Here is a 57142-nt window from a genome sequence, read left to right on the forward strand (position 1 = left end):
CATGTCGGTTTTCAGATCGACCGTGCCCTGGAGGCCGAAGTCTTCACAGGGCTTGCCGGTTTCAGCATCGAGTGCAATCAGCCGCGCATCACCGGTCGGCAGGAACAGGCGCCTGGTGCAAGCCGCAGGAGCAGCGGCAGGCACCGAGGACTGGCTTACCGGGACCGCCGAGGCGTCGAAATAGCCCAAGCCACGGCAACGCTGCCAGTTGGGCGCGTAACCTTTGGGGTCGAACTTCCAGCGCTCGGCGCCGGTGTCGGCGTCCAGGGCGAACACCTTGCCGTAGGCGGTGCAGGTGTAGACGGTATCGCCGATCTGCAGCGGGGTGTTCTGGTCTTCGGCACCGGCACCGTTGCTTTCAGGCAAGTCACCGGTGCGAAAGGTCCAGGCCACTTGCAGTTGGCCGATATTGCCCTTGTTGATCTGGTCCAGGGCGGCAAAACGGTTACCCGCTGTGGTGTTGCCCCAATGGGCCCAGTCTTTCTGTTCAGTGCCCGGTGCCACTGGCTGGATCGCCGGCACCTTGTCCGCCTTGACCACATGGGTCGGCACGAACATGTAGGCCAGGGTCGCCACTACGCCAACGCCCAGCAGCCCCGCCAAGCCATAGGCCCCACGCCCGGGGCGAGCACCGGAGGCGCGCACCAGGGTCGGGTAGATCAGCGCCACCACCAGGCCGATCACGGCAAAGGTCAGCACCCGCGAAACCAGCGGCCAGTATTCCAGGCCCGCATCCCAGACCGCCCAGATCGCCGTCAGCACCAGGGCCACGCCGTACAGCCTTGCACCACGGGGATTCGCCCGGGCGATCAGCACGCCGGACACCAGCATCGCCAGGCCCATCAACAAGAAGTAGGCGCTGCCTCCCAGGCTCAGGAGATAGCCACCGCCCCCCGCCAGGCCGAGCCCGATCAGGGCAATCAGAACGCCCAGCCCCATCAGGAGCCATCGGCTGCCGGTGGCAGCCCCCGTGTTTTTCATGTCAAACCTCTGCCATCTGTAAAACCAGGTCGCGAGAATGTACTAACTGGTTACTTATGACAACTTGTCGCAGGCTATTTGTTTCAAAAAAAGTCCCGATCGCCAAAGATCAGTCCCCGATCCGAACAGACAATCGGCAGCAGCAGCCAGGGTTTGCCCGAGGCTGTAACATGCTCGCTCCCTCGATAGCCGTGCTGGAGCCCATCTTGTCCGATAGCCGCCCTCCCGTTCTTGATGAAGTCGACCGTCAGTTGATCGCCGCCCTGCAGATCAACGCCCGCGAGAGCGTGGCCATGCTGGCCCGGCAGTTGGGTATCGCCCGCACCACCGTGACCTCGCGCCTGGCGCGCCTGGAAAAGACCCGGGTCATCACCGGCTATGGCGTGCGCCTGGGTCAGAGGGTGGTCGACGGCGGCTTGCAGGCGTATGTGGGGATCAAGGTCCAGCCGCGCTCCGGCAAGGAAGTGCTGCGCCGCCTGAGTGGCATGGCTCAGGTCCAGCAACTGTGCGCGGTGAGCGGTGAGTTCGATTACGTGGCCTGGCTGCGCACCGACTCGCCGGAACAGCTGGACCAGTTGCTGGACCAGATCGGCAGCGTCGACGGCGTGGAAAAGACCACCACCTCGATCATCCTCAGCAGCAAGATCGATCGCGGGCATGCGCTCTGACGCGCCGCAGCCGATAGCACTCCGCCGTCAATCTGAATCATCTGTTCGTCATATTGATAAATAACTATGCATAACGACGACAGTTTGCGTCTTATTTACGTGTTTCACCCTCTCTAGAATGGCTGCCATCTTTTCCTATACTCAGCACTCTGCTGAGCCGCCCGCCAAGGTCAGCCATGAACAAGAACAATCGCCATCCTGCAGACGGTAAGAAGCCGATCACCATTTTCGGCCCGGATTTCCCTTTCGCCTTCGACGACTGGATCGAGCATCCCGCCGGCCTGGGCAGCATCCCCGAAGCCCAGCACGGCACCGAAGTGGCCATCGTCGGCGCCGGTATCGCCGGGCTGGTGGCCGCCTACGAGCTGATGAAGCTGGGCCTCAAGCCGGTGGTTTATGAAGCATCGAAAATGGGTGGCCGCCTGCGCTCCCAGGCCTTCGAAGGCGCCGAAGGGATCATCGCCGAGCTGGGCGGCATGCGCTTTCCGGTGTCGTCCACGGCCTTCTATCACTACGTCGACAAGCTCGGCCTTGAAACCAAGCCCTTCCCTAACCCGCTGACCCCGGCTTCGGGCAGCACGGTCATCGATCTCGAAGGCCAGACCCACTACGCCCAGAAACTGGCTGACCTGCCGGCCTTGTTCCAGGAAGTCGCCGACGCCTGGGCCGACGCCCTGGAGGACGGCTCGCGCTTCAGCGAGATCCAGCAAGCCATTCGCGACCGCGATGTGCCGCGCCTCAAGGAGTTGTGGAACACCCTGGTGCCACTGTGGGACGACCGCACGTTCTACGACTTCGTCGCCACCTCCAAGGCCTTTGCCAAGCTGTCGTTCCACCACCGTGAAGTGTTCGGCCAGGTGGGCTTCGGCACCGGCGGCTGGGACTCGGACTTCCCCAACTCGATGCTGGAAATCTTCCGCGTGGTGATGACCAACTGCGACGACCACCAGCATCTGGTGGTCGGCGGCGTCGAGCAGGTGCCCCTGGGCATCTGGCGCCACGTACCCGAGCGTTGCGCCCACTGGCCGACCGGCACCAGCCTCAGCTCGCTGCACAACGGTGCACCACGCACCGGGGTCAAGCGCATTGCCCGGGCCGCCGACGGCCGCTTCAGTGTCACCGACAATTGGGGCGATACCCGGGAATACGCGGCCGTGCTGACCACCTGCCAGAGCTGGCTGCTGACCACCCAGATCGAATGCGAGGAGTCGCTGTTCTCGCAGAAGATGTGGATGGCCCTGGATCGCACCCGCTACATGCAATCGTCGAAGACCTTCGTCATGGTCGACCGGCCATTCTGGAAGGACAAGGACCCGGAAACCGGCCGCGACCTGATGAGCATGACCCTCACCGACCGCCTGACCCGCGGCACCTACCTGTTCGATAACGGCGACGACAAGCCAGGGGTGATCTGCCTGTCCTACTCGTGGATGAGCGATGCCCTGAAGATGCTCCCGCAGCCCGTGGAAAAGCGCGTGAAACTGGCCCTGGACGCACTGAAGAAGATCTACCCCAAAGTGGACATCGCCAGCCGCATCATCGGCGATCCGATCACCGTGTCCTGGGAAGCCGATCCGCACTTCCTCGGCGCCTTCAAGGGCGCGCTGCCGGGCCACTACCGCTACAACCAGCGGATGTACGCGCACTTCATGCAGGAAGACATGCCTGCCGAACAGCGCGGCATTTTCATCGCAGGTGACGATGTGTCCTGGACCCCGGCCTGGGTCGAGGGCGCGGTGCAAACGTCGCTCAATGCCGTGTGGGGGATCATGAAACACTTCGGCGGCGCTACCCATGCCGAGAACCCGGGGCCAGGGGATGTGTTCCATGAGATCGGGCCTATCGCCCTGGCGGATTGAACAATACTGAGCGCGGCTGCAGCGAATACCGGCGAGAGCTCCTTGGGGGCTCGGCGCCGGACCGTACGCCAAACGCGAGACATCGGCTACAGTGCCCGGTCAGCCAGTCAGAGGAGTGAGGACCATGCGTGTCGCCCTGTATCAGTGCCCGCCATTGCCGTTGGACGTGACGGCCAATCTGCAACGCCTGCATCAGGTGGCCATGGAGGCCACCGATGCCGATCTGCTGGTGCTGCCGGAAATGTTCCTCAGCGGCTACAACATCGGTGTGGAAGCCGTCGGCGCTCTGGCCGAGGCCCAGGATGGCCCCTCGGCCCAGCACATCGCCGCTATCGCTCAAGCGGCGGGTACGGCGATTCTCTACGGCTACCCGGAACGCAGCGCCGACGGGCAGATCTACAACGCCGTGCAACTGATCGACGCCCACGGCCAGCGCCTGTGCAACTACCGCAAGACCCATCTGTTCGGTGACCTTGATCACTCGATGTTCAGCGCCGGCGCGGATGACTTCCCCCTGGTGGAGCTCAACGGCTGGAAGCTCGGCTTCCTGATCTGCTACGACATCGAGTTTCCGGAGAACGCCCGGCGCCTGGCCCTGGCCGGTGCCGAGCTGATCCTGGTGCCGACGGCGAACATGATTCCCTACGACTTCGTCGCCGATGTGACCATTCGCGCCAGGGCCTTCGAGAACCAGTGTTACGTGGCCTACGCCAACTACTGCGGCCGGGAAGATCAGATCCGCTACTGCGGCCAGAGCAGCATCGCCGCCCCCGATGGCAGCCGGATCGCCCTGGCCGGACTGGACGAGGCCCTGATCATCGGCACCCTGGATCGTCAGCTGATGCACGAGTCCCAGGCACTGAACCACTATCTTGCCGATCGCCGTCCCGAGCTTTACGACGACCTGAGCAAGCGCTGATCCGGGGATATCCGCTAGCATGGGCACCTCTCTGTTCTGGAAGTGCTCATGCCCGCGCTGAACCACCCTCTGCCTCACGTGGAAACCCTGGCCAACGGCCTGCGGGTGTCCTTGCGTCATGCCCCTCACTTGAAACGTTGCGCCGCCGCACTGCGGGTATCGGCCGGCAGCCACGATGTACCACTGGCCTGGCCGGGGCTGGCGCACTTCCTGGAGCACCTGCTGTTTCTCGGCACCGAGCGTTTTCCCGCCGAACAGGGATTGATGGCCTATGTGCGGGGCCAGGGAGGACAACTGAACGCCAAGACCTGTGAGCGCGCGACCGAGTTCTTTTTCGAGCTGCCGGTCAGCGCCCTGGCCGGCGGCCTGGAGCGTCTGTGCGACATGCTCGCCCGACCACGGATGAGTCTTGAAGACCAGCGTCGGGAGCGCGAAGTGCTGCATGCGGAGTTTATCGCCTGGTCCCGGGATGGGGCGGCGCAACGCCAGTTCGCGCTGTTCGATGGCCTGTCCGCTGCTCACCCGCTGCGGGCCTTCCATGCTGGCAACCGCTACAGTCTCAACCTGCCCAGCCAGGCTTTTCAGCAAGCGCTGCAGCAATTTCACCAAGACTTTTACCAAGCCGGGCAAATGACCCTGAGCCTCGCCGGGCCACAGTCTCTGGAAGAACTCCGCGCCCTGGCCAGACGCTATGGCGCAGATCTACCGAAAGGCCAGCGCCTTGAGCAGAGCGTGCCTCCTGCGCTGTCGACTACCGGCATCGGCACTTATCAACAGCTCGATGCTCACCGTCTGGACCTGCTGTTCACCTTGGAACAACTGCCCGAGGGCGCAGCGCCTGCACTGGACTTTCTCTGCACCTGGCTGCAATCGGCCAAGTCGGGCGGGCTGCTTGCCGGACTCCAGCAACGCCAATTGGCCCAGAGCCTCAAGGCGCAGACGCTGTACGAGTTTGCCGGTCAGGCCTTGCTGCATCTGCAATTGAACCTGAGCACAACAGAGGCGACGGCCCCGGCCCAGGTCCGCGAACTGCTGGCAGATTGGCTGAGTTTCTTCAGCGCCCAGGACGATTGGCCAGCGCTGCGAACAGAATATGCCTTGCTGCAACAACGCCAGCTGCAGGTCGGCAGCGCCCTGGAGTTGGCCCAGCGGGACAGCCGGCAGACCGTCGGCGAGCTGGATGCGCAAGGAATCAAGGCCCTCAGGGTGCTGCTCGCACAGTTGCAACCGCAGGCTGTGGATAACTTCAGCCATGAGTGGTGCCTGCCACCGGGTAACCCTTTTCTGCGCAGTACCGCTGAAGCACCGCGGGCAGGACTGATTCGCGGGCAGACCAGCGCACACCGAGGACTACGCACCTTCGCCCAGGATCGCTCGCGAAGCCGGCGAGAAAGCTCGGCGTTGAACATCAGCCAGGCCCTGCCTGCGGATAGCCGCGAAGGGACCTTGATTCTGCGCTGGCGCCTGGCTTCACCCGCCCCAGCTGGTGTGCACAAGCGCCTCCTGCATAGCCTGGCGCCCTTGCGCAGCGATGCGGGTGAGGCTGGAGTAGCACTGAGCTTCACCACCAGTGGCGCCGATTGGTTGCTGAAACTCAGTGGCCTGCAGCAACCCATGCCCGCAGTGCTGCAGCAGGCGCTGAAGCAACTGAACCAGCCCGCCGAATCGTTCTGGCTGCAGAGCGCAGCTACGACAGACGATGCCCCCTTGATGCCGATCCGTCAGTTGCTCAAGGCCTTCAGCGAGCAACCACAACCCGGCGAGCTGACAGTTGCACAGCCTCAAACCCTGCAAGCCCTGTGGGCTGGTGCTCGATGGGACGGCCTGGCCTTGGCGCTGTCAGCCGGCACTCAGGAAGCCCTTGGCCAAGCGCTGCAAAAGATGCCGGGAACAGCAGATACGGCCCCGTGCCAACCCTCACCGCCAGACGCCGCCTATCGTTGGCAGACGTACCCTGGGGCATCCAGCGAACAGGCCCTGCTGCTGTTCTGCCCAACGCCCGGCACCCGCCTTGCCGATGAAGCGGCCTGGCGCCTGCTGGGCCAACTTTGCCAAACGCCGTTCTATCAGCGCCTGCGGGTGGAGTTGCAGTTGGGTTATGCGGTGTTCAGCGCCATTCGCCAACGCAATGGCCAGACCGGCCTGCTGTTCGGCGTGCAATCGCCCAAGGCGACGCTCACGGAAATACTTCAGCACCTGGAACAATTCCTCCAGCAGTTGCCGGAACAGCTCCAGGCGCTCGACGAGCCGTTCTGGAACGAACAGCGACAGGCTCTGGCTCAACAGTTCCAAGCCTCGCTCCTGCCCCTGGAGCAAGCCGCTGAACTGCTGTGGCAGGCGAAACTGGCCGGCCATCCGTCGGATTACCTGGAGCGGCTGCACGACAGCATCCTGGCCCTCACGCCCTCAGCCGTGACCCAGGCCGCCATGGCCCTGCATTCGGCGACAGGCGGCTGGACAGTATTGGCCAACGGGCCTTGCCCAGGAGCGCCCTGGCAAGCGGCAGAATGATCATTACCGGAGCTGCAACGAGCTTTCTTCAGAATTGCGGGCAACCTTTTGTGGGAATTTAGTAAGATAGCCCCCTAAGCATCTGAACATCTCCCGCCGGAGGTGGACTATATGTATAGGCAATACCCGTCCCACCCACCTCAAAGGAGCATTTTTATGACCTGGTCCAAACCTGCTTACACCGACCTGCGTATCGGCTTCGAAGTCACCATGTACTTCGCCAGCCGCTGATTTCTGCCTCTGGCCAGAAAACGCAGCGCAACGCCTCGGTCCGTCCGGGGCGTTTTTATTTTCAGTTCTACGTCTTTTTTCCCTGGGAGCGTCCATGTTTGTCCAGATTCTAGGTTCCGCCGCCGGCGGTGGTTTTCCGCAGTGGAACTGCAACTGCGTGAACTGCGCAGGGTTTCGCGACGGCAGCCTGCGGGCCCAGGCTCGCACCCAGTCGTCCATCGCGATTTCCGATGACGGGGTGAACTGGGTACTGTGCAATGCCTCCCCGGACATCCGCGCCCAACTGCAGGGTTTTGCCCCCATGCAACCGGGCCGTGCACTGCGCGACAGCGGGATCAGCGCCATCATCCTCATGGACAGCCAGATCGATCACACCACCGGCCTGCTCAGTCTGCGCGAAGGCTGCCCGCATCAGGTCTGGTGCACCGACATGGTCCACGAAGACCTGAGCACCGGTTTCCCCCTGTTCAAGATGCTCAGCCACTGGAACGGCGGCCTGAACTGGAACCGCATCGAGCTCGACCAGAGCTTCACGGTTCCGGCCTGCCCCAACCTGCGCTTCACCCCACTGCCTTTGCGCAGTGCTGCACCGCCCTATTCGCCCCATCGTTTCGATCCGCACCCAGGCGACAACATCGGCCTGATCGTCGAAGACCTGCGCAGCGGCGGTAAACTCTTCTACGCGCCGGGCCTGGGCAAGGTCGATGCGCCGCTGCTGGAGATCATGTCCGCCAGCGACTGCCTGCTGCTGGACGGCACCCTGTGGGAAGACGATGAAATGCAGCGCCGTGGCGTCGGTACCCGCACCGGCCGGGAAATGGGCCACCTGGCCCAGAACGGCCCGGGAGGCATGCTCGAAGTGCTGGAACAGCTGCCCCGCCAGCGCAAGGTGCTGATCCACATTAACAACACCAACCCGATCCTCGACGAAGACTCCGCCGAACGTGCCGAACTGGTACGCCGAAAGGTGGAAGTGGCTTACGACGGAATGAGTATTGAGCTGTAGGCCGTATCGCCCACAAGCTCGACCCAAGAGCCTTGGCCCCTTTGCGTAGGCGCGGGCTTGCCCGCGAAAGGGCAGCCCCCCGGAGAACACACATGACCGACACCCCGCTGTCACCCGCCGAATTCGAGCAGGCGCTGCGCGCCAAAGGCGCCTACTACCACATCCATCACCCCTATCACGTGGCGATGTATGAAGGCCGGGCGAGCCGCGAACAGATCCAGGGCTGGGTCGCCAACCGCTTCTACTACCAGGTGAACATCCCCATGAAGGATGCGGCGATCCTCGCCAACTGCCCGGACCGGGACATTCGCCGCGAGTGGATCCAGCGCCTGCTGGACCATGACGGTGCCCCGGGTGAAGACGGTGGTATCGAAGCCTGGCTGCGCCTGGGCCAGGCCGTGGGCCTGGACCCGGACCAACTGCGCTCCCAGGAGCTGGTGCTGCCCGGCGTACGTTTTGCCGTGGACGCTTATGTCAACTTCGCCCGCCGCGCCAGCTGGCAGGAGGCCGCCAGCAGCTCGCTGACCGAACTGTTCGCCCCGCAGATCCACCAATCGCGCCTGGACAGCTGGCCCCAGCACTATCCCTGGATCGACCCGACCGGCTACGAGTACTTCCGCACCCGCCTGGGCCAGGCCCGGCGCGATGTGGAACACGGTCTGGCCATCACCCTGCAGCACTACACCACCCGTGCCGGTCAGGAACGCATGCTGGAAATTCTCCAGTTCAAACTGGACATCCTTTGGAGCATGCTCGACGCCATGAGCATGGCCTATGAATTGAACCGCCCGCCCTATCACAGCGTCACCGATCAGCGGGTCTGGCATAAGGGGATCACCCTATGAGTTTCGACCGCAGCAAAACCCCACGCTGGCGTCCCGGCTACCGCTTCCAGTACGAGCCGGCACAAAAAGGCCATGTATTGCTCTACCCGGAAGGCATGATCAAGCTCAATGACAGCGCCGCTCTGATTGGCGGCCTGATCGACGGCGAGCGTGACGTGGCAGCGATCATCCAGGCGTTGGAAGTACAGTTCCCCGGAGTGGCCGAGCTCGGTGACGATATCGAGCAGTTCATGGAGGTCGCCCGTGCCCAGCACTGGATCGAACTCGGCTGAGTCGGTGTCGCTGCCCGACAAACCGGACGTCGGCCTGCCACTGTGGCTGCTGGCCGAGCTGACTTATCGCTGCCCACTGCAATGCCCCTACTGTTCCAATCCGCTGGACTTTGCCGAGCAGGGCAAGGAGCTGAGCACCGAACAATGGATCAAGGTATTCCGTGAAGCGCGGGAGATGGGCGCGGCGCAGTTGGGCTTCTCCGGCGGCGAACCGCTGGTGCGCCAGGACCTCGCCGAGTTGATCGGCGAGGCGCGCAAGCTGGGCTTCTATACCAACTTGATCACCTCCGGCATCGGCCTGACCGAGCAGAAGATCAGCGACTTCAAGAAAGCCGGCCTGGACCATATCCAGATCAGCTTCCAGGCCAGCGACGAGCAAGTGAACAACCTGCTGGCCGGCTCCAAGAAAGCCTTCGCCCAGAAGCTGGAGATGGCCCGCGCGGTCAAGGCTCACGGCTATCCGATGGTGCTGAACTTCGTCACCCACCGGCACAACATCGACAAGATCGACCGCATCATCGAGCTGTGCATCGCCCTGGAAGCCGACTTCGTCGAACTCGCCACCTGTCAGTTCTACGGCTGGGCCCAGCTCAACCGCGTCGGCCTGCTGCCCACCCGGGAGCAACTGGTGCGCGCGGAACGCATCACCAACCAATACCGCGCCAAGCTGGAAGCCCAAGGGCATCCCTGCAAGCTGATTTTCGTCACTCCGGACTACTACGAAGAACGCCCCAAGGCCTGCATGAACGGCTGGGGCAGTATCTTCCTCACCGTCACCCCGGACGGCACCGCCCTGCCCTGTCACGGCGCGCGGCAAATGCCGGTGCAGTTCCCCAATGTGCGCGACCACAGCATGCAGCACATCTGGTACGACTCCTTCGGCTTCAACCGCTTTCGCGGTTACGATTGGATGCCGGAGCCATGCCGCTCCTGCGACGAGAAAGAAAAGGACTTCGGCGGCTGCCGCTGCCAAGCCTTCATGCTCACGGGGGACGCCAGCAATGCCGACCCGGTGTGCAGTAAATCGGAACACCACGGGATGATTCTCAAGGCCCGCGAAGAATCCGAAACGGCCACCCAAACCATTGAACAACTGGCCTTTCGCAATGAACGAAACTCACGCCTCATCGCCAAGGGTTGAGCCCTTCAGCGCCAACCAGGCCACCACCGCCGGGATCGATTTTGCCGAGCTGCAACTGACACCCGACGGGGTGTTCTGGAATGAATACCGTCCTGCGGACGCCAGCTGCCGGATCTGGCATTGGCAGCAAGGCCAGGCCCGCTGCCTGACGCCGCCGGGGTTCAGCGTCCGCAGCCGCGTCTATGAATACGGCGGAGGTGCCTTCTGCCTCAGCGGCGACGTCCTGCTGTTCGTCAATGAAGCGGACCAGCAACTGTATCGGCAGTCCCTGAAAGACGGTGCGCCAGTGGCACTGACCCGGGGCGACTGCCGCTACGGGGACCTGCACGCGCACGCCGATCAAGTACTGGCCGTGGAAGAATGCGCCAACGAGCACCGGCTGGTGGCCATCGACATCCGCAGCGGCCAGCGCCGCCTGCTCGCCGCCGGGGCTGACTTCTATGCCGCGCCGACCTTGAGCCCCAATGGCCAACGCCTGGCCTGGATCGAATGGGATCGCCCCCATCAGCCCTGGACCAGCACTCGCCTGATGCTCGCCGAACGCCTGGCCGACGGCACTTGGGGCGCCCCCCGTTGCATGGCGGGCGATGGCCAGGAAGAGTCACTGCAGCAACCGCGCTTCGATCAGCACAACCGATTCTATTGCCTCACGGATCGCCAGGGTTTCTGGCAACCCTGGGCCGAGTCGGACAGCGGCTTGCGCCCGCTGCCCTGTGCCGCAGCTGATCATGCCCCGGCCCCCTGGCAGTTGGGGTGTCGCACCTGGATGCCCCTTGGTGGGGACTCCTGGTTCGGCAGTTGGACCGAGGAAGGGTTTGGCCGTCTCGGACTGCGTCACGCCGACGGTTCGCAACAGGACTTCAGCGGCAACTACAGCCGCTTTCGCGGCTTGGCGCTGGATCAGCACTACCTGTACTGCATTGCGGCGTCCCCCGTCAGTCCCTCGGCCATCCTCGCCATCGAACGTGAAACCCAGCAGGTGCAGGTGTTGGCCGGCGGTGTCGCGCCGCTACCGACGGAGCGCATCAGCCGACCACAAACCCTGTGCTATCCCAGTGGCGAAGGACAGGCCCATGGCTTCTTCTACCCGGCCATGAATGGGGTCAACCGACCGCCTCTGGTGGTGTTCATTCACGGCGGTCCCACCTCCGCCTGCTATCCGATCCTGGACCCGCGTATCCAGTTCTGGACCCAGCGCGGCTTTGCCGTGGCCGACCTGAACTACCGGGGCAGCACCGGTTATGGCCGGGCCTATCGCCAGGCCCTGCATCTGCGCTGGGGCGAAGTGGACGTGGAAGATGCCTGTGCGGTGGTCTCCTATCTGGACCAACAAGGGCTGATCGACCCAAGACTGGCGTTCATCCGTGGCGGCAGCGCCGGAGGCTACACCACCCTCTGCGCCCTGGCCTTCGCCAAGGTCTTCTGTGCCGGCGCCAGCCTGTACGGGGTCAGCGATCCCATTGCCCTGACCCGCTCCACGCACAAATTCGAAGGGGACTATCTGGACTGGCTGATTGGCGATCCAGAGCAGGACAACGAGCGCTATCTGGCGCGCACGCCACTGCTGTACGCCAGCAACATCAGCGTGCCCGTGGTGTTTTTCCAGGGTGAGTTGGACGCCGTGGTGGTGCCCCAGCAGACCCGCGACATGCTCAAAGCGCTCCAGGATCAGGGCATTGCTGCCGAGGCCCACTATTACCCGGATGAACGCCACGGCTTTCGCAAGGCGGACAATCAGGCTCACGCGCTGGAACAGGAATGGCGGTTTTATCAGAAGGTGCTGCAAGCGCAACGCTGAGCGGGTGCTGCCCGTTCCGTTGGAACGGGCAGCTTGGATAATCAGCGTTTGGCGATGATGTACACCGCGTGCACGATACCGGGGATGTATCCGCACAAGGTCAGCAGGATGTTCAGCCAGAAAGCGCCGCCAAAGCCCACTTGCAGAAAGACCCCCAAGGGCGGCAAGAGAATGGCGAAGATGATGCGAATCAAGTCCATAGGGCAGCTCCTGATAGAAGTCGGGCTCGGCTGAGCCTCACCTGCAATCGACACTGGCCGCGTGCCAGGGTTCAGCGCAAATCTTGCCCTCCTGGACAGCACGGAGACAAAAAAACGCCCCGTGCGAAAAATCGGACACGGGGCGACGCGTTATACCGCGAGACGGTTCAGGAATTCAGTCAAAGTAAAGTCGGATGTGCTCGGGACTGAGCGTCAGCGAATGCCCCAGGATCAGCCAGATTTCACACGGCTACTCCCTTGCGGCATTGCAATTGCGCGGTCCGCACGCGGGAAAAGGCCCGGGCCAGGCGCAGGAGCATTTCATCGATATTGCCCTTGCTGACACTCAGGGCCGGGGTGAAGCGCAAACAATCCGATTGCGCAGCACTGAGCAACAGGCCCTCGTGCAACGCCGCCTTGAGCACCGCCTGCGCTGAGTCGTCCGCCAGGCTCATGCCCCAGAACAACCCATGCCCTCGTACTTCGCCCTGGGCGTAACGGGCCGCCAGTTGGGTCAACTGCTGCCCCAAGTACTGACCGTTGCTGCGCACCTGCTGCAGAAAACCATGCTCCTGCAGACTGTCCAGCACGGCCAGGCCGGCGGAGGTCATCAATGCATTGCCGTGGTGGGTGCCATCCAGCTCGCCCTGCTCGAAACAACAGGCCTTGCCCCGCGCCAGCAACGCCGCCAGGGGCACGCCGCCGCCGAGGCCCTTGCCCAAGGTGATGATGTCGGCGCGCACGCCGTACAACTGCTCGGCCAAGAGGGTGCCGCAGCGGCCGATGCCGGTCTGGACCTCATCGAGGATCAGCAGAATGCCCAGCTCACGACACAGGCGCTCCACCCCTTTGAGGTAGTGTTCTGTCGCTGGAATGACCCCAGCTTCCCCCTGGATCGGCTCCAGCATGATGGCCACGGTCTGAGCATCCACCGCCGCATGCAAAGCAGGCAGATCATTGAATGGCACCTGGCTGAAGCCTGGCAGTTGAGGTTCGAAACGATTGCCTGGGGAGCCATTGCCCGCGGCCGATAACGCGGCAAAACCGCGGCCATGGCAACTGCGGCTGGCAGTGATGATGCCCGCCGCGCCGCCGCGATGCAGTTGACCCCACTTGCGTGCCAGCTTGATCGCCGCCTCGCAAGCCTCGCTGCCACTGCTCAACAGATAGGCCTGGTCGCTACCGGTACTACGGCACAGCCGGTCGGCAAGCCTGAGCATGCCGCGGTTATAGAAACCCGACCCGGGATTGATCAGCGACTGGGCCTGGGCAGCGATGGCGTTGACCAGTACCGAAGGGCTGTGGCCCAGGCTGTTGGCCGCCCCGGCCTGGGTGAAATCCAGGTAGGTGCGGTCATTGCTGTCCCACAACCAGGAGCCCTGGCCGCGAACGAACACCGGCTGGGGGCGCTGCACACTGGGCATCAGGCACTCACTGGCGCTGGCATCGTCCGAGGCGGTCGCACAGGGCTCGATAGCCAGATCCTCCAGGCTTGGCGGAGTGCGGCGCAGATTGAACAGATTCATGCCCGCAGCCCCTCCAATGGCAGGCCCAGCAGGCGTGAAGACCAATCCTCGACGCAGCCGGTACGCATACGCTTGATGGCGATATCGCGCCAGCGCGAGGACAGTGCCGGACAATCAATCAGCATTTTCAAGCCTTTATGCTCCAGAGGCTCCTGGAAGAAACAGAGCAGGGCCCAGGCTACGGTCAGGCCGGGATAACTGCGCTGGATCAGTTCGAAGGGTTCGTCCGCCTGGACAAAGCCGGGCTTGAGCACCCGATAGAACCAGCCGCAGCGTCCATTGTCCTGGGCTTGCTGGGGCAGATTCACCAGGCCCCAACGCTGGCTCAAGCGATAGCAAGGAGAACGGGGCTGGCTGATCTGCAACAGCGCGCCACCCCAACGGAACATGTCCCCCAGGCACACCTGTTCTTCGGTCAGGCCACGTGTCGAGAGATTTTCACCAAAGGCCGGAGCCGACCAATCGAACTGTGGATAACGTTTGCGCCAGTGGGCGTAATGCTCTGCGGGATAGTGGTGCAGGGCTCGTTCTGGGCCAGTATGAAAGCGCGGATCACCCTGTTCATCGCTGCCCAGGCCTTGTGGCCATAACCAGAGACGGTTTGCAACCGGGTACTTGTCGGTATCGATGACCAGACCCTGGCCGAGATTTTTTGCCTTGCCTATGTAAACACCATCGACGTAAACGGTATTCATCGCGCGCCTTGGCCCTGTAAGCCCTGTGAATAGGCGCTAGACTAGGCGCCTTGCGGGCTTACGGCCATTTCGTTTTTTAAGCTTTTTCGATAAGAAATACTTATGGATTTCAAGCAACTGCGTTATTTCGTCGCGGTGTATGAAGAAGGTCACGTGGGCCGTGCTGCCGAGCGTCTGTCGATCTCGCAACCGGCACTCTCCCAGCAGATCCGTCAGTTGGAGCAGAACCTCGACGTCAGCCTGTTTGAACGCAGCAGCAAGCGCCTGTTGCCGACCCTGGCCGCCCATACCCTCTACAATCACGCCCTGCCCCTGCTCGATGGCCTGCAACAAGCCCGTGAGGCCCTGCGCAACTTCAAGGGCCAGGCCCTGCGTACCCTGGCCATCGGCGTACTGCAAACGGTGCATAGCAGCCTGGTGCCGCAGATGCTCGAACGAGTGCGCAAGGCCCAGCCCCATCTGGTGGTGCAGATCTACGAATTGACCGGTCTGGAGATTGAACGACGGTTGCTTAATGGCACGTTGGACATCGGCATCAGCTACCTGCCGCCACGCCAACCCGGCTTGCATGGTGTCCCGCTGTACGAAGATGAGCTGACACTGGTCATCCCCGAACAGCATCCGCTGCGCGAATTCAAGAAGGTCTCCATGAGCCAGGCAGCGGAGTTGCCAATGTTGCTGTTGGGTGAGGAGTTTCAGATCCGCCAGATCTGGCAAGCGCAGCTGGCCAACCTGGGACGGCGCCCCCAGGTGCAAGCGGAGTTGAACAATATGGCCGGTATTCTCGACAGCCTGCCTCATACCCGACTGGCCACCGTACTTCCAGGGCGCTCGCAACAACAGCACAGCAATAAGGAACTGCTGTGGAAACCGCTGAGCGAGCCCAGGGTGCCGTTGAAAGTCGGATTGGTGTGTCGCGATCTGCAGCGTCAGCAAGGAACGCTGGAACTGCTGCGCACGTTATTGGAGGATTCGATGAATACCCAAGACGGGCGCTTGGGCGGCACTGCGGTGCCAGAAATCCTGGGTTGACGTCGCCAAAATAAAAAATCCGGACAAAAGAAAACCCCGCCGAAGCGGGGTTTTGCAGACTGTTTCCCTGACATCCTTTTCACTCCACCATCCTGGCGGAATCCTACGTGTCCGTGTTGTTGCTTTGCGCTTCCTGCGCGACGTCCATGTGAAGTAGATTAGCCTCAGCCGTCATCTACCGATATGGACGATCAGCAGCACGTTATGTAAGAGATGACTTACAAAGGCTCTCCCGATTAAAACTGCTCCGCCTGCAACAGGAACAGCGATTCACTACCCGCTTTCACCGAGGCGGTCAGGGAGTGGATACGCGGCAGCAAACGGGCGAAATAGAACCGCGCGGTTCCCAGTTTACTGGCGTAGAAGTCCTCTTCCTGCTCCTTGCCCAGCGCCGCTTTGGCCATCAGGGCCCACATGTAGGCGTAGGCGGTGTAGCCAAAGACCTGCAGATACTCCACCGAAGCCGCGCCGATTTCGTTGGGGTTACTGATGGCCCGATCCAACAGCCAGGCGGTCAGCTCGTCCAGATTGTCCAGAGCCGCGTTCAAAGGCAGGGTGAACTCGCCCAGTTGCGCATCGGCGGTGGCGGTGAAATGGCGAATTTCATCAGCGAACAGACGGTAGAACGCCCCACCGCTGCCGACGATCTTGCGCCCCACCAGGTCCAGGGCCTGGATACCGTTGGTGCCTTCGTAGATCTGGGTGATCCGCACGTCGCGCACCAACTGCTCCTGGCCCCATTCGCGAATGTAGCCGTGGCCGCCAAAAATCTGCTGGCCATGAACCGTGGTTTCCAGACCCAGGTCGGTAAGGAACGCCTTGGCCACGGGAGTCAGCAAGGCCACCAGACTTTCCGCGCGCGTGCGGGTCTCGGCATCTTCGCTGAACTTGGCGGTATCCAGTTGCATCGCCACATAGGTGGAGAATGCCCGGCCACCTTCGTTGGCCGCCTTCATGGTCAGCAGCATGCGCCGCACGTCCGGGTGCACGATGATCGGATCGGCAACCTTGTCCTTGGCTTGCGGCCCGGTCGGTGAACGGCTCTGCAGGCGGTCACGGGCATATTCCACCGCGTTCTGATAGGAGCGCTCACCGGTGGCCAGGCCCTGGATACCGACACCCAGGCGCTCGTAGTTCATCATGGTGAACATCGCTGCCAAGCCCTTGTTCGGCTCGCCCACCAGATAACCTATCGCTTGATCGAAGTTCATCACACAAGTGGCCGAGGCCTGGATACCCATCTTGTGTTCGATCGAACCGCAACTCACCGGGTTGCGTTCACCCAGGCTGCCGTCGGCGTTGACCATGAACTTGGGCACCAGAAACAGGGAGATCCCCTTGGGCCCGGCCGGCGCATCCGGCAGTTTGGCCAGCACCAGGTGAATGATGTTTTCCGTCAGGTCGTGCTCACCACCGGTAATGAAGATCTTGGTCCCGCTGATGGCATAGGAACCGTCAGCCTGAGGTTCGGCCTTGGTACGGATGATGCCCAGGTCGGTGCCGGCATGGGGCTCGGTCAGGCACATGGAACCGGCCCAGACACCGGCGTACATGTTTGGCAGGTAAGTGGCTTTCAGCTCTTCGCTGGCGTGGGCATTGATCGACAGGCAAGCTCCCGCCGTCAGCATCGGATACAGGCCAAAGGCCAGGCTCGCGGAGTTGACCATTTCCTCGACCTGGGCGGACACCGCCTTGGGCATGCCCATGCCGCCGAACTCGGGATCACCGCCCACGCCGACCCAACCACCTTCGGCGTAGGTCTGATAAGCCTGGGTGAATCCTTGGGGAGTGGTTACGACGGTATCGTTCCAATGACAGCCTTCCTCGTCGGCACCACGACTCAGCGGAGCGATGCTGCGGGCGGTGACTTTGCCCGCTTCCTCCAGAATCGCCTCAACAGTCTCGGCATCCACAGTCTCGGCCAGAGCTGGCAGTTGAGCCCAGAGTTTGGCGACCTCGAAGACTTCATTGAGGACGAAGCGCATATCGCGCAGGGGCGCTTTGTAGTCAGCCATGGCAAACCTCGCAAGATCTAAACAAGCGGGCCGGAACGGGCCCATTTACGAAAAGTCGAGTGTAACCGAACAACTTTTGCGACACATAGGGTCAACTCATGACTTTATTGTTAATTTTGGTCACAGACAAATAACCACAAGAAAAAGCCCGCCATAAGCGGGCCTTGTCCAGAGCACATCAGCGTACTTACAAGGCGAACATCTGCGCCGGCAGGCTCATCAGGCAATCACCGCCAGCGTCGATTGCCGCCAGATGGGCGCCGGTACGTGGCAGCAATCGCTTGAAGTAGAACGCACAAGTGGCCAGCTTGGCGGTGGCGAAATCGCCGTCGCCTTCACCTGCATCGAGCTGTTGCTGCGCCACCAGGGCCATACGCAGCCAGAGGTAGGCTAGAACGATGTAGCCGCTGTACATCAAGTAATCCAGGGCTGCGGCCCCCACTTCATCCGGATTTTTCATGGCGGCCATGCCCACCCGGGTGGTCAATTCGCCCCATTGACGGTTCAAGCCATCCAGTTGCGCGATGTAGGCCTTGAACTGAGGATGCTCGGCATGTGCCCCACAGAACTTGTGAACGATCTTGGTAAACCCCAGTAACAGCTTGCCCTGGCTGCCCAGCACCTTGCGGCCCAGCAAGTCCAGAGCCTGGATGCCGTTGGTGCCCTCATAGATCAGGGCGATACGACAATCGCGCACCAGTTGCTCCATGCCCCACTCACGAATGTAGCCGTGACCGCCAAACACCTGCATGCCGTGGTTGGTCACCTCAAGGCCCGTCTCGGTCATGAAGGCCTTGCAGATCGGAGTCAGGAACGCCAGGAGGTCCTCGGCGTCCTGACGCTGGGCCGGATCGGCGCTCAGATGAGCCACATCCAGCAATTGAGCGGTGAAATAGGCCAGGGCCCGGTTGCCTTCATTGAACGCCTTCATGGTCAGCAGCATGCGCCGTACATCGGGGTGGACAATGATCGGGTCAGCCGCCTTGTCCGGCGCCTTGGGCCCGGTCAGAGCGCGCATCTGCAAACGATCGTTGGCGTACTTGATCGCACCTTGAAAGCTCGCCTCCCCCAGGCACAGCCCCTGCATTCCGGTGCCCAGGCGCGCGTGATTCATCATGGTGAACATGCAGTTCAGGCCTTTATTGGCCTCGCCGATCAGGAAGCCCTTGGCGCCGTCGAAGTTCAGTACACAGGTAGCCGAAGCCTTGATTCCCATCTTGTGCTCGATGGAGCCGCAACTCACACCGTTGCGCTCACCGACCTCACCTGCTGCGTCCGGCAGGAACTTGGGCACGATGAACAGGGAAATGCCTTTGGTCCCGGCCGGTGCGTCCGGCAGTTTGGCCAGCACCAGGTGAATGATGTTTTCACTCAGGTCGTGCTCGCCGGCAGAGATGAAAATCTTGCTCCCCGATAACGCATAACTGCCATCGGCCTGGGGCACCGCTCGGGTCTTGATCAGGCCCAGGTCGGTACCGCAATGGGCTTCGGTCAGGCACATGGTGCCGGTCCACTGCCCGGCGGTGAGTTTGTTCAGGTACAGCAGCTTCTGTTCGTCGGTGCCATGGGCATGAATCGCCGACATCGCACCATGGGTCAGCCCCGGGTACATGCCCCAGGAAGTGTTGCTGGAACCCACCATCTCGCTGATCACCAGCCCCAGGGAATGGGGCAGCCCCTGGCCGCCATAGGCAGGATCGGCGGCCAAGCCATGCCAACCGCCCTCGACGTATTGGGCGAAAGCCTGTTTGAAACCCTTGGGGGTGGTCACTACGCCATTGTCGAAATGGCAGCCTTCCTCGTCACCGGAGCGGTTCAGCGGAGCCAGGACGTTCTCGCAGAACTTCGCCCCTTCCTCGAGGATCGCGCTGACCATGTCCGGGCTGGCATCGCTGGCTCCCAGTGCGGCGTAACTGCCATGAAAGTCGAAGACATGATCGATCAGGAAGCGCATGTCGCGCAGGGGAGCTTGATACTCGGGCATGATGATTTCTCCGGCAGCAGGTTTCTCCAACCTACTGCCGCCGTCCTCAGCCTGCCAATGACGTTCAAGTCGCTGAATGCGCCATCATCACTCAACCCGCAGCCGTATCCATGCGTACTGCACCGCGGCGATTCTGCCCGAAGGCCATGACACAGTTACGCCCCGCGCCCTTGGCACTGTAGAGCGCCTGGTCGGCGGACTTGAGCACTTCTTCGGGAGTCCGGTGCTCCATCAGTCGCTCGGCGACACCGATGCTGATGGTCACCGAAACACTGGATGCCGCTGCAACGCCACGGCGTTGGCGGCCTTGCTGGTCGTCCTGGGGGCGGTTGTCCTGGTTGCGCAACTGAATGTTGTAGGTAGCGATGATCTCGCGAATCATCTCCAGGTGCGGCATGCACTCATCCAGGGTCTTGCCGGCAAATACCACGGCAAACTCTTCCCCACCGTAACGATAGGCGCGCCCACCGCCAGTGACCTTTGACAGCTTGCTGGCCACCAGGCGCAGCACCTGATCCCCGACATCGTGACCGTGGGTGTCGTTGAATTTCTTGAAGTGATCGACGTCAGTCATGGCCAGCACATAATTGCGACCCAGACGCTGCATGCGCTCATTGAGCGCCCGGCGCCCCGGCAAGCCGGTCAACTCGTCACGGAACGCCATCTGGTAAGCCTCATGGGCCACCGCCGCGGCAATCATCAACATGACCTGACTGCACATGATGTTCAGGGTGAATGGCAGGATGAACGTCTTGGGCAGCATCCAGAACAAACCCAGCAAGCCCACCAACTGCGCTGCGTGCAGTGGTCGCGGACTGCGCCAGTACTGGACCGCCAGTAGCAGGAATGCCGCGAAGAATACCGGATACGACAACTGGATAAGGCTCATCCAACTGCCATGCAAAGCCGGCCAACGGATCTCTGCCAGCCAGTTCAGCAACGCTTGTGGGTAACTCTGTTCCAGGCCAAGAGCGACGCTGCCAAACGCCAATAACACGGCAAAACGCGCGACCATGTCCTGAAACAGGTGGGTACGCTCCTGCCAGGCTGCGAACAGGCCAAACAACAAGGGGAGCAAAAGGCAGCAAAGGTGGAATACCACCGCGGCATCTTCGCGGACCCTGCCGTTATCCCGGTAGAAATCGGTTTGGGTATCCAGCAGAAAGTAGGCGATGTACACCGTGACCATCAAAAACAGTTCACGCTGGCGCCGGTACACAGCGCAATAGGCTCCGCCAAGCAACAGCACCAGCGTTGGCAGCACATTGAACAGCGAAGTGAAGAAGACGTTGAGGTCCTTGACGTAAGCGGCCGCCAGCCCCGCAAGCAAAAGCAGTAAAGACGGTAGGAAATGACTGAAACGTACAGCGGAAGAACGCGGCAAGGGTAAAACTCCGACCCGGCTGATCAATAGATGGCATTGTGCCTTCATTTATTGAAGTTAAGCACACGCGGTGTGACAGACATCACATTGCCATCTCTTTAACGGCAGGAAATCGCTTCTGCTTAGCGATTTAGTCGGGAATTTTCATGAAGATTCTGCAGGCACAAAAAAGCCGCTCGACCCGGAGGGCGAACGGCTTTCTGAAAGGTCCGGTAAGGCTTAGTAGGCCAGGCCGAAGTCCTCTTCCTTCATGTCCATCAGGTTGTTGGCGCCCGACAGCATGGTTGCAACGTGAGTGCGGGTACGCGGCAGGATGCGCTGGAAGTAGAAGCGCGCAGTCTGCAACTTGGCCGTGTAGAAAGCCTCTTCGGTAGTGCCGGCTGCCAGCTTTTCAGCCGCCAGACGGGCCATGTCGGCCCAGAAGTAGGCCAGGCAGGCATAACCGGAATACATCAGGTAGTCCACCGAAGCAGCGCCCACTTCTTCACGGTCTTTCATCGCGGCCATGCCCACTTTCATGGTCAGCTCGCCCCATTCCTTGTTCAGTGCCGCCAGCGGAGCGACGAATTCCTTAACGGCTTCGTTGCCTTCGTTGTTCTGGCAGAACTTGTGGACGATCTTGGTGAAACCCTTGAGGGCCTCGCCCTGAGTCATGAGCACTTTGCGGCCCAGCAGGTCCAGAGCCTGGATGCCAGTGGTGCCTTCGTACAACATCGAGATACGGCTGTCGCGAACGTTCTGCTCCATGCCCCACTCGGCGATAAAACCGTGGCCACCGTAGATCTGCACACCGTGGTTGGCGGACTCGAAGCCGACTTCGGTCATGAACGCCTTGGCGATCGGAGTCATGAAAGCCAGCAGAGCATCGGCTTTCTTCTTCTCTTCTTCGTCCACACCGTATTTGACGATGTCGACCTGCTTGGCGGTGAAGTACACCATCGCCCGGTTACCTTCGGCGAAGGCTTTCATGGTCAGCAGCATGCGACGTACGTCAGGGTGCACGATGATCGGGTCCGCGGCCTTGTCCGGCGCTTTCGGGCCAGTCAGGGAGCGCATTTGCAGACGGTCGCGAGCGTATTTCAGGCCACCCTGGAAGCCGATCTCGGCGTGGGCCAGGCCCTGCAGAGCGGTGCCCAGACGCGCGGTGTTCATAAAGGTGAACATGCAGTTCAGGCCTTTGTTCGCCGGGCCGATGAGGAAACCGGTGGCCGCGTCGAAGTTCATCACACAGGTGGCGTTACCGTGGATGCCCATCTTGTGTTCCAGGGAACCGCAGCTGACCGCGTTGCGCTGGCCGACACTGCCGTCAGCGTTAGGCAGGAACTTGGGCACGATGAACAGCGAAATGCCTTTGGTGCCGGCCGGTGCGTCCGGCAGACGGGCCAGAACGATATGGACGATGTTGTCGGCCATGTCGTGTTCACCGGCGGAGATGAAGATCTTGGTGCCAGTGACCTTGTAGGAACCATCAGCCTGAGGTTCGGCCTTGGTGCGCAGCATGCCCAGGTCAGTGCCGCAGTGCGGCTCGGTCAGGCACATGGTGCCGGTCCACTCGCCGGACACCAGCTTGGTCAGGTAAGCCTCTTGCTGCTCAGGAGTACCGTGCTCGGAAATCGTATTCATCGCGCCGTGGGACAGGCCTGGGTACATGCCCCACGACCAGTTGGCTTCGCCGACCATTTCGCTGACTGCCAGGCCCAGGGATTCAGGCAGGCCCTGACCACCGTGCGCGACGTCGTGAGCCAGGCTTGGCCAGCCGCCTTCAACGAATTGCTTGTAGGCCTCTTTGAAGCCAGTCGGGGTCTTAACGCCGGATTCACTCCAGGTGCAACCTTCCTGGTCGCCCACACGGTTCAGCGGCGCCAGTACCTGCTCACAAAACTTCGCACCTTCCTCGAGAATGGCGTCAACCATGTCTGGAGTGGCGTCCTGGCAAGCCGGGAGGCTCTGATAGTGCGCCTCATAGCCGAGCAGTTCGTCACGAACGAAGCGAATATCACGCAAGGGGGCCTTGTAGTCAGGCATAGCGATAAACCTCTGCTGATGTAACCGGGAATGAACAACCGCGTTGATTTTTTATAGCGGTCAAACAGGTGTTTGAAACATACGTTTAGGCCCAAATCTTGTCAAGCGTCGCTCCCATGCCTTTCGTCATCGAAACAAAATGCACGCGCAGGCAAATACCCACAGCGCTGCCGTGAAGTGTAGAAGCCGGCTCGCCGACGATCAGTTACACAAAGAAATGAAGAAGAGGAACCACAGAAGGGAAAGGCATGAGCAAACGCCCGCCTCGCGTGAGAGAAGCGGGCTTTAGCGCAGAGTGATCAAGCGTAGGTATCGATCAGGGTACCGAGTACCTCATCAGAGGCTTTGGCAACTTTGACGCCCAGTTCCACCTGGACCTTGCCCATGGACATCTCGACCATACTGCTGGCCAGGTCCGAACTCTGGCTGCGGTCCACGCCCCGTAGGCGATTGACCGAATCCGCCGACGCCTGGCTGTCGGCAGAGCGCTCAACGGCGCTGCTGGCGATCTGGCTGGAACCTTGATCGACACGATTCTGCCCAGTCTGAATCGCGTTCAGTCCGGCGTAGAAAGCGCTGTTCCCGGAAATTTCCATAAGAGAACTCGACCTTGAAAATGAATGACAGGTGTTATTGAAGCAGACCTGTCAAAAAAACACCCGTCAAAAACACTAATGGCAATATGCCTTGCCATAGGCAAAATCTAGTCCAGCAAATCCAGCTGCAGATGTTCGGCCACTGCCTCGGCACTGGCTGTCTTGAGTCGCGGCACTCGGCCCAGGCACGGCGCAGGCAGGCGCTCCGCCAAAGTCGCGAGGTTTTCTTCCAGACGAGAGGTCTTGGGATCGATGATATTGGCCACCCAGCCCGCCAGTTGCAGACCGTCCTGAGCAATGGCCTCGGCAGTCAACAACGCATGATTGATGCAGCCCAGTCGCACGCCCACCACCAGAATCACCGGTAAGCCCAGCGCCATGGCCAGATCCGACAGGTTGTCCTGATCCGCCAGGGGCACTCGCCAGCCACCCGCACCTTCGATCAGGGTGAAATCCGCCCCCTTGGCCAGAATGTGGCGCATGGGCGTCAGCAATGACTGCACCGTCAATGCCACCCCGGCCTCTCGTGCCGCCAGGTGCGGTGCGATGGGCGGCTCGAAGGCGACCGGATTGACCTCTTCATAGCTCAACGGCAACGACGACTGCGCCAGCAATGCCAGAGCATCGGCATTGCGCAGGCCCTTGGCGCTCAACTCGCACCCGGAAGCCACAGGTTTGCCTGCCGCAGTACTCAGCCCGGCCAGCCGCGCCGCATGCAACAGCCCCGCGGCAATGGTGGTTTTACCCACATCGGTGTCGGTGCCAGTAATGAAATAGGCAGCACTCATAGCGGTTTCTCCAACACGGCATACACCACCTGATAGGTCGCCGGCAGCCCCTGGGGCTGACGAAACCCCTCGTAAGCCTCGATCAACCCGGCGATACGCGCGCGTCCGGTGAGGCCGCCGGGACGACCGGGATTCAGATTGTGTGCACCCAAGGCTTTCAACTCATGGGTCAGACTACGCACATCCGGGTAATGCAGGACATGGGGAACGCTCTCCAGGCTACGTACGTGCAAACCACTGGCATCGCACAAGTGGCGATAGCGTGCGAACTCACGAAAGCGATTGACGTGAACCTGCCCATCGACCCGCCCCCAGCTCTCACGCAGCTCCTGCAAAGTGCCGACGCACAGACTGGCAAAAGCCAGCACACCGCCCGGCTTGAGCACCCGCTGGGCTTCACTGAGCACGGCAGCAAAGTCGGCACACCACTGCACCGCCAGGCTGGAGAAAATCAGCTCGCAGCTGCTGCCCTGCAACGGCAGGCGCTCAGCATCTCCAGCAAAAAAGTGCTCGGCGCCACCCAGGGGCCGCGCGTGCTTGAGCATGCCCTCGGCAATATCCAGGGCCAGCCCCTGACTGCCGGCGAAGCGTGTCCCCAGCACTCGACTGAAATGCCCCGTACCACAGCCCAGGTCCAGCCAGCGCGCAGGCGTCCAGCCTTCAGGCAAACGGCTCAGCAATTGCTGGCCGACCGTGCGCTGCAACTCGGCAACGCTGTCGTAACTGGCTGCGGCGCGGGAAAACGAAGCCGCCACCTGACGCTTGTCAGGCAGGCCTGCGGGTAAGACAGGAACAGACAAATCAGTCATCGCCGGACTCATGCAAAAAAGCCTGGATCGCCCCCGCCACTCCGTGGGGGTCCTCCAGAAGAAAACCGTGGCTGGCCTGCTCGATCAGGCCAACTTCTATATCCGGCAGCAATACCAGCAACTCGGCGGCCGCCTCGGCCGGCACCAGGGCATCCAGCCCGGCGAACAGGTGCAACTGCGGGCCGCGAAAAGCCAGCAAGGCTTCGCGCGTATCCAACTGCGCCAACAACTCCAGACCCGCCATCAGCACCGGACCCGGCGTGGTCGGCGCCCCGCCCAGCAGCATCCGCGACAAGCCGCGGGGATCGACGGCGCCCTGGGCACACAGCAGGGAAAAGCGCTTGAGGGTGGTGCGCGGATCAGCGGCGCAGCCGGCCAGGAAGCCGTCAAAGGTCTCAGCGGCCATGGCACTGGACCATTGCTCGTGAGCAACGAAGCTGGGATTGCTGGCCAGGGTCAACAAACCGCAGCAGCGCTCGCCGCGTCGGGCCGCCAACTCCGCGGCGAGCATGCCGCCCAGGGACCAGCCCCCCAGCCAGGCGTCATCCGGCAGCGCATCGTCGAGCTCGTCCAGCCATGCCTGCAGATCGCTGGACGTCAGCTCCGGCAGGGGTTCGATCTCCACCCGCAAGTGTTCATCCAGCCCCTGCAAAGCGGCAGCCAAAGGTTCCAGGGGCGACACCCCCAGCCCCCAGCCCGGTAACAGGATCAGTCGATCACGCATGGCTAGGCCTCGTTTGCAGTTCACTGAAACAATCCGCCAACGCGCTTAACAATAGCTGGACCTGCGCCTCGCTGTGGGCGGCGGACAACGTCACACGCAGCCGCGCACTGCCGGCCGGCACGGTCGGCGGACGGATGGCGGTGACCATGATCCCCCGCGAACGGAGCATCCGTGACAACTCCACGGCCCGGGCACTGTCGCCCACCATGATTGGCTGGATCGGGGTAAAGCTGTCCATCAGCTCCAAGCCAATCTGCTCGGCCCCCAGCCGGAACTGACGAATCAGCTTCGCCAAGTGCTCGCGCCGCCAGTGCTCGCTGCGTAGCAACTCCAGGCTCTTGCGCGTGGCGCAGGCCAGTGCCGGCGGTTGGCTGGTGGTATAGATGTAGGGCCGGGCGAACTGGATCAGTGTTTCGATCAGCTCCTCGCTACCGGCGACAAAGGCCCCAGCGGTACCGAAGGCCTTGCCCAGGGTGCCCACCAGCACGGGCACCTCATCCAGACCCAGGCCGAAGTGTTCCACCAGCCCGGCACCGTTGGCCCCCAGCGGACCAAAGCCATGGGCATCATCCACCATCAGCCAGGCACCACGGGCCTTGGTTTCCCGGGCCAGGGCCGGCAGGTCGGCGACATCGCCGTCCATGCTGAACACCCCATCAGTGACCACCAATGTATTGCCGGTGGCCTTCTCCAGGCGTTTGGCCAGGCTCCCTGCATCGTTGTGCAGATAGCGATTGAAGCGCGCACCAGAGAGCAGGCCGGCATCCAGCAGGGAAGCATGGTTGAGACGGTCTTCCAGCACCGTGTCGCCCTGCCCGAGCAACGCCGTGACCGCCCCGAGATTGGCCATGTAGCCCGTGGTAAACAGCAACGCCCGCGGGCGCCCCGTGAACTCGGCCAGGGCTTCTTCCAAAGCGTGATGGGGAGCGCTGTGACCGATCACCAGATGGGAAGCGCCGCCGCCCACGCCCCAGCGGCTGGCACCAGCGCGCCAGGCTTCGATCACCTGCGGGTGATTGGCCAGGCCCAGGTAGTCGTTGTTGCAGAAAGCCAGCAATGGCTGGCCATCCACCACCACTTGCGGCCCCTGAGGGCTTTCCAGCAGCGGACGCTGGCGATAAAGATGTTCAGCACGACGGGCTGCAAGCCGTGCTGCGAGATCAAAAGACATGCTGGCCTCGATATTGGCTCACAGACACATTACCCGTAAGAGCTGGCTTGCCAGCGAAACAGACGACGCGAACCCCGCCGCACTTGCGCCGTTCACGGGATTCGCCGGCCAGCCGGCTCCTACCACAGGAGGTCAGACGGCAGCGTTGTAGAACTGCTCGCTGCTCTTCTGCTCCACCAGGGCCTGCTCGATGGCCGCCTGATGCACTTCGTCGGCGTGCTCTTCACGGGCTTCGGGCTGGATGCCCAGGCGCGCGAACAACTGCATGTCCTTGTCGGCCTGCGGGTTGGCGGTGGTCAGCAGCTTGTCGCCGTAGAAAATCGAATTGGCACCGGCGAAGAAGGCCAGAGCCTGCATCTGCTCGTTCATCGCTTCGCGGCCGGCGGACAGGCGCACGTGGGATTGCGGCATGAGGATCCGTGCCACGGCGAGCATGCGGATAAAGTCGAACGGGTCCACGTCCTCAGCGTTTTCCAGCGGCGTGCCGGCCACCTTCACCAGCATGTTGATCGGCACCGACTCCGGGTGCTCCGGCAGGTTGGCCAGCTGGATCAGCAGGCCGGCGCGGTCGTCCAGGGACTCGCCCATGCCGAGGATGCCGCCGGAACAGATCTTCATCCCGGCGTCACGCACGTAGGCCAGGGTTTGCAGGCGCTCGCTGTAGGTGCGGGTGGTGATGATGCTGCCGTAGAACTCCGGCGAGGTGTCGAGGTTGTGGTTGTAGTAGTCCAGGCCGGCCTTGGCCAGGGCCTCGGTCTGGTCCTGATCGAGACGGCCCAGGGTCATGCAGGTTTCCAGGCCCATGGCCTTCACGCCTTTGACCATCTCCAGCACATAGGGCATGTCCTTGGCCGAAGGGTGCTTCCAGGCGGCGCCCATGCAGAAACGCGTAGAGCCGATGGCCTTGGCCCGAGCGGCCTCCTCCAGCACCTTCTGCACTTCCAGGAGCTTTTCCTTTTCCAGGCCGGTGTTGTAGTGGCCGGACTGCGGACAATATTTGCAATCTTCCGGGCAGGCGCCGGTCTTGATCGACAGCAGGGTCGAAACCTGGACCCGATTGGCATCGAAATGCGCGCGGTGCACCGTCTGCGCCTGGAACAGCAAGTCATTGAATGGCTGGACGAACAGGGCTTTGACTTCAGCCAAAGTCCAGTCATGACGCAGGGTAGCGGTGGTGCTGGCGCTCATGGGCGATTCCTTGATTATGCTTGGCAGGCGGTGCGGGACAGGGAAAGTCCACAGCCGCAACACGGATGTTCGGCATATTTAAGGAAGAGCCATGCACTGTCAACCCGAATACAAAGGGCCGGTTTACATCTGGTCAAAAAACAAACAAATCTGTTTACTTTGCGATGAGCCCAGCGATTCAGCCCTGGCCCTGTGCAGTTCATGTCAGGACGAACTGCCCTGGCTCGGCGCCCAATGCTCGGTCTGCGCCCTGCCCCTGCCCGCCGCCAGCCTGACCTGTGGCCAGTGCCTGAAACGTCTCCCCGCGTTTCGACGGGTCATCGCCCCCTGGCGTTACGATTTTCCGGTGGACAGCCTGATCAGCCGTTTCAAACACCATGAAAAGTGGCCTTTTGGCCGACTGATGGCCGAACTTCTCAGCCAATTCCTTCACTATCGCTACGATGAAGGCCTGCCCCGACCAGACTGCCTGCTGCCGGTGCCGCTGTCCCGGCGACGCCTGCGCCAGCGAGGCTTCAACCAGGCCGGCATGCTGGCCCAGTGGCTGGGAGAACACCTGCAACTGGCGGTGGAGCCCCTTCTGCTGCTGCGCACCCAGGACACCCCGGCACAACAAGGCCTGGGGGCCCGTGCTCGTCAGCGCAACCTGCACCAGGCCTTCGCCCTCGCCGCCGACACTCCTGTGGCCGGCCGCCACCTGGCCCTGGTGGACGACGTCCTCACCACAGGTGCCACTGCCCAGGCCCTGGCCCGGTTGCTGATCAATGCCGGTGCCCGTCAAGTGGATGTCTATTGCCTGGCCCGAACCGCAAGACCCGACACCCCCGACTGACTTGACTCTCATCGCTCAAACCGCAAACTCCCTGTCCATCTTCAGTGCCCAAAGCGTCCCTGCCATGTCCTTGCCCACTCTGTTGACCCAGCACATCGCCCGCCGCCCACAACGCATCGCCCTGCTGCAACACATTGCCGAACAGGGCTCCATCACCCGCGCGGCCAAAAGCGCCGGCCTGAGCTACAAGGCCGCCTGGGATGCCATCGATGAGCTCAACAACCTGGCTCAGCGTCCGCTGGTAGAGCGCAACGTCGGCGGCAAGGGCGGCGGCGGGGCCAAACTCTCCGCCGAGGGCGAACGCGTGTTGCGCCTTTACCAACGCCTGCAAGCACTGCAGGCCCAAGTGCTGGAAGCCGCAGAAGATGCCAGCGATCTCGATCTGCTGGGGCGCCTGATGCTGCGCACCAGTGCCCGCAACCAGCTGCACGGCAAGATCCGCGAGATCGCACCTCTAGGCTGCAATGACCTGATCAGCCTGGAGCTGCCCGAAGGCCTGCTCCTCAAGGCGCAGATCACCCACGACAGCACCCAGCGCCTGGAACTGGAAACCGGCACTGAAGTGGTGGCCTTGATCAAGGCCGGCTGGCTGGACCTGCACCCTGCCGACGCTCAAGTAACAACTGGACACAATTGCCTGAGCGGGACCGTCGAGCAGATTCTCGACGCCGAAGACGGCCCCTGCGAGGTGCGCATCACCCTGCCCAACGGCCAGACCCTCTGCGCCCTGGCCGAGCCGCACCGGCTCAAGACGCTGGAAATGACCGAAGGCAAACCGGTCCAGGTGCAGTTCTCTGCCTCCCATGTCCTGCTCGGCACCCCGCTGTAACCGGAGTGCGACGACTTCAGGCTGCAACATATTCGTCATAGGCGCTCATTAAGGTGGCTGCAAAAACCCGCAGGGAGCCTGATATGAGCCTGTTAGAAGAAGACCAACCCACCGACCTGGAACAGATGGTCGGCCTCAGCCGCCGGGGTTTCATCGGTGCCGGTGCCCTGTGCGGCGCCGCCCTGTTTCTCGGTGGCGGACTGCTCGGCCGCAGCGCCCTGGCCACCAGTGTCAGCGCCGGCAACAGCCAGCTGCTGGGTTTTGCCGGCATTGCGGCCGCCACCAGCGACAACATCACCCTGCCGGCGGGCTACAAATCCTCGGTACTGATCAGTTGGGGCCAGCCGCTGACCAAGAACGGGCCGGCCTTCGACCCCAGCGGCAATGGCACCGCCCAGGCCCAGGAAGTGCAGTTTGGCGACAACAACGACGGCATGAGCCTGTTCGCCTTCCCGGACGACAAGCACCGGGCGCTGATGGCGATCAACAACGAATACACCAACTACCGCTACCTCTATTCCCACGGCGGCCAACCGCAATCGGCCGAGGACGTGCGCAAGGCCCAGGCCAGCGAAGGGGTGTCGGTCATCGAAGTGCAGCGCAAGAACGGCCAGTGGCAGTTCGTCCAGGGTTCACGCTACAACCGGCGCATCCACGGCAACACGCCAATCCGCCTCAGCGGCCCTGCCGCCGGTCACGACCTGCTCAAGACCGCTGCCGACCCCAAGGGCAGGAAAGTCCTCGGCACCTTCCAGAACTGCGCCAACGGCAAGACCCCCTGGGGCACCTACCTGACCTGCGAAGAGAACTTCACCGACTGCTTCGGCAGCAGCAACCCCGAGCAGAAGTTCGACGCCGCGCAGAAACGCTACGGCGCGGTGGTGACCAGCAAGGACATCAACTGGCACCCCCACGACCCGCGTTTCGACCTGGCCAAGAACCCCAACGAGCTCAACCGTCACGGCTGGGTGGTGGAAATCGATCCATTCGACCCGCAATCGACCCCGGTCAAACGCACCGCCCTGGGCCGCTTCAAGCATGAAAACGCGGCCCTGGCGCAAACACGTGACGGCCGCGCCGTGGTCTACATGGGCGACGATGAGCGCGGGGAATTCATCTACAAGTTCATCAGCCGCGACAAGATCAACCACCGCAACCCCAAGGCCAACCGCGACCTGCTGGACCACGGCACCTTGTACGTGGCGCGCTTCGATGCCGGCGACGGCAACCCGGACCGTCCCAAGGGCCAGGGCCAGTGGATCGAGTTGACTCACGGCAAGAACGGCATCGACGCCAGCAGCGGCTTCGCCGACCAGGCCCAGGTACTGATCCAGGCGCGCCTGGCGGCCAGCGTGGTCCAGGCCACGCGCATGGACCGCCCGGAATGGATTGTGGTCAGCCCCAAGGACGGCCAGGTCTATTGCACCCTGACCAACAACGCCAAGCGTGGCGAAGACGGCCAGCCAGCAGGTGGCCCCAACCCGCGGGAGAAGAATGTCTACGGACAGATCCTGCGCTGGCGCACCGGCGGCGACGATCATGGCGCGATGAGTTTTTCCTGGGACCTGTTCGTGGTAGCCGGCAACCCCGCTGTGCATGCCGGCCAGCCCAAGGGCGGCTCCTCCAACATCACCCCAGAGAACATGTTCAACAGCCCCGACGGCCTGGGTTTCGACCAGGCCGGACGCCTGTGGATCCTCACCGACGGCGACTACAGCAACAGCGGCGATTTTGCCGGCATGGGCAATAACCAGATGCTCTGCGCCGACCCGGACAGCGGTGAAATCCGCCGTTTCATGGTCGGACCGGTGGGCTGCGAAGTCACCGGGATCGCCTTCGCCCCGGACCAGAAGACCCTGTTCGTCGGCATCCAGCACCCGGGAGAAACCGGTGGTTCGACCTTCCCCGAGCACCTGCCCAACGGCAAGCCGCGCTCCTCGGTGATGGCTATCACCCGGGAAGACGGCGGCATCATCGGCGCCTGAACCCGCCCCGCGCCAAACCGGCTCCTACGTCCGTAGAAGCCGGCTCGCCGGCCAACCTGGCGGCCAACCTGGCGCCCAGCCGAACCACCAGCAAACCCTCCCCCGCTGGCTCCCCGTCTGCGTTACCATGCTTGGCCGGACGCGGCAGCCTGCTGCGCGCAGGAGTAAGCATGTCGCACCCGTTTGAAACACTGACCCCCGACCTGGTTCTCGACGCCGTTGAAAGCATCGGTTTTCTCAGCGACGCCCGCGTGCTGGCGCTCAACAGCTACGAAAATCGCGTCTATCAAGTCGGCATCGACGAAGGCGAACCGCTGATCGCCAAGTTCTACCGCCCCCAGCGCTGGACCAACGAAGCGATCCTGGAAGAACACCGCTTCACCTTCGAACTCGCCGAGTGCGATGTGCCGGTGGTCGCACCGATCATCCACGACGGTGCCAGCCTGTTCGAGCATGCGGGCTTTCGCTTCGCCCTGTTTCCCCGGCGTGGCGGGCGCGCGCCCGAACCGGGCAACCTGGATCAACTCTATCGCCTCGGGCAATTGCTCGGTCGCCTGCACGCCGTGGGCGCCACCCGCCCCTTCGAGCACCGCGAAGCCCTGGGCGTGAAGAACTTTGGTCATGACTCACTGGCGACCCTGCTGCAAGGCAACTTCATTCCCAAGAGCCTGCTGCCGGCCTACGAGTCCGTGGCCCGGGACCTGCTCAAGCGGGTGGAAGAGGTCTACCAGGCCACCCCGCACCAGAACATCCGCATGCACGGCGATTGCCACCCCGGCAACATGATGTGCCGCGACGAGATGTTCCATATCGTCGACCTGGACGACTGCCGCATGGGCCCGGCGGTGCAGGACCTGTGGATGATGCTGGCCGGCGACCGCCAGGAGTGCCTCAGCCAGCTCTCCGAACTGATGGACGGCTACAGCGAGTTCCATGATTTCGACCCGCGGGAACTGGCCCTGATCGAGCCGCTGCGAGCCCTGCGCCTGATGCACTACAGCGCCTGGTTGGCACGACGCTGGGACGATCCGGCCTTTCCCCACAGCTTCCCCTGGTTCGGCAGCGAACGTTACTGGGGGGATCAGGTCCTGGCCCTGCGCGAACAGCTGGCGGCCCTCAACGAAGAACCTCTCAAACTGTTCTGACCCTGCCTGCAGGAGCTGGCTTACCAGCGAAGAGGCCCATGAGGTCGTCTTCGCCGGCAAGCCGGCTCCTACAAGAATCCGCCTCGATACAACGCCAACCGTAGGAGCTGGCTCGCCAGCGAAGAGGCCCGTAAGTTCGCCTTCGCCCACCAGCCCTCCCCCACAGAAACGGGCGGCGCAAAAGTCAGGACATGTCCTGACAATTGTCCTTACAATCCCGTCTTCGTTAGCTGCCTAAGCAAGGACTCTGCATGCAAGCCGCCAACCCGCGTCGCGGGTACATCCTGGGCCTGACCGCCTACATCATCTGGGGTCTGTTTCCGATCTACTTCAAAGCCATCGCCAGCGTTCCGGCCGTGGAAATCATCGTCCACCGGGTACTCTGGTCGGCGCTGTTCGGCGCTGTGTTGCTAATGGTGTGGAAACATCCCGGCTGGTGGCGCGAGCTGCGGGAAAACCCCAGGCGCCTGGCCATCCTGGCCCTGAGCGGCACCCTGATCGCCGGCAACTGGCTGACCTATGTCTGGGCCGTGAACAATGGGCGCATGCTTGAGGCCAGCCTGGGCTACTACATCAATCCCCTGATCAATGTGCTGCTGGGCATGCTGATTCTTGGCGAACGCCTGCGGCGCATGCAGTGGCTGGCGGTGATCCTGGCGGCGGTGGGCGTGGCCCAGCAAGTGTGGCAAGTAGGCAGTTTGCCCTGGGTCTCACTGATACTGGCACTGAGCTTCGGCTTCTATGGCCTGATCCGTAAACAGGCCCCGGTCAAGGCCTTGCCCGGGCTGGTGGTGGAAACCTGGATGCTGGTGCCCATCGCCATGGCCTGGCTGCTCCTGCACCCCGAAGCCAGCAGTGCCCATGCCGACTTCTGGACCAGCTCCGAAGCCTGGTGGCTGGTAGCCGCCGGCCCGGTCACGCTGATCCCGCTGGTGTGCTTCAACGCCGCGGCTCGGCACTTGCCCTACACCACCCTGGGCTTCCTTCAGTACCTGGCGCCAACCCTGGTGCTGCTGCAAGCGGTGCTGCTGTTTGGCGAACACCTGTCCTCCAGCACCTTGCTGGCGTTCATGTTCATCTGGGCCGGCCTTGCGGTGTACAGCGTCGATGCCTGGCTCAGCCTGCGCGGCCGCCGCTGATCAATAAACGTACAACGCCCTGCAGGCCAGTCCATTCGTGGCCTGCAGCGATTCTTCCCAAGGTTATCCACAACCTGATCCCCGCCGTTTGTGCACAAGCCCTTGAAACTGCTGGTTTTTTGATCAGAGCGCGCTAAGCCGCGGCGGTACTGGGCTGGCGACGGGTCTCTACAGGTTATCCACAGGCGCATGCACGGATTACTGGGATAACCTGCGGGACGGTGTTCAGACCTCGCTGCGCAGCACCAACTCCACCATCAGATCGTCGGCCAGGGTTTCCAGGCGCGACTGCAATACCTCCAGGGACAACGTCAGGGGCACCGCCAGAATCGCCTCGGCATGAAACAACGGCTCGCTGCTCATGGGCGCTGGGCGCACCTCGGTCACCAGCCGTTCAAGGTTGACCCCCTGCTCCGCCAGCAAGCGGGTGATATCCCGGACGATTCCCGGACGATCATTGCCCACCAGCTCCATGGCGATGGGTTTCCAGGTGCAGGACTGTTCGATGCCGCTTTCGGCGATCAATACCCGGATGCCCTGGGCGGAGAGCCCCTGCAAGGCATCCACCAGCTCATCGTAGGCCTCGGCCGGGACCCCGACCCGCAAGATGCCGGCAAACTGCCCCGCCATGCGCGACAGACGGCTTTCCAGCCAGTTGCCGCCGTGCTCGGCGATGCACTGGGCAATACGCTCGACCTGTCCGGCCTTGTCCGGGGCGAAAACCGTGAGAACGAGATGGTCCATGGCGCAGCCCTCTTTGCTTGATGAAAGAGCAATTATAGGCAGCCTCATTCCCCGCGCCTTCCAGCCCATATCGCAGCAGCTTGTGTAGGCGCTGGCTTGCCAGCGAAAGTGCCCGCAAGGCCGACGCCCCCCCCCCGAAGGCCCATTCGCCGGCAATCCGGCTCCTACGAGGGCGCGCAGGGCAAAACATAAATCGTGTACAACTTTTTGTATTTATATGGAACAATCCACCAGCTTTTTTGAGAACATCACGTTCCCCAGCGTGACCGCACTGCATTCTTAAGTCGCGGAACGACGTATTTAGTCTAATTTTCACAAGCGCAATTCATCATGTAGTATGCCGCAGCGCGCACTACATAACGTTGGAACGATGTCTGCCAAGGCCTGATCGCAACCCTCGCAACCGCCCATCAGCAAGGCTCTGCCGTTGATTGGAAGCACCCAGCCGCCAGCAATGGCATGTACTGGTGAACAGGGTTGTGCTTTAAATGGCCGCCGGCTTCATTGTTAATTTGAAGAGCTGAAAAGCGAAATAGCTGAGCAGAGTGAGGCAAGCAATGACTGAACACGTTCAAGTCGGTGGCCTGCAGGTCGCCAGAGTCCTGTTCGACTTCGTGAACAACGAAGCCATTCCCGGTACCGGCCTCACCGCCGACGCATTCTGGGCCGGTGCCGACAAGGTCATCCACGACCTGGCGCCGAAGAACAAAGCCCTACTCGCCAAACGCGATGATTTCCAGGCGCGGATCGATGCCTGGCACCAGTCCCGTGCCGGCCAGGCACACGATGCCGTGGCCTACAAAGCCTTCCTGCAAGACATCGGCTACCTGCTGCCAGAAGCGGCTGACTTCCAGGCCACCACCCAGAACGTCGATGAAGAAATCGCCCACATGGCCGGCCCGCAGCTGGTAGTGCCGGTGATGAACGCGCGCTTCGCCCTCAACGCTTCCAACGCCCGCTGGGGTTCGCTATACGACGCCCTGTACGGCACCGACGCCATCAGCGAAGCCGATGGCGCGGAAAAAGGCAAAGGCTACAACAAGGTTCGCGGCGACAAGGTCATCGCCTTCGCCCGCGCCTTCCTCGATGAATCGGCGCCACTGACCGCCGGCTCCCACGTGGACTCCGTGAGCTACAAGATCGTCGGCGGCAAGCTGGTGGTGGGTCTCAAGGGCGGCAGCAACAGCGGCCTGCGCAACGATGCCCAACTGATCGGCTACCAGGGCGATGCCGCAGCCCCCACCGCGATCCTGCTCAAGCACAACGGCCTGCACTTCGAGATCCAGATCGATGCCACCAGCCCGGTCGGCCAGACCGACGCCGCCGGGGTCAAGGACCTGCTGATGGAAGCGGCCCCGACCACCATCATGGACTGCGAAGACTCGGTTGCCGCGGTTGATGCCGACGACAAGGTGGTGATCTACCGCAACTGGCTCGGCCTGATGAAGGGCGACCTGGCGGAAGAGGTTTCCAAGGGCGGCAAGTCCTTTACCCGCACCATGAATGCCGACCGCGAGTACACCGGCGTCAACGGTGAGCCGGTGAAGCTGCACGGCCGTTCGCTGCTGTTCGTGCGTAACGTCGGCCACCTGATGACCATCGACGCGATCCTCGACAAGCATGGCAACGAAGTGCCGGAAGGCATCCTCGACGGCCTGGTCACCAGCCTCGCGGCGATCCACAACCTTAACGGCAACACCTCGCGCAAGAACAGCCGCACCGGCTCGGTGTACATCGTCAAGCCGAAGATGCACGGCCCTGAAGAAGCCGCGTTCACCAACGAACTGTTCGGCCGCATCGAAGACGTACTGAACCTGCCGCGCAACACCCTGAAAGTCGGGATCATGGACGAGGAGCGCCGCACCACGGTCAACCTCAAGGCCTGCATCAAGGCGGCCAGCGAGCGCGTGGTGTTCATCAACACCGGCTTCCTCGACCGCACCGGCGACGAGATCCACACCTCCATGGAAGCCGGCGCCATGGTGCGCAAGGCCGACATGAAGGCCGAGAAATGGATCGGCGCCTACGAGAACTGGAACGTCGATATCGGCCTGTCCACCGGCCTGCAGGGCCGTGCGCAGATCGGCAAGGGCATGTGGGCCATGCCGGACCTGATGGCCGCCATGCTCGAACAGAAAATCGCCCACCCGCTGGCCGGTGCCAACACCGCCTGGGTGCCGTCGCCGACCGCTGCCGCCCTGCACGTACTGCACTACCACAAGGTCGACGTGTTCGCCCGCCAGGCCGAACTGGCCAAGCGCACCCGCGCTTCGGTGGACGACATCCTGACCATCCCTCTGGCCAGCGACACCAACTGGTCGGCCGAGCAGATCAAGAACGAACTGGACAACAACGCCCAGGGCATTCTCGGTTACGTGGTGCGCTGGATCGACCAGGGCGTGGGTTGCTCGAAAGTGCCGGACATCAACGACGTTGGCCTGATGGAAGACCGCGCCACCCTGCGCATCTCCAGCCAGCACATCGCCAACTGGCTGCGCCACGGTGTGGTCACCCAGGCGCAGGTGCTGGAAAGCCTCAAGCGCATGGCCCCGGTGGTCGACCGGCAGAACGCCAGTGACCCGCTGTACCGCCCGCTGGCTCCGGACTTCGACAGCAACATCGCCTTCCAGGCCGCCCTGGAGCTGGTGATCGAAGGCACCAAGCAGCCTAACGGCTACACCGAGCCGGTCTTGCACCGTCGTCGTCGCGAGTTCAAGGCCAAGAACGGCCTGTAAGCACGCCTGGCAACAGACAAAAAGCCCCGGTCCGCCGGGGCTTTTTAGTGTGTCGCCCTGGCTCGGCGCTTGCAGCTCAGTGAATGACACCCAGTTCGTGTTTGACCAGGGCCAGCAACTTGCCGGTGTCGATGGGTTTGAGCAGGAAGTCCACCACGCTCAAGTGCATGGCAGCGATGGCGTCGCGCACATCGGCGTCACCGGAAATGATGATGATCGGCAGCGCCGCCCGTTCCGATTCCCGCACCTGGCGAATCAGGTCAAGACCACTGCAGGGCGCCATGCGCAGATCGGTGATCAGCAGGCCGATGGACTTGTTCGATTCGAGTAATTCAAGAGCGGCCTTGCCGCTGGCAGCCGTGATGCAACGGATACCATCCAGGCCAAGAATTTCCGCCAGCAGCTCCCGTGCATCCTTGTCGTCATCGGCGATCAGCACCCGCTGGGCCGGCAGATCCGGCTCCAGCATGACTGCACTCAGCGCCTCGCGCTCGGCGTCACTCAAAATATCGTGGTCGGGCATACATTTCTCTACATGAACAGATCAATCCCCTAGCACATTGGTCAGACATCGCTAAGCAGACCTCCAATGTGCACTTCGTCGGAAAAATTGCCAAGAGCCTTGATCAGAGCTTTTTTGCATTGATTAAACGCCGCTCAAAGCCAAATGTCCGGGCTCCGGCCGCTACCTAGACTTACGTCCAATGGGCACCTCGCGCTGGGAGTCCGACCATTGCCGTGATCCGACCACAACAAATCCAAAAAGACTGCGGTAATCGTTATGAGTAAAGCGGACGCCTTCACCCAGGCAGGGAAGACCGCGGTGTTGCAGAACATCCAGGGGACCGTGCAGTTCCTGCAGCGGTTCCCGCCCTTCAACCAGATGGAAAACCTCCACCTGGCCTATCTGGTAGAACAATGCCAGCTGCGTTTCTACGGGCCCGGCGAGAGCATCATCAAGCCCGCCGACGGCCCGGTTGAGCACTTCTATATCGTCAAGCAGGGGCGCGTGGTGGGCGAACGCACCCACGCCGCCAAGGGCAGCACCGAAACCACCTTCGAGATCACCACTGGCGAATGTTTTCCCCTGGCTGCACTGCTGGGCGAACGCGCCACCCGCACCGAACACCGGGCCGCCGAAGACACCTTCTGCCTGCAATTGAACAAGAGCGCCTTCATCAAACTCTTCGCCTTGTCCGACGAGTTCCGCGATTTCGCCTTGCGCGGAGTCAGCAGCCTGCTGGATCAGGTCAATCAGCAGGTCAAGCAAAAGGCCGTGGAAACCCTTGGCACCCAATACTCGCTGAACACCCGCCTGGGCGAACTGGCCATGCGTCATCCGGTCGCCTGCGCCCCACAGATGCCGCTGCGTGAGGCCGTGGCGCTGATGCATGAGCAACAAGTGGGCAGCATTGTGGTGGTGGACGAGCACAAGGCGCCCCTGGGGATCTTCACCCTGAGGGACCTGCGCCAGGTCGTCGCCGACCGCACCCAGGACCTCAACCAGCCCATCGAACAGCACATGACCCAGGCCCCTTTCTTCCTCAGCCCGGACCACAGTGCCTTCGACGCCGCCATCGCCATGACCGAGCGCCATATCGCCCACGTCTGCCTGGTGAAAGACCAGCGCCTGTGCGGCGTGGTCTCCGAGCGCGACCTGTTTTCCCTGCAACGGGTCGATCTGGTGCACCTGGCGCGAACCATCCGCAATGCTCCCCGGGTGGAACACCTGGTGGCGCTGCGAGGCGAGATCGGCCAACTGGTGGAGCGCATGCTGGCCCACGGTGCGTCGTCGACCCAGATCACCCACATCATCACCCTGCTCAACGATCACACCGTATGCCGGGTGATCGAGTTGACCCTGGCAGACAAGGGCGACCCCGGCGTGCCCTTCAGCTGGCTGTGCTTCGGCAGCGAAGGCCGGCGCGAACAGACCCTGCACACCGACCAGGACAACGGCATCCTGTTCGAGGCCCGGGACGCGGCCCACGCCGCCGAGATCCGCGGCAAGCTGCTGCCCATCGCCCAGCAGATCAACCAGAGCCTGGCGCTGTGCGGCTTTACCCTGTGCAAGGGCAACATCATGGCCGGCAACCCCGAGCTGTGCCTGTCCCGCGCCGAATGGGCCCGACGCTTTGCCGCCTTCATCCGCGAGGCAACGCCGGAAAACCTGCTGGGTTCGAGCATCTATTTCGATCTGCGGGTGGTCTGGGGCGATGAACAAGGCGCCGAACAACTGCGTCGGGGAATCCTCGACCAAGTGGGCGACAACCGTCTGTTCCAGCGCATGCTGGCCGAAAACGCCTTGCGCCAGCGCCCGCCCGTGGGCCGCTTCCGCGAATTCGTCCTGGCCAAAAAGAACGGCGAAAAAGCCACCCTCGACCTCAAGGTCCAGGGCCTCACCCCCTTCGTCGATGGCGCCCGGCTGCTGGCCCTGGCCAACGGCATCGGCGCCATCAACACCCTGGAGCGTCTGCGCCAGCTGGTGTCCAAGCAGGTCATCGAGCCCCTGGACGGCGCCGCTTATGAAGAGGCCTACCACTTCATCCAGCAGACCCGTATGCAGCAACATCAACGCCAGACCCGGGAGAACCAGCCCTATTCCAATCGGGTCGACCCCGACAACCTCAATCACCTGGACCGACGCATCCTGCGCGAGTCCCTGCGCCAGGCCCAGCGCCTGCAAAGCAGCCTGGCCCTGCGCTACCAGTTATGAGCTATCCGTCATGAGCCTGTTTGCCTGGTTCCGTCCCGCCGTCAGCGTCCTGACGGCCCAACAGCAACAACGCCGCGACCGCCTGCCCGCGTTCACCGAGCTGGGTGAGTGCAGCCTGCGAGAGCAACGCTGGGTGGTGGTGGACCTGGAAACCACCGGCCTCAACCTCAACCGCGATCAGGTGCTGTCCATCGGCGCGGTGGTGATCGAGGACGGCGCCATCGACTTCAGCCAGCAGTTCGAACGCACCCTGCAGCGCGAAGGCCACAAGCTCAGCCCCAGCGTGCTGATCCATGGCCTGGGGCCCAGCGCCATCGCCGCCGGCTGCGATCCGGTGGAGGCCCTGCTGGACTTCATGGAGTTCGTCGGTGACAGCCCGCTCCTGGCGTTTCATGCCCCCTTCGACCAGCACATGCTCGGTCGGGCACTCAAGGACAGCCTGGGCTATCGCCTGCAGCACAGTTTCCTCGACGTGGCGGACATGGCGCCCATGCTCTGTCCCCAGGCCGCTTTCCGTGAGGCCGGCCTGGATGACTGGATCAACGTGTTCAAGCTGCAAGTGGCCGAGCGTCACCACGCAGCAGCCGACGCCCTGGCCACGGCAGAGCTGGCACTGATCCTGTTCAACCGTGCCCGCCAGCAGCAGATTGACAGCCCGCTGAACCTGCAACAGCGCCTCAGCCAATGGAAACGCCGCCAGCAGGCACACTCGTTCTGATCCGCGGCAATTGACCGTAGCGAGGGCACAGGCTCCCTCGCCACATCAGAAAAAAGCGTTCAACCCTCGGGAAAGAGCAGCCGACCAGCGCCAATTGCGCCTGTGTTTCGCCTCTGCCACAATCGCGAATAGTTCTCGTTATTTTAAACTTCTCGATCGGTGAGCCCCGTTGTCGTCAGTCCAAAGCCCCCACAATGAGCTGGTTGGTGCGTTGTATCGCGACCATCGCCGTTGGCTATTGGCCTGGCTGCGGCGCAACGTTGCCTGCGCCCAACGGGCCGAGGACCTGAGCCAGGACACCTTCGTGCGCCTGCTGGGTCGCGACGAACTCAAGGCTCCACGGGAACCCAGGGCCTTTCTGGTGGCCATCGCCAAAGGCCTGCTGTTCGACTACTTCCGCCGCGCCGCCCTGGAACAGGCCTACCTCAGCGAACTGATGCTGATCCCCGAAGGCGAACAACCGTCGCCGGAAGAGCAGCAGATGATCCTCGAAGACCTCAAGGCCATCGACCGCCTGTTGGGCAAACTCTCCAGCAAGGCGCGCATGGCCTTCCTCTATAACCGCCTCGACGGCCTGAGCCACGCCGAGATCGCCGAGCGTCTTGGAGTCTCGGTGCCACGGGTACGTCAGTACCTGGCCCAGGGCATCCGCCAGTGCTACATCGCCCTGTACGGGGAGCCGGTATGACTCCCATCAGCTCCAAGCCGGTGTCCGCCCGGGTGCTGGATGCCGCCATTGCCTGGCAACTGTCCCTGGACGGCGGCGCCAGTGCCGTGGAGCGCGAAGAGTTCGCCAAATGGCATGCCGCCCATGAAGAACACGCCCGCGCCTGGCGCCAGTTGGGCATGCTCGACCAGCGCTTTAGCGTGGCGGCCGGCCCGGCGCGCAATGCCTTGGTGCAATCTCGCGAAGGCCTGCGCCGGCGCGTGCGCAAACTGGGACGCGGAGTCGCCAGCGTGGTGCTGGTGGCGGGGCTGGCGCTGTTTGCCGGCGAGCGCTACCTGCCGGTGGACTACTGGCTGGCCGACCAGCGCACCGCCACCGGTGAGCAGCGCACCCTGCGCCTGACAGACGGCACGGTGATCAACCTCAATACCCACAGTGCGCTGGATGTGCACTTCGATGAGAAGCAGCGCCGGATCGTTCTCCAGGAAGGCGAGATCCTCATCGAGACCGGGCACAACGACAGTCGCCCCTTCATCGTCGAAACCCGCGACGGCCGGATGCGCGCCCTGGGTACGCGCTTCCTGGTCAAGCGTGAAGACCAGGGCACCCGCCTCGGCGTGCTGCAATCGGCGGTGGCGGCGCGAGCGCAAGCCGGCCAGGACGAACACGTCTTCAAGGAAGGCCAGCAAGTGCTGATGCGCCGCGACGGTCTCGGGCCGCTGCAGGCGCTGAACCTGGGCGCCGATGCCTGGACCCGAGGCATGTTGGTGGTGGACAACGCCCGCCTCGGTGACCTGATCGATGAGCTGGGCCGTTATCGCCGCGGCCACCTGGGCGTGGCACCGGAAGTGGCCGACCTGCGGATCACCGGCAGCTTCCCGTTGCAGGACACCGACCTGGCCCTCAATGCCCTGCTGCCGACCCTGCCCGTGAAGATCGAGCGGCACACCGACTGGTGGGTGACGGTGGTGGCCAGGGACGACGCCAAACGCTGAGATCGGTGTCGTGGCCTTCGCCAGCAAGCCCGCTCCTACACCGATCCCGTAGGAGCGGGCTTGCCAGCGAATTAACCTCAATCAATCTAAATCTAAATTATTTTCAATCTGCCCTATCACTTTTCCAATCTCGTCCGGCACCTAGGCAATTGCGAAACATTTCCATTCAGGAGCCGCCGTATGTACCGCCCGCTAGACACTCTGTTGCGCCCCAGTCTCTTGGCCGTTGCCATCGCGCTCAGCGCCCCCCTGACCAGCCCAGCGCTGATGGCCGCCGAACAGGCCAGCAGCGTGCGCGCCTACAACCTGCCAGCAGCGCCCCTGGCCAGCACCCTGAACCAGATTGCCAGTCAGGCTGGCCTGGCCCTGAGCCTGAATCCGTCCCTGGCGGCGGGCAAGACCTCGGCTCCAGTCAATGGCCAGTTCGACGCCCCGGGCGCCTTGCGCGAAGCCCTGCGCGGCACCGGCTTGCAACTGGAGCACAGCAGCGCCGGCACCTACAGCCTGGTGGCGGCACCGGAAGGCGTGGTGACCTTGCCGGAAACCAATATCACTGGCCAGGGCAGTTATGAAACGGCCTGGGGGCCGGTCGAGGGTTACATGGCCAAACGTACGGCCGTCGGCACCAAGACCGATACCGAGCTGCGCGAAGTGCCCCGCTCCATCTCAGTGGCTACCCGTGAGCAGATGAGCGACCGGGCGGTGCAGAACCTCGACGATGCCGTGCGCTACATGCCCGGTGTCACCGCCAGTAGCTATGGCAGCGACAGCCGTGCCGAATGGCTGAAGGTGCGAGGCTTCGAACCCACCCAGTTTCTCGATGGCCTGCCCTTGCCCAAAGGCACCTACGCCATGCCCAAGCTGGAAACCTGGGACCTGGAGCGCGTAGCCCTGCTTCGCGGCCCGGCGTCTTCGGTCTATGGCCAGACACCACCCGGGGGCTTGCTGGACATGGTCAGCCGCCGTCCGGAGGACAGCAGCAGCCACGAAGTGCAACTGCAGATCGGCAGCTACCAGCGCAAGCAGATCAGCTTCGACAGCACCGGCCCCATCGATGACGAAGGGCGCTTCCTGTATCGCGTCAGCGGCGTGGTCCGCGACAGCAACACTGCTATCGAGCACAACCAGGACAAGCGCTACAACCTGGCCCCCAGCCTGACCTGGAATATCGACGAAGACACCAAGCTGACCTTCCTCAGCCAGTTCAACCGCGACGATACCGGCATCACCAGCCAGTTCCTGCCGTTGCAGGGCACCAAGCTGGCGAGCCCGGCCGGCGAGATCAAGTACCACAAGAACCTCGGCGACCCGAGCTGGGAATACTACGACAAGACTTACTACGCACTGGGTTATGCCTTTGAGCATCGCCTGGATGACGTCTGGCAGTTCCGCCAGAACCTGCGGTACACCAAGAGCGACCTGTCGTTCCAGGGCATCACCGCCGGCGGCAGCTACTGGCCCAACAAGCCCGACCAGGCAGTGAGTGCCGACGGCACCGTGCGCCGTGGCGCCAACATCGTCAACGAGGACATCAGCCAGTTCGCCGTGGACAACAACTTCCAGGCCGACTTCAACACCGGCGAGCTCAAGCACACCCTGTTGCTGGGCCTGGATCACCAGCGCGTCAACACCAACTACAAGTGGCTCTACGGTGAAGCGCCTACCAGCAACATCATCAACCCGATCTACGGACAGGACTTCAGCAAAGTCGCCTACTTTGCCTACAACGACTACAACCAGAAGCGCCAGGGCACCGGGCTCTACGTCCAGGACCAGATGGCCCTGGACAACTGGCGCCTGACCCTGGGCGGGCGCCAGGACTGGCTGCACACCGACTCCAGGTTCTACAACATCGCCAACAAGCCCCATGACGAGCGGGACGATCACGCCTTCACCGGCAACGCAGCCCTCAGCTACGTCTTCGACTCCGGCTTTACCCCCTACATTTCCTACGCCGAATCCTTCCAGGCCGAGCCCGGCGGCAACGCCAAAGGCCAGGCCTTCGAACCCAGCACCGGCAAGCAGTACGAACTGGGCCTCAAGTACCAGCCTCCGGGCAGCGACATGCTGTTCACTGCCGCGGTATACGACCTGACCCGGCAGAACATCGTCCTCACCGACAGCCTGGGCGTCAGCCGTCCACTGGGTGAGGCCAAGGTCCGCGGCTTCGAGCTGGAAGCGGTGGGCAACGTCAATGAGAACCTCAAGCTGACGGCCGCCTATACCTACGCCAACAGCAAGATGACCAAGGTCGGCGACCCTCAGGACAAGAACCGGCCGCTGCCATTGACCCCGGAAAACCAGGCCTCGATCTGGGCCGACTACACCTGGCACAACGGGCTGCTGGACGGTTTCGGCGTAGGCTTCGGAGCCCGCTACATCGGCGAGACCAACAACGTTCCGGCAGGCAACCTGGCCTATGTGGCCCGCAAATCCGACGGTGATACCGCGGCCTATACCGTCTATGACGCAGCGGTGCATTACGACCTCGGCCGCCTGGACAACTCGCTCAAGGGTGCCAGCGTGGCACTCAACGCCAACAACGTATTTGACAAGGAATACATGTCGACCTGCGACGGCACCTACTGCTACTACGGCGACCGTCGCAATGTCATGGCCAGCGTGAATTACAAATTCTAAGAAGGGAAATCCCTCACCCAAGGGCCGCCTGAACCGCGGCCCTTTTGCCTGTTGGAGCCTTGATGAAAAGCAAGACAATCCGCCGCTGGTCCTTTATCCACACCTGGACCAGCCTGATCTGCACGGTGTTCCTGCTGATGCTGGCGCTCACCGGCCTGCCGCTGATCTTCCATCACGAGATCGACCACCTGCTGGGGGATTCCCCCGAACTGCGGGAGATGCCCGCCGACGCCCCGCACCTGGACCTGCAACAGCTGGTCAAGGCCGCCGAAGCTCACCGCCCGGGGGAAGTCATGCAGTACTTCGGCTGGGACGAAGACGAGCCCAACGGTGTGATGGCGATCATGGCCAAGACCGCCGGCACCGAGCCCAATTCCTCCCACACCTTCATGCTCGACGCCCGCACCGGCGAAGCCGTGGCCATGCCTTCTGCCAACGGCGGGCTGATGATGGTCATGCTGCGCCTGCATGTGGATATGTTCGCCGGGCTGCCGGGCAAACTGCTGCTGGCCTTCATGGGCCTGCTATTTGTACTGGCGATCATCTCCGGCACGGTGCTGTACCTGCCGTTCATGCGCCGCTTGAAATTCGCCAGCGTGCGCCAGGACAAATCCAGCCGCCTGCGCTGGCTCGACCTGCACAACCTGATTGGCGTGGTCACCCTGACCTGGGCCCTGGTGGTGGGAGTGACCGGGGTCATCAGCGCCTGCGCCGACCTGATCATCGCCGCCTGGCGCAACGACAGCCTCAGCGCCATGGTCGCGCCCTACCGCGACGCCCCGCCCCTGACCGCGCTGGCTCCCGCCAGCCGCCTGCTGGACATCGCCCGGGAAGCCGCCCCAGGCATGCAGCCGGACTTCATTGCCTTCCCCGGCACGCGCTTCTCCAGCGAGCACCACTACGCGGTGTTCCTCAAGGGCAGCAGCCACCTGACTTCGCACCTGCTGACCCCGGTGCTGATCGACGCCAGCACCCTGCAGGTCACCGCCGTGGGCACGCGCCCCTGGTACATGGATGCCATGGGCATGTCCCAGCCACTGCACTTCGGTGACTACGGCGGCATGCCGATGAAGGTGCTGTGGGCAACCATGGATGGGCTGACCATCATTGTCCTGGGCAGTGGCCTGTACCTGTGGACAGTCCGGCGGCGTGCTGCGAAGTCGGTTGCGCAGGTGCGCCCATGAAGCCCCGGCAATCGAACTTCTGGAAAGTCTTCAGGGCGCCGCTGGCCCTGGCCCTGCTCAGCGCCGGCGGCCTGTTCGCGGCGCTGCTGGGGGATGGGATCTGGGACAGCCTGAGCTGGCTCGGCCTGGGCCTGCCGGCGCTGATCGCCCTGCGGGGCTTGTTCAGGCGCGGGCGAGCGGCTTGACGGCAGCCGAGGGGAAACCGCGCCACAGATAAACCGACAGCCCCAGGCTGATCAGCAGCACCGGAATGAACACGCGGTTTTCCAGCAGCGCCTCAGCCGCGACCAGTACGCAAAACAGCGCCAGCCCCAGCAGCGGCACATAGCTCGCCGCCAGGCTCCAGCGCCAGGGCCGGGTCACCGGCTCTGGGCCACGCAGGCCCAGCAGCCCGCACACCAGGGCGGGCAGGGCCAGCGCCGGCAGCGCCCAGTACCAGGCCATGTAGGCAAACGCCATGATCAGCTCGGGCTCACCCTCGCCCTTGCGGCGGAACTCATACTGCAGGGCCAGGTACACCGCCAGCCCACCCAACAGGGTCAGGGCCAGACTGTACAGCCCGTGCAAAAGATAGGACCTGCGCATTCATCGCTCCTTGTCTGTCCCTTGTGCCGCCCCTGTGGCCAGTGCCACAGGCTGCGCTAAGATCCTCGGGCCGCGAGCCTGTGCTCCGTTCCCAACCGCGAGGAATATTCATGTCTACCCCAAGCATGACGCTGTTCCACAACCGGGCATCACCTTACGTACGCAAAATCATGGTGCTGCTGCACGAAACCGGGCAGCTCGACCGTGTGGCCCTGCAAGCCTGCCAACTGACCCCGGTAAACCCGGACAACGCGCTGAACCAGGACAACCCCCTGGGCAAGATTCCAGCCCTGCGCCTGGCCAACGGCCAGGTGCTCTACGACAGTCGGGTGATCCTCGAGTACCTGGACCAGCAACATGTCGGCAACCCACTGATTCCCCAAGAGGGTTCGGCCCGCTGGCGGCGCCTGACCCTGGCGGCCCTGGCCGACGGGATCCTGGAGGCGGCAGTGCTGGTGCGTTACGAGCTGACCCTGCGGCCACCGGAACACCACTGGGCGCCGTGGCTCGAAGGCCAGCGCGACAAGATCCGACGGGCCCTGGCAGTGCTTGAGACCGAGGCGCTGGCCGAGCTGGCCAGCCACTTCGACGTGGCCGCCATCAGCGTCGCCTGTGCCCTGGCTTACCTGGACTTCCGCCATCCAGACCTGGAGTGGCGCCAGCAACAGCCCGGGCTCGCGGCCTGGTACTTCGAGGTCAGTCAGCGGCCGTCGATGCTCGAGACCCGACCGCCGGCCTAATCGGTCAGGCGCTCGGCCCTGTTCGCCGGCAAGCCGGCTCCTGTAGCACGGGGAGCAGCTTGCTGGCGCACCCGCCACCACGCCTCCGGTGGAAACAACTGGCCAATCCGCTGCGTCAGGCGCTCGCGCTGACGCTGGTCCTCACGCAAGCCCAGTGACTTACTCATGGATGGCCTCCAGGTCGAACTGCAGGGGGGCCGGTTCCTTGCGCTGGCCCAGGCCATACCAGTCCAGCTTGCGGGTCAGCACCATGAACACGCCCAGCAGGCCGAACAGCAACAGCGAGCCCATCAGCAGCGCATAGTCCTCGGCGCTGAGCAGGCCATACAGCAAGCCGTACAAGGCCGCCAGCGAGAGCGCGAACACTGCGCCGTTACGCCAGCTGTGCAGCACATGGCTGACATAGAAACCGATCAAGCCGACACAGGCCGCAGCCGACACGCCGTAGGCCAGTTCGAAACCCAGGTGCTCCGACAGCGACAGCAGCAACAGGTAGAAGAACGCCAGTGCCACGCCCACCAGGCCGTACTGGATCGGGTGCACCGACAGGCTCTTGAGCACCTCGAAGAGAAAGAAGCCGGCAAAAGTCAGGCCGATGAACAGCAGCGCGTATTTGATCGCCCGGTCGCTTTTCAGGTACTGGTCCACCGGGTCGATGAAGCTCACGCCAAAGCTGCGGCTGTTGAAGTCCTGGCATTGGCTGCTGTAGGCGCAGCGCTCCATGGCCTGTTCCAGGTTGGTGGAGAAGAACGAGGTCTGCCAGAGCGCCGAAAAGCCCTGCTCGGTGACTTCACGCTGCACCGGCAGGTAGTTGCCGACAAAGCTTGGGTGAGGCCAGTTGGCCGTCAGCAGCACCTTGCTGGTCTTGCCCACCGGCAGCACCTGCAACTGGCCGGTGCCCTGCAGGCGCAGGTCGAAGGCGAAGTCCAGGCGGGTGCTCTTCTTCAGATCCAGGGGCGGCAGCAGCACGTGCACGCCTTCGTCCAGCCAGCTGACAAAAGTGCCCGGGGCAAAGTCCAGGGTCTGGCCATTGAGCTGCAGTTGCAGGGCGTTTTCGATGCCGCGGATATCGCTGATACCCACCGCCAGGAACGGCTGGTCGAACTGGTAATCAGCAAAGTCTTCCTTGATGCCGTACTGCTCGGGCACGACGAAATGGCCGCTGAGGTGGTTGTCGGCGTGGAACAGCCGCGCCTCGTAGATCCCCCGGGCACGCAGCTCGGTCTGGGCCTTGCTGTCCAGCTCGAAATGCTCGGGCAGGAAAAACAGCCGCCCCTGTTGCTCGCTGGTTTCCTGGTAGCGCTTCTTGGTCTTGTCGTCGGTTTTCCAGGTGCGCACGGTCTTGCGGTAGTCCACCACCATCACCGGGCCGCTGATCTGCTGCTGGGTGCTGGAGCTGCGGGCGATATCCTCGAGGACGCCGTCGCGCAGGCTCTGGCGCTCGCTGATCAGGCCGCTGATCATCAGCAGCGGTATCAGCAACAGCAGGATCAACAGGCCAATGGCCCCGAGTTTGAAGGTCAGGTTACGGTTCATGAGGCTCTCCCCAGTTGGAATGGGAGAGAGTCTGGAACGCGGCCATGGGGGTTTTATGGGGGCAATGTGGAGACTCTGTGGAGAATCCCCGCTCAGGGCAGACGCAAGGTCACCTGCACCCCGCCCGGGACGTTTGCAATGTGCATCTGGCCGCCATGCAGCTGCACCACTTCCTCGACGAAATTCAGCCCCAGGCCCGTGCTCTTGCGCCCGCTGTCCGGGCGCGGCAGCGAGTAGAAACGCTCGCACAGGCGCGGCAGGGCATAGTCCGGAATCGGCTCGCCCTGGTTGAACAGCACCAGCTCCACGCCCTCCTCCACAGGTTGCGCGCTGCAACGCAGCAGGCCGCCTGCGGGGCTGAAGTCCAGGGCGTTGGTCAGCAGGTTGCCCAGGGCCTGGCGCAGCAGGAACGGCTCGCCGGACCAGGCCAGGTCCGCCGGCACCCGCAGCTCCACCTGCAGTTGCTTGCCTTCGATACGCCCGTGCTGGCTGTTCAGCAGCTCCTTGCATAACGGCGCCAGGGGCACCTTCACCCGCTCTTCCAGGCCCTGGCGCTGCTCCACTTGCGCCAGGTTCAGCAGACGCTCGATCAACTGCTGCATGCGCGCGCTTTCACTGTCGATATTGCCGACGAAACGCTGGCGCTGCTCCAGGGGCATCTCGCTCTGCAGCAACTCCGCCGCCCCACGAATCGCCGCCAGGGGGCTCTTGAGTTCGTGGGTCAGGGTGTGCACGTAGCGCTCGACATAGGCCTTGCCTTCGAGCTGGGTGCGCATGTGTTCCACCGCCGTCGCCAGTTGCTCCAGCTCGCCGCCGCGATAGTGCGGCAGCTCGGCGCGGCGCCCTTCACTGACCGCCAGGGCGTAGGCGGTCATGCGCCGCAACGCCGCGCTCAGCCACCAGGACAGCAAGGCGCCAAACAGCAGGCCCATGGCGATCAGTCCGGCGCCGTACCACAGCAGGCGGCGTTCGGTACGGTCGACATAGGGCTGCAGGGAACTGTTGGGCTTGGCCACGGTAACCACACCGATGATCTGGCCGTTGTCGCGGATCGGCGCGCCCACGTGCATCACCGAGGAGTTGGGATCGTCGGCCAGCGAGCGCGACGAACGCGCGCCATATTGGCCGCGCAGGGTCAGGTACACGTCGTTCCAGCGCGAATAATCCTGGCCCACCGCCAGGCCGCTGGAGTCCAGGACCACGATGCCCTTGGCATCGGTGACGTAGATACGGTGGTTGACCTGATTCTTCGGCAGGCCCCAGATGGTCGCCGCCGGTTGCCGCTCGCCATAGGCCCGCAGCAGCTGCGGCCAGCGGTTCTCGCTGAGGGTGCCGGCCTTGAAATCGTCCCGCAGGATCTCCGCCAGCAGGTTGGCGGTGTCCACCAGGGTTTCCTCGGTGGACTGGCGCACGCCGGGGCGGATCTCCTTCATCACCGTGCTCAGCACGAAATAGCCGGTCAGGCTGATGAACAGCAAATAGACCAGGAAGATGCGGATGCCCAAGGTCATCAGGCTTGGCTCGGGCTGTAGCTGTAGCCCAGGCCGCGATGGGTCTGGATCGGCTCGGCCTCGGCCGCCACCAGGCGCAGCTTGGCCCGCAGGCTTTTGATGTGGCTGTCGATATTGCGCTCGTAGCCCACATCCGCCACCACCCCCAGGGCGTCCAGCAACTGCTCGCGGCTGAACACCCGCTCGGGCTGTTCCAGCAGGCATTGCAGCAGGCGGAATTCATGCCGGGTCAGGCTCAGGGGCTGGGCCCGGTAGCTGATCTGCACCCGCTCCGGGTCGATGACAAACAGCGCCGGGGCCGCCTCGGGCGCGGTGCGCGGCGTCATGCGCTTGAGGATCGCCTTGACCCGCGCCGCCACTTCCCGGGGGCTGAAGGGCTTGACCACATAATCGTCGGCGCCGATCTCCAGCCCCACCACCCGATCGATCTCACCGTCCCGGGCGCTGAGGAACATCACCGGCACCTCGCTGAAGCGCCGCAGCTGCTTGCAGGTTTCAAAGCCGCTGATATCCGGCAGGCCGATATCGAGGATGATCAGGTCCGCCGGAGTCGCCTGCTGATAGTCCAGGGCCGCACGCCCCAGGCTCAGCCAGGTGGTGGTGAAACCTTCGCCTTGCAGGGCAAAGATCAGGGTGTCGGCAATCGCCGCTTCGTCTTCGACAATCAGGATATGGGGCATGGCATCCAAGCGCGCAAATTCAGTGGGCGAACGGTGCCGGATGCCCGGTATCCCGTCAATCAGCAGTCGGGCTTGTCGGCGGTATAGCGCCGCGCCGGGTTCACCGCCGCGCCGAACTCCCGCAGCGCCTTGGCGCCGATCAGCAGCGGATAGTTGAAGCTGCTGCGGTCGGTGAGGTTGACCTCCACCGTGCGCTTGACGTTGCCCAGGCACATCTCCAGCTCCACCACCGGGCGCTTGGCCGACTGCGGTTCTTCGGCCTCATCGCCCTCCTCGGAGCGGCTCTTGATCTTGCTGATGCGTGCCACCTTGTGTTCATAGACCTTGCCGCCAGCCTCCTTGGTGGCCAGGCGGAAGCGCACCCAGTCCTCGCCGTCGCGGGTAAAGGTCTGGATATCCTTGGCCGACAGCGACGCGGTCAGGGCCCCGGTGTCCATCTTGGCCTGCAGGGTTTCGCCGATTTCCGGCAGGCGGATGTATTCGTAACGGCCATACAACGTCGGCTCGGCGGCCATCACCGGCAGCGCCAACAGAGAAACAAGAGCAAGGACAGATTTCACGACAGTGGATTCCTTGAAGAGAGGGGCAGCGGGATTTTAGACCGCGGCCAACGAATTGGTTCTACCGCTGCCCCGCAGGACCCGGCTTGCCGGCGAAGAGGCCCGGCCTGCACAACACCCTACCCACTCCCAAGTGAAACATTCGTCAGCACACTTGAATTTGGCCTGCCCGCCGAAGCTGCTTATCATGGCGCGCTCAAAAGATTGTAAAGAGTGCCTTATGCGCCGCCTGCTCACCGGCTGTTTCGTCACCCTGCTCCTGCTGCTCAACACCCTGGTGCTGTTCGGCCCGCTGATGGTGTTTGCCCTGCTCAAGCTAATCCTGCCGGGACGCCTGCGGGACTACGCGTCCGCCGCGGTGATGTGGATCGCCGAGACCTGGGCCGAAATCGACAAGCTGATCTTCGCCCTGTGCATCCCTACCCGCTGGGACATTCGCGGCGGCGACGGCCTGCGGGTCGACACCTCCTACCTGGTGGTGAGTAACCACCAGTCCTGGGTCGACATCCCGGCGCTGATCCAGACCCTCAACCGGCGCACGCCGTTCTTCAAGTTCTTCCTCAAGAAGGAACTGATCTGGGTGCCCTTCCTCGGTCTGGCCTGGTGGGCCCTGGACTACCCCTTCATGAAGCGCTACAGCAAGGCGTTCCTGGCCAAGCACCCGGAGCTGCAAGGCAAGGACCTGGAGATCACCAAGGCGGCCTGCGAGCTGTTCAAGCGCCAGCCAGTGACCGTGGTCAACTACCTGGAGGGCACCCGTTTCACCGAGGCCAAGCGCCAGCAACAGAACTCACCCTTCCAGCACCTGCTCAAGCCCAAGGCCGGTGGCGTGGCCTTCGTTCTCGCAGCCCTGGGCGAACAGCTGGACGCAGTGCTGGACGTGACCGTGGTCTATCCCCAAGAACGCATTCCCGGCTTCTGGGACCTGATCTGCGGCAGCGTGCCCAAGGTGATCATCGACATCCGCACCCGCGAGCTGGACCCGGCGCTGTGGCACGGCGATTACGAAAACGACCCGGCGTTCCGCCAGCAAGTGCAGGACTGGGTCAACCAGCTGTGGACCGACAAGGACCAGCGCATCAGCGAACTGCTGAGCGAACACCGCTGATCAATCGCTGATCACGTGGGGCAGGAAACGACTGCTGTCCTTGGTGATCGGCGAGTTGTCCTCGCGAATGCCAATCCCCGCCGGCTGATCGCCGATCACCCAACTGCCAATCACCGTGTGATTGCCGGCAAACACCGGCAGCGGATGAAACCGCTGGCGGATGCACGGCCCGCCGTAGGGCCCGGCCTCGATCAGGCGTTCACCGCCCTCGGTGCAGATTTCCACATTGGCGCCCTCTCGGGAAAAGAACGGCTTGCGCACCCAGCCCGGGCCCAGGCTCGCGGATGGGTCGTCGTCGATAAACGCCGGCAGCAGGTTCGGATGCCCCGCATGCCGCTCCCAGAGCAGGGCCAGCGCGCCCTTGTTGGACAGAATCGCTTTCCACGGCGGCTCGACGAACTGCGTGCGGCTAGCGGCAAGCGCCGGGCCGAAGGCTTCGTTGAACAGCTGTTCCCAGGGGTAGAGCTTGAACAGGCTGTCGATGGGCGTGCCCAGCAGGTCGACGAAACGCCCGCCGGCATTCAGGCCGATGTCCTCGATGGCGATCAGGCGCGTGCCCAGGCCAGCCTGACGGGCGATGTCGCGCAGGTATTCGACGGTGCCGCGATCCTCCAGCGAGTCCCGCACCGAGGCAAAGTGCATCGGCGACTTGAAGCCGCCCTGGACAAAGGCCTGCAGCAGCTTGTCTTCGATGCTGTTGAACTGGTCGCAGCCGGCCGGCAATTGCCCGCGCTGCATCTGCTGTTCGAGCCAGACGTACTGGAAGAAGCTCGCCTCATACAGCGAAGTCGGCGTGTCGTAGTTGGTCTCCAGCAACTTGGCCGGGCCCGTGCCGTCGTAGCACAGGTCCATGCGCCCGTAGAGATGCGGGTCGCCCTGCTTCCACGATTGGCGGATCAACTCATGATAGGCCGCAGGGATCGCCAGGCGCTCCAGCAAGGCTTCGCTGTCCACCACCTCGGCCACCAGGGCCATGCACAGCTCGTGCAGTTCCTCGGTCGGGTCTTCCAGGTCGTCCTCGATCTGCCGCAGGCTGAAGCGGTAGTAGGCCGACTCATCCCAGTACGGCTCGCCGTCGAAGGTGTGGAAGGCAAAGCCCAACTGCTCCGCCGTGGCCTGCCAATCCGCACGCGGGGTGCTGGGGATGCGCTTCAAGAACCGAAGCTCCAACTGCTGCGGCTGGAGGAGCCGAAGCCGCCACGGCTGACCACTTCATGGGCACCGGCCAGGGAATTGCCGGCGCTGGTGAAGTGGTCCGGGCTGGAAATGCCGAAACGCCCGCCACTGGCACCGGAGAAGGTCTTGCCGGCCGCCACCTGCTGGCTGAGGGTACTCAGTTGCGAGCCGCCCCGACCGTCGCGCTCCTTGTACAGCGTTTCGCTGAAATAGCGCGGCTCGGGCGTGGAGTCCAGGCCGATCCAGCGCCAGAAGCTGGAGCCCGAACGGGCGCTGGAGCCACCACCACCACCACCACCACCACCACCACCACCACCACCCGAACTGCTGGAGCTGGCCTGCTCGGGTTGTTCGTCTTCGGGCTGAACCGGCACCGTGCGCTGGGTGGTCAGGGCGAGGCCCTTGGCAATCGGCACGTAGGCGCGGTTGTCTCTGGAAACCATGCAGTTGCCAGCGAAGAAGTCGTCTTCACAGCGTTGCAGGTCGAGATAACGCGGCGCTATCAGCTCTCCACGCTCGCGGGCATCATCGAAAGCGGCCTGGCAGATCGCGGACGGAACCTGTGCCAGTACGCAGTCGCGGACACTGCTGAAATGCTGGGTCTGGCGCACTTCGCGGGTTGCCTGAGGCTGGCCGTCACACGCAACCAGGGCGAACGGCACACTGCCCAGCAGCACCAGGCGCACGCTTTTACTGCGTTTCATGCCGGCGCCCTCAGACCGATGGAGTCATGCAGGCCGCATTCAGCAGGCCGACACCGACAGACACCGAAGCCACCAGGATCGCTGCGGAATGTTCCTGGTTGGCGATGCGCTGGGACAGGCCCTTGAGGGTCAGGCTGACCACCAGGAACGTGAGCAATTGCACCACCGCGGCGATGCCGGCCCAGAGCAGGAAGTCGATGATCGAAATGGAATGGGAAATCGCGCTGGCCACCGGAATGGCAAAGCCCAGCAAGGCGCCGGAAAGAGCGATGGAAGCGGCACTGTTGCCCTGGCGGATCAGGGCGAATTCGTTATAGGGGGTCAGGCGCGTGTAGATGAACGCGTAGAGGGCAAACACCAGGGCAGCGCCCAGCATGTAGAGCATGAAACCGAGCACCGCATCGGCGGGCAAAGACATCTTCAGTGCATCCATGAACATCGCGTTCAAGCTTCCTTGGAAAACGGGGCGCGAGATATAGCACAGGCCCGATTCGGCGAAAACTCCAGGAAAGGTAAAGACGACTGTTTCAACCCTCAAGGCAAGCCCCGACGCACTCGGCGCCGGGGCCACAGGAGGTTACTTGGGCACGCCCCAGATGCCGCTCAGGCTTTGCAGCAGGGAACCGCCAACGCCCTGCTGGCCCAGGTACTGCAGGATCAGCGGGGCAAACTGGCCGATCATGCCGCTGTCCATGCCCAGAGCGCCAAAGGCGTTGTTCAAGTCATGGGTGTCCTTGACGTTGCCCAGGGCGCTGTCCAGGCCGGCGCTCTTGCCGGAAGACTGGCCAAGCAGCCCGCCCAAGGCGCCCAGGCTGCCCAGGGCGTTGCTGCCCGACAGTTGGTCCAGGCCCGGCACGCTTTGGCTCAGTTGCGAGTAGTCCGAACTGCTTAGTTGATTTTTCGCCAGGCCGAGCATGGCGCCAGTGCCGCCGATGGCTTGCTCAGGGGTGACATTGAGTTGCGCCAGCGTGCCCAGCAGGCCGGCGGTCTGGGAAGTCGGCGCGGCGGCGGCAGCCTTGTCGCCGCCTTGCATGCCGGCAATGGCGTTGGCCGCATCGTTCAGGCTGAAACCGCCGGCCAGAGCCGAACCGGCTGCCAGGGTCATCAGGGTAGCCAGGGCGAAACCGCGTGGAATATTCATCGAAACAACCTCATGGGGCGAGAAACCACCCGGATTCGGGCGGCGGGAAAGCAGTGTTTTGACTGAGCCCGACACTGAATGTTCCGACGCCCGCCCTGCCGTCCGGCGGCTGCATCCAGGCCCGTTGCTGCTGCGTATATCGTCCACAAGCGCCAACCCCAGCCCCACGGCGCGAGGCAGCAAGACGTGAATGGAACAACCGCCCCCCCTGGACTAATCTTTGGCTGCGTCAGTCGGCGCCTGTCGTTGCCCCTTGCCCCAGTTCCTGCCAGGAGAACCGCCATCTCGAGCCTCGACACCGATCAACTGCGACACCTGCTGGCCCAGTGTTCACTGGGCGACCGCCGGGCCTTCGAAACCCTCTATCGCAGTGTTGCGCCACGCCTGCACGGCGTCGCCCTGCGCTTCATGGGCCGCCGCGATCTGGCCGAAGAGGTGCTGCAGGAAAGCTTCGTGCGCATCTGGAACAACGCCGTACGCTACCAGCCGCACCTGTCCGCGCCCCTGACCTGGATGGTCAACATCACCCGCAACCAGGCCATCGACCAGTTGCGCAAACACCGCGAACGGCCCCTGGGCGAACTCGAAGAACAACAGCTGGAGGATCAAAGCCCTTCAGCCCACGACCAGCTGGACAGCGCCCGCGCCGCCCGGGCCCTGAACCGCTGCCTGGAAAGCCTCGACGGCATGCAGCGTCAGTCCAT

53 protein-coding genes (2 of these 53 running past the window's edge) are annotated in these 57142 nt (G+C 62.9%); 27 read left to right on the forward strand and 26 right to left on the reverse strand.

What is annotated here, in order from left to right; genetic code table 11:
• Positions 1–981: the start of a glucose/quinate/shikimate family membrane-bound PQQ-dependent dehydrogenase gene (locus LOY69_RS27440; RefSeq protein WP_102881047.1), read on the reverse strand. 1395 nt of this gene lie to the left of the window's left edge; the window shows 981 of its 2376 coding nt (coding positions 1–981); it begins with the start codon at positions 979–981; the stop codon falls past the left edge of the window.
• A 206-nt stretch (positions 982–1187) separates the two neighbouring features.
• Here LOY69_RS27440 and LOY69_RS27445 point away from each other — a divergent pair, with 206 nt between their 5' ends.
• The 10 genes from LOY69_RS27445 to LOY69_RS27490 all read left to right on the forward strand — a co-directional run bounded on the left by LOY69_RS27445 (position 1188) and on the right by LOY69_RS27490 (position 12231).
• Positions 1188–1649: an Lrp/AsnC family transcriptional regulator gene (locus LOY69_RS27445; protein WP_011063845.1), complete on the forward strand. Its 462-nt coding sequence runs from the start codon at positions 1188–1190 to the stop codon at positions 1647–1649.
• 176 nt (positions 1650–1825) lie between these two features.
• Positions 1826–3508 (forward strand): flavin monoamine oxidase family protein, encoded by a 1683-nt coding sequence (locus LOY69_RS27450; protein ID WP_265073856.1) that lies wholly within the window; start codon positions 1826–1828, stop codon positions 3506–3508.
• Between the two features lie 124 nt (positions 3509–3632).
• Positions 3633–4427 (forward strand): carbon-nitrogen hydrolase family protein, encoded by a 795-nt coding sequence (locus tag LOY69_RS27455; protein ID WP_102881049.1) that lies wholly within the window; start codon positions 3633–3635, stop codon positions 4425–4427.
• A 48-nt stretch (positions 4428–4475) separates the two neighbouring features.
• Positions 4476–6938, forward strand: coding sequence for a pyrroloquinoline quinone biosynthesis protein PqqF (gene pqqF / locus LOY69_RS27460; RefSeq protein ID WP_265073857.1), 2463 nt, complete (start codon positions 4476–4478; stop codon positions 6936–6938).
• Between the two features lie 156 nt (positions 6939–7094).
• On the forward strand, positions 7095–7169 hold the full coding sequence (gene pqqA, locus LOY69_RS27465) for a pyrroloquinoline quinone precursor peptide PqqA (protein WP_003194766.1): 75 nt from the start codon (positions 7095–7097) through the stop codon (positions 7167–7169).
• Positions 7170–7263: 94 nt separating this feature from the next.
• A complete protein-coding gene (gene pqqB, locus LOY69_RS27470) occupies positions 7264–8175 on the forward strand; it encodes a pyrroloquinoline quinone biosynthesis protein PqqB (protein WP_102881051.1) in 912 nt (303 codons plus the stop codon).
• Positions 8176–8267: 92 nt separating this feature from the next.
• Positions 8268–9020 (forward strand): pyrroloquinoline-quinone synthase PqqC, encoded by a 753-nt coding sequence (gene pqqC, locus LOY69_RS27475; protein WP_102861940.1) that lies wholly within the window; start codon positions 8268–8270, stop codon positions 9018–9020.
• Positions 9017–9292, forward strand: a complete 276-nt coding sequence (gene pqqD, locus LOY69_RS27480) for a pyrroloquinoline quinone biosynthesis peptide chaperone PqqD (RefSeq protein ID WP_102861941.1) — start codon at positions 9017–9019, stop codon at positions 9290–9292. The genes pqqC and pqqD overlap by 4 nt, the downstream gene beginning before the upstream one ends.
• Entirely contained in the window at positions 9264–10433 is a 1170-nt protein-coding gene (gene pqqE, locus LOY69_RS27485) for a pyrroloquinoline quinone biosynthesis protein PqqE (protein WP_102881052.1), read from the forward strand. The genes pqqD and pqqE overlap by 29 nt, the downstream gene beginning before the upstream one ends.
• On the forward strand, positions 10399–12231 hold the full coding sequence (locus LOY69_RS27490) for a S9 family peptidase (RefSeq protein WP_265073858.1): 1833 nt from the start codon (positions 10399–10401) through the stop codon (positions 12229–12231). The genes pqqE and LOY69_RS27490 overlap by 35 nt, the downstream gene beginning before the upstream one ends.
• A 41-nt stretch (positions 12232–12272) precedes the next feature.
• Here LOY69_RS27490 and LOY69_RS27495 read toward each other — a convergent pair whose 3' ends face one another.
• The 3 genes from LOY69_RS27495 to LOY69_RS27505 form a co-directional block, all read right to left on the reverse strand.
• Complete coding sequence (locus tag LOY69_RS27495; protein WP_011063854.1) at positions 12273–12431, reverse strand: YqaE/Pmp3 family membrane protein; 159 nt, start codon at positions 12429–12431, stop codon at positions 12273–12275.
• A gap of 242 nt (positions 12432–12673) precedes the next feature.
• Complete coding sequence (locus LOY69_RS27500; protein WP_102881054.1) at positions 12674–13957, reverse strand: aspartate aminotransferase family protein; 1284 nt, start codon at positions 13955–13957, stop codon at positions 12674–12676.
• The gene (locus tag LOY69_RS27505) at positions 13954–14652 is read right to left on the reverse strand and encodes an MOSC domain-containing protein (protein ID WP_265073859.1); all 699 of its coding nucleotides are present in this window, start codon (positions 14650–14652) and stop codon (positions 13954–13956) included. Before LOY69_RS27505 ends, LOY69_RS27500 begins: the two co-directional genes overlap by 4 nt.
• Before the next feature lie 102 nt (positions 14653–14754).
• On the opposite strand from LOY69_RS27505, the gene LOY69_RS27510 reads away from it, so the two are divergent.
• Entirely contained in the window at positions 14755–15684 is a 930-nt protein-coding gene (locus tag LOY69_RS27510) for a LysR family transcriptional regulator (protein ID WP_102881056.1), read from the forward strand.
• Between the two features lie 236 nt (positions 15685–15920).
• On the opposite strand, the gene LOY69_RS27515 is transcribed toward LOY69_RS27510, so the two are convergent.
• From LOY69_RS27515 to bioB, 10 genes are all read right to left on the reverse strand, one after another.
• A complete protein-coding gene (locus LOY69_RS27515; protein WP_110594467.1) occupies positions 15921–17699 on the reverse strand; it encodes an acyl-CoA dehydrogenase C-terminal domain-containing protein in 1779 nt (592 codons plus the stop codon).
• Positions 17700–17886: 187 nt separating this feature from the next.
• The gene (locus LOY69_RS27520; protein ID WP_265073860.1) at positions 17887–19683 is read right to left on the reverse strand and encodes an acyl-CoA dehydrogenase C-terminal domain-containing protein; all 1797 of its coding nucleotides are present in this window, start codon (positions 19681–19683) and stop codon (positions 17887–17889) included.
• Between the two features lie 91 nt (positions 19684–19774).
• Positions 19775–21067 carry a GGDEF domain-containing protein gene (locus LOY69_RS27525; RefSeq protein WP_102881059.1) on the reverse strand — a complete coding sequence of 431 codons (1293 nt, stop codon included), beginning with the start codon at positions 21065–21067 and terminating at the stop codon, positions 19775–19777.
• Positions 21068–21286: 219 nt separating this feature from the next.
• On the reverse strand, positions 21287–23092 hold the full coding sequence (locus tag LOY69_RS27530; protein ID WP_102861950.1) for a phenylacyl-CoA dehydrogenase: 1806 nt from the start codon (positions 23090–23092) through the stop codon (positions 21287–21289).
• A gap of 299 nt (positions 23093–23391) precedes the next feature.
• A complete protein-coding gene (locus LOY69_RS27535) occupies positions 23392–23688 on the reverse strand; it encodes a pyrroloquinoline quinone biosynthesis protein PqqE (RefSeq protein WP_102861951.1) in 297 nt (98 codons plus the stop codon).
• Positions 23689–23795: 107 nt separating this feature from the next.
• Positions 23796–24476 (reverse strand): dethiobiotin synthase, encoded by a 681-nt coding sequence (gene bioD / locus LOY69_RS27540; protein ID WP_265073861.1) that lies wholly within the window; start codon positions 24474–24476, stop codon positions 23796–23798.
• Positions 24473–25285: a malonyl-ACP O-methyltransferase BioC gene (bioC, locus tag LOY69_RS27545; protein ID WP_110653363.1), complete on the reverse strand. Its 813-nt coding sequence runs from the start codon at positions 25283–25285 to the stop codon at positions 24473–24475. The genes bioD and bioC overlap by 4 nt, the downstream gene beginning before the upstream one ends.
• Positions 25278–26009 (reverse strand): alpha/beta fold hydrolase, encoded by a 732-nt coding sequence (locus LOY69_RS27550; protein ID WP_265073862.1) that lies wholly within the window; start codon positions 26007–26009, stop codon positions 25278–25280. Before LOY69_RS27550 ends, bioC begins: the two co-directional genes overlap by 8 nt.
• Entirely contained in the window at positions 26002–27180 is a 1179-nt protein-coding gene (gene bioF / locus LOY69_RS27555; protein WP_265073863.1) for an 8-amino-7-oxononanoate synthase, read from the reverse strand. Before bioF ends, LOY69_RS27550 begins: the two co-directional genes overlap by 8 nt.
• Before the next feature lie 132 nt (positions 27181–27312).
• Positions 27313–28368 carry a biotin synthase BioB gene (gene bioB / locus LOY69_RS27560; RefSeq protein ID WP_102861956.1) on the reverse strand — a complete coding sequence of 352 codons (1056 nt, stop codon included), beginning with the start codon at positions 28366–28368 and terminating at the stop codon, positions 27313–27315.
• 91 nt (positions 28369–28459) lie between these two features.
• Here bioB and LOY69_RS27565 point away from each other — a divergent pair, with 91 nt between their 5' ends.
• The 5 genes from LOY69_RS27565 to rarD all read left to right on the forward strand — a co-directional run bounded on the left by LOY69_RS27565 (position 28460) and on the right by rarD (position 34298).
• Positions 28460–29200 carry a ComF family protein gene (locus LOY69_RS27565; RefSeq protein ID WP_265073864.1) on the forward strand — a complete coding sequence of 247 codons (741 nt, stop codon included), beginning with the start codon at positions 28460–28462 and terminating at the stop codon, positions 29198–29200.
• Positions 29201–29264: 64 nt separating this feature from the next.
• Entirely contained in the window at positions 29265–30029 is a 765-nt protein-coding gene (locus LOY69_RS27570; RefSeq protein WP_102861958.1) for a TOBE domain-containing protein, read from the forward strand.
• An 83-nt stretch (positions 30030–30112) separates the two neighbouring features.
• On the forward strand, positions 30113–32014 hold the full coding sequence (locus tag LOY69_RS27575; protein ID WP_170002873.1) for a PhoX family protein: 1902 nt from the start codon (positions 30113–30115) through the stop codon (positions 32012–32014).
• Positions 32015–32184: 170 nt separating this feature from the next.
• Positions 32185–33159, forward strand: coding sequence for a serine/threonine protein kinase (locus LOY69_RS27580; RefSeq protein WP_102861960.1), 975 nt, complete (start codon positions 32185–32187; stop codon positions 33157–33159).
• 251 nt (positions 33160–33410) lie between these two features.
• A complete protein-coding gene (gene rarD / locus LOY69_RS27585) occupies positions 33411–34298 on the forward strand; it encodes an EamA family transporter RarD (RefSeq protein ID WP_102881065.1) in 888 nt (295 codons plus the stop codon).
• Positions 34299–34523: 225 nt separating this feature from the next.
• Here the strand turns inward: rarD and LOY69_RS27590 are convergent, their stop codons facing one another.
• A complete protein-coding gene (locus LOY69_RS27590) occupies positions 34524–35042 on the reverse strand; it encodes a glycine cleavage system protein R (protein WP_016964741.1) in 519 nt (172 codons plus the stop codon).
• A 557-nt stretch (positions 35043–35599) separates the two neighbouring features.
• Here LOY69_RS27590 and LOY69_RS27595 point away from each other — a divergent pair.
• Positions 35600–37777, forward strand: a complete 2178-nt coding sequence (locus tag LOY69_RS27595; protein ID WP_265073865.1) for a malate synthase G — start codon at positions 35600–35602, stop codon at positions 37775–37777.
• 76 nt (positions 37778–37853) lie between these two features.
• Here LOY69_RS27595 and LOY69_RS27600 read toward each other — a convergent pair whose 3' ends face one another.
• The gene (locus LOY69_RS27600; RefSeq protein WP_102861963.1) at positions 37854–38300 is read right to left on the reverse strand and encodes a response regulator; all 447 of its coding nucleotides are present in this window, start codon (positions 38298–38300) and stop codon (positions 37854–37856) included.
• A gap of 258 nt (positions 38301–38558) precedes the next feature.
• On the opposite strand from LOY69_RS27600, the gene LOY69_RS27605 reads away from it, so the two are divergent.
• The 7 genes from LOY69_RS27605 (at position 38559) to LOY69_RS27635 (ending at position 46882) form a co-directional block, all read left to right on the forward strand.
• A complete protein-coding gene (locus tag LOY69_RS27605) occupies positions 38559–40493 on the forward strand; it encodes a putative nucleotidyltransferase substrate binding domain-containing protein (RefSeq protein WP_320110043.1) in 1935 nt (644 codons plus the stop codon).
• 10 nt (positions 40494–40503) lie between these two features.
• On the forward strand, positions 40504–41211 hold the full coding sequence (locus LOY69_RS27610) for a PolC-type DNA polymerase III (protein ID WP_102861965.1): 708 nt from the start codon (positions 40504–40506) through the stop codon (positions 41209–41211).
• Positions 41212–41380: 169 nt separating this feature from the next.
• Positions 41381–41899 carry an RNA polymerase sigma factor gene (locus tag LOY69_RS27615; protein WP_102861966.1) on the forward strand — a complete coding sequence of 173 codons (519 nt, stop codon included), beginning with the start codon at positions 41381–41383 and terminating at the stop codon, positions 41897–41899.
• Positions 41896–42873, forward strand: coding sequence for a FecR domain-containing protein (locus LOY69_RS27620; RefSeq protein WP_265073866.1), 978 nt, complete (start codon positions 41896–41898; stop codon positions 42871–42873). The genes LOY69_RS27615 and LOY69_RS27620 overlap by 4 nt, the downstream gene beginning before the upstream one ends.
• A gap of 180 nt (positions 42874–43053) precedes the next feature.
• On the forward strand, positions 43054–45513 hold the full coding sequence (locus LOY69_RS27625; protein ID WP_102881070.1) for a TonB-dependent siderophore receptor: 2460 nt from the start codon (positions 43054–43056) through the stop codon (positions 45511–45513).
• Between the two features lie 62 nt (positions 45514–45575).
• The gene (locus LOY69_RS27630) at positions 45576–46697 is read left to right on the forward strand and encodes a PepSY-associated TM helix domain-containing protein (RefSeq protein WP_265073867.1); all 1122 of its coding nucleotides are present in this window, start codon (positions 45576–45578) and stop codon (positions 46695–46697) included.
• Positions 46694–46882 carry a hypothetical protein gene (locus LOY69_RS27635; protein WP_110594445.1) on the forward strand — a complete coding sequence of 63 codons (189 nt, stop codon included), beginning with the start codon at positions 46694–46696 and terminating at the stop codon, positions 46880–46882. Before LOY69_RS27630 ends, LOY69_RS27635 begins: the two co-directional genes overlap by 4 nt.
• Here LOY69_RS27635 and LOY69_RS27640 read toward each other — a convergent pair.
• Complete coding sequence (locus LOY69_RS27640) at positions 46860–47282, reverse strand: hypothetical protein (protein WP_253083998.1); 423 nt, start codon at positions 47280–47282, stop codon at positions 46860–46862. The genes LOY69_RS27635 and LOY69_RS27640 overlap by 23 nt on opposite strands.
• 110 nt (positions 47283–47392) lie before the next feature.
• Between LOY69_RS27640 and LOY69_RS27645 the strand changes: the two genes are divergently transcribed.
• Complete coding sequence (locus LOY69_RS27645) at positions 47393–48022, forward strand: glutathione S-transferase (protein WP_102881073.1); 630 nt, start codon at positions 47393–47395, stop codon at positions 48020–48022.
• On the opposite strand, the gene LOY69_RS27650 is transcribed toward LOY69_RS27645, so the two are convergent.
• From LOY69_RS27650 to LOY69_RS27670, 5 genes are all read right to left on the reverse strand, one after another.
• Positions 48019–48189, reverse strand: a complete 171-nt coding sequence (locus LOY69_RS27650) for a hypothetical protein (protein WP_170002889.1) — start codon at positions 48187–48189, stop codon at positions 48019–48021. The genes LOY69_RS27645 and LOY69_RS27650 overlap by 4 nt on opposite strands.
• Positions 48182–49558 (reverse strand): cell envelope integrity protein CreD, encoded by a 1377-nt coding sequence (creD, locus tag LOY69_RS27655; RefSeq protein ID WP_102881074.1) that lies wholly within the window; start codon positions 49556–49558, stop codon positions 48182–48184. The genes LOY69_RS27650 and creD overlap by 8 nt, the downstream gene beginning before the upstream one ends.
• 92 nt (positions 49559–49650) lie before the next feature.
• Positions 49651–51069: a two-component system sensor histidine kinase CreC gene (creC, locus tag LOY69_RS27660; protein ID WP_265073868.1), complete on the reverse strand. Its 1419-nt coding sequence runs from the start codon at positions 51067–51069 to the stop codon at positions 49651–49653.
• Positions 51069–51749 (reverse strand): two-component system response regulator CreB, encoded by a 681-nt coding sequence (gene creB / locus LOY69_RS27665; RefSeq protein WP_102881469.1) that lies wholly within the window; start codon positions 51747–51749, stop codon positions 51069–51071. Before creB ends, creC begins: the two co-directional genes overlap by 1 nt.
• Positions 51750–51808: 59 nt before the next feature.
• Positions 51809–52309 carry an ATP-dependent zinc protease gene (locus tag LOY69_RS27670; protein WP_102881075.1) on the reverse strand — a complete coding sequence of 167 codons (501 nt, stop codon included), beginning with the start codon at positions 52307–52309 and terminating at the stop codon, positions 51809–51811.
• Between the two features lie 220 nt (positions 52310–52529).
• Here LOY69_RS27670 and LOY69_RS27675 point away from each other — a divergent pair, with 220 nt between their 5' ends.
• Positions 52530–53417: an acyltransferase gene (locus LOY69_RS27675; RefSeq protein WP_265073869.1), complete on the forward strand. Its 888-nt coding sequence runs from the start codon at positions 52530–52532 to the stop codon at positions 53415–53417.
• Here the strand turns inward: LOY69_RS27675 and LOY69_RS27680 are convergent, their stop codons facing one another.
• The 4 genes from LOY69_RS27680 to LOY69_RS27695 all read right to left on the reverse strand — a co-directional run bounded on the left by LOY69_RS27680 (position 53418) and on the right by LOY69_RS27695 (position 56438).
• The gene (locus LOY69_RS27680) at positions 53418–54572 is read right to left on the reverse strand and encodes a glutathionylspermidine synthase family protein (protein ID WP_265073870.1); all 1155 of its coding nucleotides are present in this window, start codon (positions 54570–54572) and stop codon (positions 53418–53420) included. It abuts the gene before it with no gap.
• A complete protein-coding gene (locus LOY69_RS27685) occupies positions 54569–55297 on the reverse strand; it encodes a DUF1190 domain-containing protein (protein WP_253084002.1) in 729 nt (242 codons plus the stop codon). The genes LOY69_RS27680 and LOY69_RS27685 overlap by 4 nt, the downstream gene beginning before the upstream one ends.
• 10 nt (positions 55298–55307) lie before the next feature.
• Positions 55308–55736, reverse strand: coding sequence for a DUF350 domain-containing protein (locus tag LOY69_RS27690; RefSeq protein WP_102881078.1), 429 nt, complete (start codon positions 55734–55736; stop codon positions 55308–55310).
• Positions 55737–55874: 138 nt separating this feature from the next.
• Positions 55875–56438, reverse strand: coding sequence for a DUF2780 domain-containing protein (locus LOY69_RS27695; RefSeq protein WP_253084003.1), 564 nt, complete (start codon positions 56436–56438; stop codon positions 55875–55877).
• A gap of 186 nt (positions 56439–56624) precedes the next feature.
• On the opposite strand from LOY69_RS27695, the gene LOY69_RS27700 reads away from it, so the two are divergent.
• Positions 56625–57142, forward strand: the 5' portion of a protein-coding gene (locus LOY69_RS27700) for a sigma-70 family RNA polymerase sigma factor (protein WP_102881080.1). The gene runs 127 nt beyond the window's last position; 518 of the gene's 645 nt are visible here — the first part of the coding sequence; it begins with the start codon at positions 56625–56627; its stop codon lies beyond the right edge, outside the window.

Source organism: Pseudomonas sp. B21-059 (genome assembly GCF_026016285.1).
In the GTDB taxonomy this organism is placed as follows: domain Bacteria; phylum Pseudomonadota; class Gammaproteobacteria; order Pseudomonadales; family Pseudomonadaceae; genus Aquipseudomonas; species Aquipseudomonas danubii.

Bases quoted from the DNA above. Each gene is read 5' to 3' on its own strand.
- LOY69_RS27450 (WP_265073856.1), top strand. From the start codon at position 1,826: ATGAACAAGAACAATCGCCATCCTGCAGACGGTAAGAAGCCGATCACC.
- LOY69_RS27455 (WP_102881049.1), top strand. From the start codon at position 3,633: ATGCGTGTCGCCCTGTATCAGTGCCCGCCATTGCCGTTGGACGTGACG.
- pqqF (WP_265073857.1), top strand. From the start codon at position 4,476: ATGCCCGCGCTGAACCACCCTCTGCCTCACGTGGAAACCCTGGCCAAC.
- pqqB (WP_102881051.1), top strand. From the start codon at position 7,264: ATGTTTGTCCAGATTCTAGGTTCCGCCGCCGGCGGTGGTTTTCCGCAG.
- pqqC (WP_102861940.1), top strand. From the start codon at position 8,268: ATGACCGACACCCCGCTGTCACCCGCCGAATTCGAGCAGGCGCTGCGC.
- pqqD (WP_102861941.1), top strand. From the start codon at position 9,017: ATGAGTTTCGACCGCAGCAAAACCCCACGCTGGCGTCCCGGCTACCGC.
- LOY69_RS27490 (WP_265073858.1), top strand. From the start codon at position 10,399: ATGAACGAAACTCACGCCTCATCGCCAAGGGTTGAGCCCTTCAGCGCC.
- LOY69_RS27495 (WP_011063854.1), bottom strand. From the start codon at position 12,431: ATGGACTTGATTCGCATCATCTTCGCCATTCTCTTGCCGCCCTTGGGG.
- LOY69_RS27500 (WP_102881054.1), bottom strand. From the start codon at position 13,957: ATGAATCTGTTCAATCTGCGCCGCACTCCGCCAAGCCTGGAGGATCTG.
- LOY69_RS27505 (WP_265073859.1), bottom strand. From the start codon at position 14,652: ATGAATACCGTTTACGTCGATGGTGTTTACATAGGCAAGGCAAAAAAT.
- LOY69_RS27510 (WP_102881056.1), top strand. From the start codon at position 14,755: ATGGATTTCAAGCAACTGCGTTATTTCGTCGCGGTGTATGAAGAAGGT.
- LOY69_RS27515 (WP_110594467.1), bottom strand. From the start codon at position 17,699: ATGGCTGACTACAAAGCGCCCCTGCGCGATATGCGCTTCGTCCTCAAT.
- LOY69_RS27520 (WP_265073860.1), bottom strand. From the start codon at position 19,683: ATGCCCGAGTATCAAGCTCCCCTGCGCGACATGCGCTTCCTGATCGAT.
- LOY69_RS27530 (WP_102861950.1), bottom strand. From the start codon at position 23,092: ATGCCTGACTACAAGGCCCCCTTGCGTGATATTCGCTTCGTTCGTGAC.
- LOY69_RS27535 (WP_102861951.1), bottom strand. From the start codon at position 23,688: ATGGAAATTTCCGGGAACAGCGCTTTCTACGCCGGACTGAACGCGATT.
- bioD (WP_265073861.1), bottom strand. From the start codon at position 24,476: ATGAGTGCTGCCTATTTCATTACTGGCACCGACACCGATGTGGGTAAA.
- bioC (WP_110653363.1), bottom strand. From the start codon at position 25,285: ATGACTGATTTGTCTGTTCCTGTCTTACCCGCAGGCCTGCCTGACAAG.
- LOY69_RS27550 (WP_265073862.1), bottom strand. From the start codon at position 26,009: ATGCGTGATCGACTGATCCTGTTACCGGGCTGGGGGCTGGGGGTGTCG.
- bioF (WP_265073863.1), bottom strand. From the start codon at position 27,180: ATGTCTTTTGATCTCGCAGCACGGCTTGCAGCCCGTCGTGCTGAACAT.
- bioB (WP_102861956.1), bottom strand. From the start codon at position 28,368: ATGAGCGCCAGCACCACCGCTACCCTGCGTCATGACTGGACTTTGGCT.
- LOY69_RS27565 (WP_265073864.1), top strand. From the start codon at position 28,460: ATGCACTGTCAACCCGAATACAAAGGGCCGGTTTACATCTGGTCAAAA.
- LOY69_RS27570 (WP_102861958.1), top strand. From the start codon at position 29,265: ATGTCCTTGCCCACTCTGTTGACCCAGCACATCGCCCGCCGCCCACAA.
- LOY69_RS27575 (WP_170002873.1), top strand. From the start codon at position 30,113: ATGAGCCTGTTAGAAGAAGACCAACCCACCGACCTGGAACAGATGGTC.
- LOY69_RS27580 (WP_102861960.1), top strand. From the start codon at position 32,185: ATGTCGCACCCGTTTGAAACACTGACCCCCGACCTGGTTCTCGACGCC.
- rarD (WP_102881065.1), top strand. From the start codon at position 33,411: ATGCAAGCCGCCAACCCGCGTCGCGGGTACATCCTGGGCCTGACCGCC.
- LOY69_RS27590 (WP_016964741.1), bottom strand. From the start codon at position 35,042: ATGGACCATCTCGTTCTCACGGTTTTCGCCCCGGACAAGGCCGGACAG.
- LOY69_RS27595 (WP_265073865.1), top strand. From the start codon at position 35,600: ATGACTGAACACGTTCAAGTCGGTGGCCTGCAGGTCGCCAGAGTCCTG.
- LOY69_RS27600 (WP_102861963.1), bottom strand. From the start codon at position 38,300: ATGCCCGACCACGATATTTTGAGTGACGCCGAGCGCGAGGCGCTGAGT.
- LOY69_RS27605 (WP_320110043.1), top strand. From the start codon at position 38,559: ATGAGTAAAGCGGACGCCTTCACCCAGGCAGGGAAGACCGCGGTGTTG.
- LOY69_RS27610 (WP_102861965.1), top strand. From the start codon at position 40,504: ATGAGCCTGTTTGCCTGGTTCCGTCCCGCCGTCAGCGTCCTGACGGCC.
- LOY69_RS27620 (WP_265073866.1), top strand. From the start codon at position 41,896: ATGACTCCCATCAGCTCCAAGCCGGTGTCCGCCCGGGTGCTGGATGCC.
- LOY69_RS27625 (WP_102881070.1), top strand. From the start codon at position 43,054: ATGTACCGCCCGCTAGACACTCTGTTGCGCCCCAGTCTCTTGGCCGTT.
- LOY69_RS27630 (WP_265073867.1), top strand. From the start codon at position 45,576: ATGAAAAGCAAGACAATCCGCCGCTGGTCCTTTATCCACACCTGGACC.
- LOY69_RS27635 (WP_110594445.1), top strand. From the start codon at position 46,694: ATGAAGCCCCGGCAATCGAACTTCTGGAAAGTCTTCAGGGCGCCGCTG.
- LOY69_RS27640 (WP_253083998.1), bottom strand. From the start codon at position 47,282: ATGCGCAGGTCCTATCTTTTGCACGGGCTGTACAGTCTGGCCCTGACC.
- LOY69_RS27645 (WP_102881073.1), top strand. From the start codon at position 47,393: ATGTCTACCCCAAGCATGACGCTGTTCCACAACCGGGCATCACCTTAC.
- LOY69_RS27650 (WP_170002889.1), bottom strand. From the start codon at position 48,189: ATGAGTAAGTCACTGGGCTTGCGTGAGGACCAGCGTCAGCGCGAGCGC.
- creD (WP_102881074.1), bottom strand. From the start codon at position 49,558: ATGAACCGTAACCTGACCTTCAAACTCGGGGCCATTGGCCTGTTGATC.
- creC (WP_265073868.1), bottom strand. From the start codon at position 51,069: ATGACCTTGGGCATCCGCATCTTCCTGGTCTATTTGCTGTTCATCAGC.
- creB (WP_102881469.1), bottom strand. From the start codon at position 51,749: ATGCCCCATATCCTGATTGTCGAAGACGAAGCGGCGATTGCCGACACC.
- LOY69_RS27675 (WP_265073869.1), top strand. From the start codon at position 52,530: ATGCGCCGCCTGCTCACCGGCTGTTTCGTCACCCTGCTCCTGCTGCTC.
- LOY69_RS27685 (WP_253084002.1), bottom strand. From the start codon at position 55,297: ATGAAACGCAGTAAAAGCGTGCGCCTGGTGCTGCTGGGCAGTGTGCCG.
- LOY69_RS27690 (WP_102881078.1), bottom strand. From the start codon at position 55,736: ATGTTCATGGATGCACTGAAGATGTCTTTGCCCGCCGATGCGGTGCTC.
- LOY69_RS27695 (WP_253084003.1), bottom strand. From the start codon at position 56,438: ATGAATATTCCACGCGGTTTCGCCCTGGCTACCCTGATGACCCTGGCA.